Consider the following 45,303-nt stretch of genomic DNA (forward strand, 5'->3'; position numbering starts at 1 on the left):
GGAGCTGGTAACGGTGCTGGAAGGTATTGCCGTTGAGCGCGAACACCTCCAACCTGCCGTCCGCGTTCGGCGCGATCGCCAACTCCGCCCCACCCGGACCGCCCAACGATTCCCAGTCCGACCACGCCCCACTGGCCGCGATCTGCCAGGCGTGCGAAACACCGTTCGCTCCGGCCGCGAACACCTCCAACCGGCCGTCCGCCGACCGCGCCGACACCACCCGACCCGACTGCGCCGGATACACCAACGGCGCCGGACGGGGGCCGGACCCCGGCGTGCAGGGCACGGAGACGCCGCGCTCCGCGAGGTACGGCACCGGGTCGGTGCGCACGGTCGCGTTCGCGTCCGCCCAGACCCGCAGGTGCAGGTGCGGGCCGCTGGAGGTGCCCTCGCTGCCCATCAGCGCGATCCGCTGACCTGCCGTCACGTGGTCGCCGGCGGCCACGTCCCGTTCGTACATGTGCCCGTACTCGGTGATCGACCCGTCCGGGTGCAGGATGCGGATCCACTGGCCGTAGCCCTGTGCCGGGCCGGAGGCCACCACTTCGCCGTCGCCGACCGCGTAGATCGGGGTCCCGTAGTCGTTGGCGATGTCGATGCCGTTGTGCTCGTCGGTGTAGCCCTGGGAGATGAACCCGGCGGTCGGGCAGGACGCCGTGAACCCGGCCGCGGCGGCGGGGGCGGCCGGCCCGGTGAGCGGCAGCAGCACGGCGGCCGCGGCCAGTGCCAGGTACGGGGCGCGGCGGGTGAGGGAGGAGAACACCGCGGCCGCCCTCACGCCTTGCGCAGACGGTCGATGATGCCGTCGAGGTCGAGCTGCATCAGGTCGGGCCGGATCCAGTGGCCGCCGGGCACCTCGTGCGAGTCGTGCGGGATGCCCGCCTGGTCGAGCAGGAAACGGAACTCGCGCTGCCCGGCCAGCACCTGCGGCTCGTTGACGCTGCTGAACCAGTCCACCGGGTCGGGGCTGGTGCCCGCCACCAGGAAGACCCGCTTGTTGCGGTAGCTCTCGATCCGCTGCACCGGGTTGTCGGCGCTCACCCGCGCCTCGTCCCAGAACGGCGCGCCGTAGATCGTGCCGCCGTTCAGGTCGAGGGCGGCGGACGAGGCGTTCGCCCAGTGCGCGACCAGGCCGCCGTCGCGGCGCAGGCTGGCCGGGCCCGAGTGGGCGCTGACCGAGGCGAAGTGCCCGTAGTACTTCGCGGCGTACTTCAGCGCGCCGAAGCCGCCCATCGAGAACCCGGCCACGGCGCGGCCGTCGTACTCGGCGAAGGTGCGGAAGTTGGCCTCGACCCACGGCAACAGCTGGTTGATGTGGAACTCCTCCCAGTTCCGCGGGCCCACGTTGGAGCTGACCGGGTTGGAGTACCAGCCGGCGTGGCCGCCGTCCGGCATCACCACGATGATCGGCTTGCCGACGGTCCAGTCGCGGATGCCCATCCGGTCGAAGGTGATGAAGTCCTGGTCGGTGCCGCCGCCGTGGAACAGGTACAGCACCGGGTAGGTGCGGCCGCTCCAGTGGTAGTCGTCCGGCAGCAGCACGTTCACGGCGGGGTTCCAGCCGATCGCCGGGGTCCGGAAGCGGTAGTACCACATCCGCGGATCGCCCTCGTTGCGCTCCACGATGCTCAGGCCGAAGCCGTCGTCGGCCGCCGCTGCGGGCCCGGCCGACGCCAACGATCCCGCGGTGCCCAGCGCCAGCGCGGCACCGAGCCCGCCGGCGGACTTGAGCAGGCTCCTACGGGTGGGGTGGTTCGCGGTCAATGCGACCTCCTGGAAGCGCACGGCGGCGGCCCGTTCGAACCGCCGGAATTCGAGCGCTTGGGACATTAACCACGCACCACCCGACCGGGAACCCGGAACCATCCGGACTGACAGGAGCGCCCGGCGCCGCTATCGACGCGAGGCCGGGCCGGGCCCGGGCCCTCCCGCCGGCCCGCCCTCGGTGACGGCGCCTGGGCGTTGTTCCTGCTCCTGTTGGGCGTGCGCTCGGCGCTGCCGGGGCCGCTGGACCGGCAGCACGTCGGCTGCCTGGTCTCGGCAGTTCTGCCTGCCCGACCTGCCGTCCGGCGCGATCCGCGCCGGCCATGCCCCGGATGCGCCGACCGAGAGCTGCGGTTACTTCAACCCGCCGCTGCTCTGCAGGAGTTGACCGTTGATCCACTGCCCTTCCGGGGAGCAGAGGAAGGCGATCAGGCGGGCGGCGTCCTGCGGGGTGCCGAGGCGGGCCAGCGGGGTCTGCTCGATCATCGCGGTGCGCAGTGCCTCGTCCATCCAGCCGGTGTCGGTGGGACCGGGGTCGACGGCGTTGGCGGTGACGCCCAGGTGGGCGAGTTCGCGGGCGGCGGCCCGGGTGATCCGGTCCAGGGCACCCTTGCTGGCGCCGTAGGGGAGGTTGCCGGCGGTGTGGTCGCTGGTCAGGGCGACGATCCTACCGGTGCCGAACTCGCCGGTGAAGCGCAGGCCGAACTCGCGGATCAGCAGCCAACCGGCCCGGGCGTTCACCGCGAAGTGCCGGTCGAAGCTCTCCACCGTGGTGTCGAACAGGCCGGAGTCGACGGACTCGGCGTGGTTCAGCACCAGCGCGGTGACGGGGCCGAGTCCGGCGGTGACCTGGTCGAACAGCCGGGCGGGCGTGTCGGGGTCGGCGAGATCCGCGGGCACGGCGAGCTGCCGGGCGCCGTGTGCCCGGATCGCCGCGCCGATCGCCTCGCTCGCGCCGTCCTCGGCGCCCCAGCTCATCCGGCTGTCGTAGGGCGTCCAGTAGGTGTGGGCGACGTCCCACCCGGTGGCGGCGAGCCGTTCGGCGATGGCGGCGCCGATGCCGATCGTCCGGCCGACGCCGGTGACCAGGGCGACGGGGCGGGGTGCGGTGGCGTTCATCCGACCGATCCTGACAGTTCGTCAGCGCACCTGACAAACGGTTTCCGGCTACCTTCGGCCATTCGTCAGGGCGCCCGACGAACCCGCCGGCCGCCGACGTTCCCCGCCGCTACGACTCCTCGGCGTGCAGCACGGCCCGGAGCGGCCCGTCGGGGTGGACCGTGATCGCGTACCCGGTGTCGGTCGGGGCGTCCCGGATCTCGACCCGGTAGGCGGGGAGCAGTTCCTCCAGCAGCAGCGCCATCTCGCGGACGGCGAACTGGGCGCCGAGACAGGCGCGCGGGCCGAGGCCGAAGGGGTAGTAGGCGCCCTGGACCGGCCGCCGCCCGGCGTCGGTGAACCGCTGCGGGCGGAACTCCTCGGGGTCGGGCCAGAGTTCAGGGTCCCGGTGGGTCAGGTAGGGGCAGAGCAGCAGGGTGGTGCCGGCCTCGACGGGGTACCCGGCGAGGGTGCCGCTCTCGGCGGCGTGCCGGGGCATCAGCCAGGCGACGGGGTACAGCCGCAGCGTCTCGTCGATCAGCGCCCGGATCGCGGCGGCCCGTTCGGCGGACCCGGCCGGACCGGCGGCCAGCGCCCAGGCGCGCTGCTCGGGGTGGGCGTCGAGCAGCAGGAACAGCCAGCCGAGGGTGGTCGCGGTGGTCTCGTACCCGGCGACGACCAGGGTCATCAGCTCGTCGCGGACCAACCGCTCGGTGTAGTACGGGAGTTCGGCCGCGGCCCGGAGCAGCACCTGGAGCAGGACGGGCTCCTCGGCCCGCCCGGCGAGCGCGATGGCGTGCGCGGCGGCCAGGTCGGCGTGCTCGTTGGCCTCGGCGAAGTCGACGGCGGCCTCGCCGGTGGCGGGTGCGAAGGCGGGGATCCGGGCGAGGCTGTCCCCGGCGGAGATCAGCCGCTCGTGGGTGGCGGGGTCGAGCGGGTGGGCGGTGAGCGAGCGCCAGATCACCTCCAGCGAGAAGTACCGCAGGTCGGCGTCGATCTCGCGGACCTCGCCGCGCTGCGCCGCCGCCCGCCAGCGCGCGGCGGCCCCGGCCACGGCGGCCCGGATCTGCGGTTCGTAGGTGCGGATGCCGCGCCCGGTGAACTGCGGCTGCAATAGCCTGCGTTGACGCCGCCATGGCTCGCCGGAGGCGCACAGCAGACCGTCGCCGAGCAGCACCTTCGCGCGGTGGCCGTGCTTGACGTAGGCGTCGGGGTGCTTGGCCAGCACCTGCTGCACCTCCTCGGCGCCGGTGACCAGCACGATCTGCCGCTCCCCCAGCCGGAACCCGGCGACCGGCCCCAACTGCCGTGCCTCCGTGAGCAGATCGACCAGCCTGCCGCCGCCGGACCGCCAGGCGGCGAGCCGTTCGGCTCCGAGTTCGGGAAGGGGACGAAGGGCTGCCGTGGCCAAGACGCTCTCCTGCGGATGCTCGACTGCGACCGTACGAACACCCCCACCCTAACGGAGCGTACCGACCCGACCCCACGCCGTATCCTCCCGCAGAGCCCCCGGACGCGGAGCGCCGACCACACCGAGCGACCCACACGGCCAACAGCCCGTCAGGCCCGGGTGGCGGGGTCCGCTCGAGGCCGGTGGCCGGGGCAGCGAGCAGGGTCTCGGCGCGGGCGGCGGGCAGTCGGGGGTCGGCGGCGCGGCGGGCCGCCGCCCTCGCACCACCGCCCTCGTACCGCCGCACCGCGCCGCAGCAGCCGCACCGCAGCAGCCGGAGCGGTCCCGCCTCAGTCCTGCCCGTACGCGTACCGGAAGGCGTAGGGAAAGGAGGGCTCGCCGGGGCGGCAGGTGTACTCGCCGGTGCCGCGCAGGCCGGCGAGGGCGCCGGTGGCGGTGCCGGGCACCACGGTGAAGGTGCAGTGGATGGTGCCGTCGGGGTGGAAGGTGCCGTGCTGTTCGAGCACGAAGGAGCCTTCCCGGCCGTCGACACTGCCGGTGACGAGTTCCAGGCCGGTGAAGGCGCCGGTGTCGCCGGTGGCGTAGGCGAGGGTGTACTCGCAGGTGGTGCGGGCGGCCTCGATGCCGCCGGTGAAGGTGTTGGCGACGGAGGCGCGGGCGAGTCGCGGACCGGCCTCGACCGCCGCCACCGCGTCCTCCTTCCAGTCCGCGAACGAGATGCTGCCGCCGATGGCGACAGTGGTCGGGTCAGTGGCAGTGCCGGGCATGGTGCAGGGGTCCTTCCGCTCGGTGCCCGCCCCGGTGGGCGCGCTCCGAGCAGCTTCGCGGGCATACCTGACATCTGCTGTCAGGTATGCGGGAGGATTTCCGGCATGCGCGCCGACCGTCTCCTCGCCCTGCTCCTGCTGCTGCAGAACCGCGGCCGGACCACCGCCGCCGTGCTGGCGGCCGAACTGGAGGTCTCGGTGCGGACGGTGCACCGGGACGTCGAGGCCCTGGGCGCGGCGGGCGTGCCAGTGGTGGCGGACCGCGGGCCGGCCGGCGGCTACCGGCTGGTGGACGGGTACCGCACTCGGCTGACCGGTCTGACCGCAGCCGAGGCCGGCGCCCTGTTCTTCGCCGGACTCCCGGGCCCGGCGAAGGAGTTGGGGCTGGGCGCGCTGCTGGCCACCGCCGAGTCGAAGGTCCGGGCCGCGCTGCCGCCCGGCCTGGGCGAGAGCGCGCTGCGGCTGCAGGAGCGCTTCCACCTCGACCCGGCGGCCTGGTTCCGCGAGGCCGATCCGGTGCCGCTGCTCACCGTGGTGGCCCGGGCGGTGTGGGAGCAGCAGGTGCTGGACGTCCACTACCGGCGCTGGCAGGGCGAGGTCCGGCGCGAGGTGTGCCCATTGGGCCTGGTCCTGAAGGGCGGCCTCTGGTACGCGGTCGGGTCGACCGTCGGGGGGCCGGTCCGCAGCTACCGGGTGTCGCGGCTGCGGTCCGCCGAACCGACGGGCGCGCACTTCGACCGCCCGCCGGACTTCGACCTGGCGGCTCACTGGACCGCCTCCGAACGGGAGTTGTCGGATCGGATGCGGTCCGGCACGGCAGAGCTGCGGGTCTCCCCACGAGTACTGCGACTGCTGCCCGCACTGTTCGGCGCCGTCGGCTCCCGGGCCGTCGCAGCAGCCGGGCCACCGGACGCCGAGGGCTGGGTGCGCGTGCTGCTGCCCGTCGAGTCCGAGACCGTCGCGGTCGCGGACCTGCTCCGCCTGGGCGCGGACGCCGAGGTGCTCGGCCCCGCACCACTGCGCCGCGCCGTCGCCGCCGAGGCCGCCGCCCTCCACCGCCGCTACGCGCAGGACGAGTGAGCACTCCGGTCGACCGGCACTCGGCCACGACGGACCGACACCGTACGGACCGCCGGTCGTCCGCTCGACGACGGCAGCGGGAGCGGCCGGTGGCGCGACACCGGCCGCTCCCGCACCGGCCTCCCCGACCGTCGGCAGCGGCCGGCCACCTCCACCCACCTCCCGGCCGCACGGGTCGCCGACGCCGCCCCGGCCCTCAGCACCGCAACTTCGATCGGCACCGCAGCGCGCAGCGGGCCCGCCCCCGACCCTCCGATCACGCGGGTACCCGGTCGGCAGCGTGACGCCCGGGCCGCAGGACGTGGACGGCCGACGTGGACGGCCGAGGTACCCAGCCCGCGGGGCCTGCCGAGATCCACGGCACCGGCCCGGCCGGCACGGACGGGAGCCGGAGTGCCGGCCGTCCCTGTGGTCCGGGCCACGTCCGGCACGTGACGGTCACCACCCGGCCGGGCGGCCCGACGACCGCCCCGGGTGGCCGCCCGCGTGCCGCCGGGCCCTGCGCCGTCAGGGCCGGACCGGGGTCAACACCCCCTTTACGCTGGGCTTATGTGTGAGCCGGGCGTGCGCGGGAGGTCCCGTCCGGCCCTCGTCTGCGGGACCTTCAGCGTGGCATACTCCGATTCCATGACCGGCATTCACGCGACCAAGGCCCTGCGGGGCGCGGTGTTCACCGCGCTCGCCGTGCCGCTGGCCGCGTTCGGCCAGGTGGCGATCACCGGCCGGGCCCTGCCGCTCACCCTGGTCACCGCGGCCTGCGTCGCGGTGTTCCTGCTCGCGGTGCTGCTGGACGGCGCGCGCCGCCGCTTCCTGCTGCTGTCCTCCGTCCTGGTGCCGGTCGAGCTGCTGCTGAACACCGCGTTCAACCTGGGCCAGGACGCCTGTGCCCGGCCGGTGCGCGGCGTCGACCTGCTGGTCTGCGGCGGCGACTCGTTCAGCGGGTCCGACCTGTTCGCGCAGTGGACGCACAACTCGGCGGCCCTGCTGCAACTGCTCGTCCTGGGCGTGCACTTGGCGCTGGCGCTGGCCGCCGCGGCCTGGCTGCGCCTCGCGGACGCCGCCGTCAGCGGCGTCGCCGAGGCCCTGCGCACCCTGGCCCGCGCACTGCCCGGCCCGTGGCGCACCCTGCTGCTGGCCGTCCGGGCGGCCTGCCCGGCCGCGCTGCTGCCCGCCGCAGGTGCCGAACCGGCGCCGCGCCGCCCGCAGGACGCCGCCCACCGCCCTGCCCCCCGTCGCGGTCCTCCGCAGCCGGCCTTCGCCCGCTGACGGACCGTCACCGCACGCGTTCCGTCCGGGCGCCCCGCCAGGCTCGCCCACCCCTTGCAACCGCACCCCGGCCTCGCCGCACCCGCACCCTTGCCACTCAAGGGTCGTCTGCATGCGTACGACTTCGCCGCCGGGTGCAGAGGAGACGACGGATCACCATGACCAGCACCCCGAAGAACAGCAAGAACACCGCGAACACCGCCGCCGGCCCGACCGCCCGTGAGCGCCTGAAGCAGGCCCAGCAGGCCGAGGCCCGGGCGAACCGGCGCCGCCGCCGGATCACCGTCGGCGTGTCGATCGCCGCCGCCGTCGCCGTGGTGGCGGGCGGCACCGCGATCGCCGTGTCCGGCGCGAAGAAGAGCTCCGACGACGGCAGCGGCTCGTCCGTTGCCGTCCCCGCCAACACCGGCGGCCCGGACAACACCGTCATCACGTACGGCCGGGCCGACGCCCCGCACACCCTCGCCGTGTACGAGGACTTCCGCTGCCCGATCTGCGAGGCCGTCGAGACCTCCGCGGGGGCGACCATCCAGCAGCTCGCCGACCAGGGCGAGTACAAGATCGAGTACCACCTGGCGACCTTCCTCGACAACAACCTGGGCGGGAAGGGCTCGAAGACGGCGCTGGCCGCCGCGGGGGCCGCGCTCGACCAGGGCGTCGACAAGTTCAAGCAGTTCCACGACGTGCTGTACGCCAACCAGCCCTCCGAGCGCGAGGACGGCTTCGGCGACGTCAACCACCTGCTGGACCTGGCCGAGAAGGTGCCGGGCCTGAAGACCGAGGCGTTCACCAAGGCCGTCACCGAGGGCACCTACAAGGGCTGGGCGGCCAAGGTCTCCCGCGCCTTCGACAAGAGCGGCGTCTCGGGCACCCCGACGATGAAGCTCGACGGGAAGACCGTTCCGGTGATCGGGCAGGACGGCAAGCCGGTCACCGGCGAGCAGTTCACCGCCCTGGTCAAGCAGAGCATCGGCGGGTGACCCGATGACCACCGCCCCCACCACCACTGCGGACGGCCGGTCACCGATCGGCGCCGGGCGCGGCTGCTCCTGGCTGCTGCTGATCACCGGACTGCTCGGCCTGGCCGCCTCGGCCGTGCTGACACTCGACAAGATCAAGCTGCTCAAGGACCCCTCGTACAGCCCCAGTTGCAACATCAACCCGATCATCAGCTGCGGGTCGGTGATGCGCACCGCGCAGGCCGAGGCCTTCGGGTTCCCGAACCCGCTGATCGGCCTGGCCGCGTTCGCCGCCCTCGCCGCGATCGGCGCGGGCCTGCTCGCGGGCGCCTCCTACCGCCGCTGGTTCTGGCTCTCCCTCCAGGCCGGCACCCTGCTCGGTCTGGGCTTCGTCGCCTGGCTGATCGACCAGGCCCTGTACGAGATCGGCGCGCTCTGCCCGTACTGCATGGTGGTCTGGGCGGTGGTCCTCACCGCCTTCTGGTCCACCACCGTCCACAACCTCCGCACCGGAGCCCTCCCCGCCCCCGCCCGCCTCCGCCGCCTCGCCGCCCTCCCCCACCAATGGCTCGTCCCGACCGCCGCCTACCTGGTCATCGCCCTCCTCATCCTCAACCGCTTCTGGTACTACTGGTCCACCCTCCTCTGACCGCTGTACCCCGGCCGGGCCCGCACCGCTCCACGGCGGTCCGGGCACCGGCCGGGCTGGTGTCAGGTCGGCTCTTCCCCGGTCTCGTGCTCGGTCTCGGTCTCGTCCTCGGGTGGTAGGTCCAGCATCGCTTCGAGGTGGGCGGGATCGACCGGCGGGACGGTCCAGTTGTTGGCGCGGGCGTGTTCGACGAAGGCCGGGGTGACGGCCACGTGGTGGTTCGCCACGTAGTGGGCCAGGTCGGAGAACCAGAGCCACTGTCCGTCCGTGAACAGGTACGGGCCTTGGACGAAGGCGCCGGGCCCGCCCAGGACGTCGGGGGCGAGCGAGGGTGTGGCGTACAGGAGATGGCCGGACCGCAGGTACCGGAGCAGGTCCTCCTCGTGGTCCGGTGCGACCGGGCGTACCGCCTCCCGGATCGACGGTGCGTCGGGGCGGCCGTACTCCAACTCCCGGAAAGCGCCCGCCAGGGGGAATCTGTCGAAGATCACCCGGCCGATCCTAGGGCTCCTGGTGGGCGGTCGTTCAGGGGGTGAGCATCGCGGTGGCGACCTGTTCGGCGGCTTCGGGTGGGAGGGCGGTGGCGGTGTTCGGGAGGACGAGGAGGCGGGCGTTCGGGATCTCGCGGGCCAGGGCCTCGGCGTTGCCGACGGGGAAGAAGCGGTCGCGGGCGCCGTGCACGACGAGGGTGGGGACGGCGATCCCGGGGAGGCGTTCGCGCCAGCGCGGGGTGCAGTCGAGGCGGGCGAAAACCGTGCCGAGGTGGTTGGCCGCCCGGACCGGGGGTGCGGCGCCCGGGGTGCGGTCCCAGATCCGGCCGGCGAGGGTGCGGGCGGCGGCCGGGTCGTCGCCGAGGATCTCCGCGCCGACGGCGGCGGACTCCGTGACCGAGGCCCGGTCGGACCAGTCCGGCAGTTGGCGGCCGAAGAGCTGCCCCATCACCACCGGGTCGTGGTCGGGCAGGTCCGGGTCGGGCGGCCCCGGCGCGACCGGACGGGTGCCGACCAGGGTGAGCGCGGAGAACGCCCCGGGGTGGTCGAGCACCGCGACCTGGGCGACCATCCCGCCGACGCCGATCCCCGCGAGGTGCGGGGGCCCACCGCCGAGCGCCCCGGCCAGCGCCGCCGCGTCGGCGGCCAGGTCCCGCAGGGTGTAGCCGGGCTCCGTCGGGTCGGCGGTCGTCGACTCCCCGCTGTCCCGCAGGTCGTACCGCACCACCCGCCGCCCGCCGGCGGCCAGCCGCTCGCACAGCTCGTCGGGCCAGGACAGCATCGTCGTCCCGCCCACCAGCAGCACCAACGGCGCGCCCTGCGGCCCGAACGACTCGACGCCCAGGGCGACCCCGTTGACCTCGACGGCTTCGGTCGTGCTCATCGGACCACCCCTTCACGGTCGAGGACCGGCCGGTGCTCCGCCGCTCCTGCTTCGAGATTTCGTCTCATACCGGTACGGACGGGTCAGGGGGCCCGAACTCATCGCTCCGGCGCCGGGCGGTTCCGGCACCCGCCGCTACCCCCGGGCGGGAGCGCCGGCGCGGGTGCTCCGGTAAACCACCGCCGCCTGCGCGGGGCCGGGCGGGACGCTCGGGTCGAGGAAGTCCATCGCCGGGTCGTGGACCATGCCCAGCCGGGACGCGACCGCCCGCGAGGGGGTGTTGGCGGCGGCGATCACCGCCAGGATCTCGGCCAGCCCCAACTCCTCGAAGCCGTACCGGAGGACGGCCTCGCCCGCCTCGGTGGCGTAGCCGTGGCCCCAGGCGTCGCGGTGCAGCCGCCAGCCCGCCTCGACGCCGCCGAACGGCATCTCCTCGTCGACCGGGTCGAGCCCGGCGAAGCCCAGGAGCCGCCCGTCGGAACGGAGTTCGACTGCCCACCAGCCCCAGCCGCGTTCCGCCAGCTCGTCCCGGAAGGCCGCCAGCGAGCCGGCCGCCTGTTCCCGGTCCAGCACCCCGCCGAGGTGGCGGCGCACCTCCGGGTCCGCGTTCAGCTCGGCCCAGCGGTCCAGGTCGGCGTCCCGCCACTGGCGCAACAGCAGGCGGGGAGTGGAGAGTTCGTGCTCGCCCATGCGGGTGCGGCTCCGTTCCGAGAGGGTTGTAGTGGCAGCGACAGACTGTCAGTCGCCGACGAACAGGAGCCAACTGCCCGCCGTGGCGGCGCAGTCGGCGAGCATCAGGTCGAGGTCCCGGACGGCGTCCCGCTCGGTCGGGGTGGTGGCGAGCGCCGCCAGGGCGGGCACTTCGGCGCGGGCCGCGTCCGCGTCCTGCTCGTTGAAGGCGGTGTCCCGGCAGAGGTCGATCCGCCCCAGCCTCCCCTGGCCGCAAGGGAGTTTCGACAGGACGGCGGCCAGTCCGGCGCCGTGCCCGTAGGAGCCGCGCAGCGGCCGGGAGCGGCGGGTCGGCCGCTCGGCGTACAGCAGGATCTCGACACCCATCGCGGCTACTCCGCCTCCGGCCGACAGGCGGCCAGTACGTCGGCGGACAGGGCGTCCGCCGCGTCCAGGACGGCCGCGAGCTGCGCCGGGCCGGTTCCGGCGGGGGCGAACAGGGCCTGGGCCCGCCGCTCGAACTCAACCGGGGCGCAAGGGAGTCGAGAGGATGCGGCGATCGCGCCCTTCTCGTTGATCAGCCACTGCCCGGCCCGGGCGTGCAGCGCGTGCGCCAGCAGCCCGACGGCGTGGAACAGGCAGCCCGCCACGTACCCGGCGTCGCCGCGCTTCGCGCCCTTGTGGGCGGCCGCCAGCAGGAACGGCACCTCCCAGGCGGCGTCCGCCGTCACCGTCCGCGCCAACGCGGCCGGGAAGACGGCGAGTTCGTCCTTCAACGTGCTCAACTCACCGGTGGGGTCGGCGAGTACGCGGCCGACCGCGAGCTCCCCGAGGTAGGCGTAGGACGGCACGCCGTACGGGTGGCCCGCCTGCCGGCCGGTCTCGTAGCGCCCCGCGCGGGCCTCGGCGGCGTACCGGCGGACGCGCTCGACGTCCCGGTACAGCCAGTCGACCCGGGCCCCGCCGAGGTCGAGCCAGGCGCCGCCGTCCACCCACGGGCCCCAGCCGCCGGGTTCGGTGACCTCGACGGGACGGCCGCAGAGTTCGGCGGCGAGCCGCCGCAGCGCGTCGGTGTCGAGCCGCCCGGGGCGGTAGTACAGGCCGAGGTCGTAGTCGGAGCCGGCCGCGTGGGCGCCCCGGGCCCGGCTCCCGCCGAGGCAGACCCCGACGACGCCGGCCACCTCCGCCAGCCGCCCCGCGATCCGCTCCAGCTCGCCTTCCCCCAGCTCACCGGGGTCGGCACCATGCCCGCTCGTCTCGTTCATCGCCGCCACACTGCCCCGCCGGCGCCCGACCCGCAAGGCATTTTCGCCCGGCCGGGGTGGCGCGGCAGAGGCTCCGCTCAGGCTCTGCCGCGCCGGCCGGGTGCCGCCCGCACGGCACCCGGGGTGTGGGGGTGGGGCGGGGTCAGCCGGTGGTGCAGGCAACTCCGTTGAGGGCGAAGCCGGTTGCGGGGGCCGCGTTGCCGGTGTGGGTGGCCTGGAAGCCGAAGCCGGTGGAGCCGCCGGCCGGAACGCTCGCGTTGTAGGCCAGGTTGGTCGCGCCGACGGTGCCGCTCGCCGGGCTGACGGTGGCGTTCCAGGCGTTGTTGACGGTCTGCCCGGCGGGGAGCGTGAAGGTCAGCTGCCAGCCGTTCACCGCCGTCGCGCCGGTGTTGGTGACGGTCACGTTCTCGGTCAGCCCGGTGTTCCAGGCGTTGACCTGGGTGCTCACCCGGCACGCCGCACCACCGGAGGTCGGCGAGGACGACGGGGACGGGGAGGACGACGGGGACGGCGAGGGCGAGGAGGAGCCGGACGGCGACGGCGACGGGGAGGGGGACGAGGAGGAGTTGCCGCCGAGGGCGGTCACCACCGCGTTGTACGCGGCCTTCGGCTGGTAGGTGTCGTCGTACATGGTGGCCGCGCCGTAGCCGGAGAAGGCGCCCGGGATCCACGAGTCGGGGTCGCCGACGCCCCACTGCGAGACGCCGACGCAACCGGACACCGCCAGGCAGGAGTTGACCACGTTGGCGTAGTCGGTGGCCTGCTGGGCGAGGTTCGCGGCGCTGGCCGGCACCGGCATCCGGTCGTCCAGTTCGGTGATGGCGACGTTCACGCCGAGCGCGGTGAAGCGCTGGATGTTGGCCTTCATGCTGCTGGGCACCTGGCCGACGATGAAGTGGCTCTCGAAGCCGACGCCGTCGATCGGCACGCCCTGCGACTTGAGCGAGGAGACCAGCTGGTACATGCCGTCGCTCTTCGCGCCGAGGCCCTCGATGTTGTAGTCGTTCAGGTAGAGCTTGGCGGACGGGTCGGCGGCCCGGGCGGTGCGCAGCGCGTCGGCGATGTAGCCGGAGCCCATCGCGTTGGAGAAGACGTCGGTGCGCAGCGTGCCGTCCTCGTTGAAGGGCTCGTTGACGACGTCCCAGGAGTAGAGCTGGCCCTTGTAGTGGGTGGCCTCGGTGGTGATGTGGTTCTCCATCGCGGCCTTGACCTGCGCGGCGGGCAGGTTGCTGACCCAGGACGGGAGTTGGCTGTGCCAGACCAGGGTGTGGCCGCGCACCCGCATGCTGTGGGCCTTGGCGAAGGAGACGATCCGGTCGCCGGGGCCGAAGTTGAAGTTCCCGGCGGAGGACTCGGTGGTGTCCCACTTCATCTCGTTGCCGGGGGTGACCACGTCGAACTGGGTGCCCGCGAGGGCGGTGACGGTGGAGTTGTTGAGGTCGGACTGGGTCAGCGCGGTGCCGAAGTAGCTGCCCTTGGCCTCGGCGAGGTCGCGCAGGACGGGGCCGGCGGCTCCGGCGGGGCCGCTGCCGACGGTGGCGGCGGCGAGCAGTCCGCCGGCGGCGGCGAGGGCGAGCGCCGCGAGGGCCCGCGCCCTGCGGTGTGCTGCGCGCAACTGTGCGGCCATGGTGGGTCCTTCCGGGGGTGGGGGTGGGTGCCCGGACCGTACGGCGGGCCGGGCGGGCCGGGCAACGGACCGCCCGGAGCCGCTCCCCGTCCGCCCGACTCCGAATGTTTCGACGGCTGTTCGACCGTGATTCGACCCGGCGCGCCCCGACCTGCGGCGGGGCGGGAAAACGGCGGAGCGGCCGCGGTCCCGCCCGGGCGGGTCCGCGGCCGCTCCAACGGGCCGGAAGGGGAAGAAAGTTACAGCACGTCAGCGGTCTCCGCGACGAGCTCCTTGCCCATGCAGACGCTCAGCTCGTGGTCCTTGTAGTAACCGAACTTCCGGATCTCGGCGTACCCCTCGGAGGCGTAGAGCGCGATCGCCTCGGGCTGCAGGGTGCCGGTCTCCAGCACCAGCCGGGTGCGCCCGGCGGCGATCGCGGTCGCTTCGAGGTGGCGCAGCAGGGCCCGGGCGTAGCCCTTGCCGCGGGCGTCGGGGACGACGAACATCCGCTTCAGCTCGGCGTCCCGGTCGCGCAGGCCGTCCGCGTCGCGCTCCTTGGCCCGCCATCCGCCGCAGGCCACCGGCCGGCCGTCCTGGTAGCCGATCACGAACAGCCCGGCGGGCGGGTCGAAGTGGTCGGGGTGGATGGCGGTCCGGTCGCCGTCGCCGTAGCGGCGGACGTACTCCTGCTGGACCTCTTCGGCGAGCGACTGGGCGTCGGGGTGCCCGAAGCCGGTGGTGCGGATCTCCATGGCGCCCAAGGGTACGGGCCCGCCCCGGGCCGACGGCCGCCCGGGGCTCCGGCCCGGAACCGGCCCGGCGTCAGCGCGCGGTGAGGCGGGCGACCAGGTCGTCCTTGCCGAACATCCGGGCGGCGTCGAGCGCGGAGGGCATGCCCGCGTACGGGTCGGCGCCGTGGGCGAGCAGGGCGTCGACGACCTCGGTGGCGCCCTTGAAGACGGCGCCCGCCAGCGGGGTCTGGCCGCGGTCGTTGGCGCGGTCGGGTTCGGCGCCGCGCTCCAGCAGGGCAGTGACGGTGGCGGCGTGTCCGTGGTAGGCGGCGAGCATCAGCAGGCTGTCGCCGCGGTCGTTGGTCAGGTTCGCGGGCGTCCCGGCGTCGACGTAGGCGGTCAACAGGCCGGTGTCGCCGGTGCGGGCGGCCTCGAAGAGCCGGCCGGCCAGGGCGAGGACCTCGGCGTCGATCCCGGCGTCGATCCCGGCCGCGGGCCCGTCCGCGGACTCGGTGCCGGGCTGCGCGGTGGATTCGGTCATGGGGTGGTTCCGCCTTCCGGTGCGCGGCCGGTTCGGGCCGCGGGACGTCCTGCTGCTGCCACCGCGAACGCTAGCGGACGCCACCCGGGTGCGGTACGGGGCCGCCGTTCGGGCGAATTCCGGGTGCGCGGGGCGCGGCCGCGCCCCGCGCGGGGACGCCTGAGAGCGCCGGTGCGACCCGCCGGCGCCGACGCGGTCGGCGTCCGGCCGTGCCCCCGGACGTATACCGCCGATCCGGTCGTCCGGGTGAGATCCACCCGTTTGCCGCGCCACATCATCTATTACTTTTTGTCACCATTGAGACACTTTCTGTCACACTGTCCCCGCCCCTCGTGAGGAGCATCCCGTGATTCTCTCCATCTCCGGCATCGTCCTGTTCGGCGTCATCGCCTTCCTCTTCTTCCGCCGGGACGGGCTGAAGATCTCGCACGCCCTGGTGTGCGCGCTGTTCGGCTTCTACGTCGCGGGTTCCTCGATCGCCCCGAGCATCACGGCGGGCGGTGCGAGCCTGGCCAGCCTGATCGGCGGTCTGAAGTTCTGAGTGGCCCCGCTCCTTACCGCTTCACCGGCCCGGGCGCGGCTCCCCACCGCCCCGGGCCTTCTGCCAGCCGCCCCACCCCGCAGCCGTCCCACCCCGCCCGTGCCGAACCCCCTGCTGATGTCCCGTCAGCTCCCGTCCGCTCCCGTCCCCCTCCCCGCCTCCGGAGCCCGCATGTCCTTCACCCGCCACCTCACCCGGGGCCGCGACCTCGCCCGCAACGCGAGCGGCTTCGCCCGCAGCGCCGGTGGTTTCGCCCGCACCGCCGGCGACCACGCCGCCGACGTCTTCGCGCCGCTGACGCTGATCGGCCGCGGCCTGCGCCGGCACGCCGACTGGGCCAAGGGCCGCTGGGCGGCCACCCCGAAGGAGCGGCGCGGCCCGACGCTGCTGGTCGCCGCGGCGGTGGTGCTCGGCGTCTTCCTGCTGCCGCACGGCCCGCTGCTGGCGATCGTCGCGCTGGTCGCCTCCGCCGCCTGGGTCGGGCGCGGCCCCAAGGCCGCCGCCGCCCCGGAACCGGACGTCGCCGACGTCAAGCTGACCGCGCTGTACGCGGCGCTCACCCCCTACCTGGGCGGCCTGGACGACCCGGGCGCGCTGTACCGGCCGGACGGCGAGTGGAAGTCGGCGTTCGGCGGCTGGGAATTCGACCCGGAGGGCCGGCTGGCCGCGCTGGAGATCTCCTACCCGGCGTACTTCACCGACACCGAGCCCGCCGCCCGGGCCCGGATCGAGCAGGTGGTGCAGGGCAAGGCGGGCCGCTCCCGCGAGTACCGCTTCGACTGGGACGAGGAGTCCAACCGGCTGCGGGTGACCGCGCTGGCCCCGCTGCCCGCCGACGTGGTCGCGCAGCGCTTCGTCACCGCGCCGGGCGAGATCGTGCTCGGCTTCACCGACGGCGCGGGCAGCCGACGCACCATCCCGGTGCACCAGGGCGGCGTGGAGGCGCAGCAGCCGCCGGTGGTGTGGCGGGTCGGGGCGCGCTCGGCCGAGCCGCACCTGCTGGCACTGGGCACCGCCGGGTTCGGCACCTCGACGCTGCTGCGCTCGGTCGCGCTGCAGGCACTGCCGCACGGCGACCTGGTGGTGGTGGACGGCGCGGGCACCGGCGAGCACGCCTGCCTGGTGAACCGTCCGGGCGTGCACACCGTGGAGACCAGCCTGCACGGGGCGCTCGCCGCCCTGGAGTGGGTCGCGCAGGAGACCGAGCGCCGGCTGGTCGCCCTGAACGCCGCCCGGCAGCACGGCCTGGCCGCGCCCGCCGACGCCACCCGGCCGCTGTGGGTCCTGCTCGACCACCTGACCGAACTGTCCGAGCTGGCCCACGCCGAGGGCCGCACCGACCCGCAGGACCTGCTGGAGGTGCCGCTGCGGCACGGCCGGGCGGCGCGCGTGACGGTGGTGTTCGTCGACGACCTGGAGGCGCGCGACCGGATCTCCGCGACGGTCCGCACCTGCACCCGCGCCCGGGTGGTGCTCGGCCCCGTCACCCCCGAGTCCGGCGGCGCCGCGCTCGGCGTCCCGCTGGACATCGCGCCCGCCGCGCACACCCCGCCCGGCCGCGGCTACGCCCGGATCGGCACCGCGGCCCCGGTCCGGCTCCAGGTGCCCGTCACCGTCGACCCGCTGGACGACGAGGCACCGGCCGCGCTGCGGGACGCGGTGATCTCCCTGCTGCCGCACCGCGACACCCGCACCGAGGCGGCCGCGCCGACGGTGCCGGCCGTGCCGTCGGAGCCGCCGACGGTCGGGGCGGACGCGACGGTGGCGGCGCCGGTCGCGGACCTGACCAAGGGCCCGGCGCCGACCCGGTCGCAGCCGATCTGGTAGGACAGGGCGGTGGGACGGAGCACGGGCAGGACACAGGCAGGACACAGGCAGGACACAGGCAGGAGCACGGGCAGGAGCGTGGGACGGAAGCGGGCCGGCCGGGCATATTCGTGCGGACCATAAGTGCACAAAATGTGACACGCCGGGTGATAACACCGTTCAGATGTGACAAAACGGGCGACCATGGGTACAAACAGGGGCGGCACGACAGGCGACGTATGTCCCCGGGACGGGAATCTTCGTCGAAGGCCGAGCGTTGGACCCAGCGACGAAGACAGCGACCACTAGTCCTGTGGGCAAGAAGCCCGGGAGGCACGATTCATGAGCGAGCGAGCTCTCCGCGGCACGCGACTCGGGGCGACCAGCTACGAGACCGACCGCGGCATTGACCTGGCACCGCGCCAGACCGTCGAATACGCATGCCAGAACGGACACCGCTTCGAGGTGCCGTTCTCGGTCGAGGCGGAGATTCCCGCAGTGTGGGAATGCCGTTTCTGCGGCCAGGAGGCCGCCCTCCTCGACGGCGAGGAGCCCGAGGAGAAGAAGACCAAGCCCACCCGCACCCACTGGGACATGCTGATGGAGCGTCGGACGCGCGAGGAACTGGAGGAAGTCCTGGCCGAGCGCCTGGCCGTCCTGCGCTCCGGCGGCATGAACCTCGCGGTGCACCCGCGCGACTCGCGCAAGTCCGCCTAACGACGAGCGCCCCGCACCACCGCGCACCACCGCGCACCACTGCCGAAGGGCCCCGGGATCCGGGGCCCTTCGGCGTTCCCGCACCTCGCCTCCCCCACCGGCTCCTCCCCACCGGCTCCGCCCCCACCCACCGCTGCCCGCACCGGCGCGTGCACGCCGGAGGGGCGGCACCGGGAGTCCGGTGCCGCCCCTCCGGGCCTACTGGGCTGGGCCGTCAGGCGGTCACTTCTCGCCGCGCCGGCGGCGGCTGCGCACCCCGAGCAGCGCCCCGCCCGTGGCCAGCAGCAGCGCGCTCAGCGCGCCGACCAGCTCGGCGGAGGTGCCGGTGTCCGGCAGCGGCGGCCGCGGCGGGACGGGCGGCGTCGGCGGAACCGGCGGCGGCGGGGTGGGCTCGCGCCGGTTGTCGACGGTGACGGAGGCCGTCGGGTCAGCGACGCCCTCGGCCAGGGTGACCGGGGTGACGGCCTGCTCCGGCAGCAGGTACCCGGCCGGGGCCTTGGTCTCCTGCCAGTAGTACCGGCCCGCGGGCAGCGGTCCGGCGTGGCAGCCGCCGTCCTGGTCGGTGGTGCAGGGCGCACCCACCTCGGTGTCACCGTCCGGCTGGAGGCCGTCCGTGCCGTTGCTCTCCCGCCAGAGCCGGAACTCCGCACCGGCCAGCGCCGCGCGGGTGTCCGCGTCGCGCTTGAGCAGGTGCAGGTAGCCGGGCAGCGGCCGGTCGACCACGGTGACGGCGTGCTCGGCCCGGGCGTTCTCGACGGTGAGCGTCAGCGGCCCGAAGACCGCCGGGTCCGGGAGCTGGTAGCCGACCGGGGCCGACACCTCCTGCCAGTAGTAGCTGCCGAGTTCGACCCCCGCCGTGCAGCGCCCGTCGGCGGGCGTCCGGCACTCCGCGCCCACCTTGGTGTCGGTGGCGGGCTGGAGGCCCGCCGTACCGTCGGTGTCCTTCCACAGCTGGAAGACCGCGCCGGAAAGCGCCTTCCCGTCGGGGTCGGTCTTCAGCACCGAGACCTCGCCCGGCGCGGGCCGGTCCACGACGGTGCTGGAGACTCCGGCCTCCGCGTTCTCGGCGGTCAGCGTCAACGGCCCGAACACGGCCGGGGCGGGCAGCAGGTAGCCCGCCGGGGCGGCCGTCTCCTGCCAGTAGTAGCTGCCCAGGCCCACGGTCGCGGCGCACTTGCCGTCCGCACCCGTGGTGCACTCCGCACCCACCTTGCTGTCGGTGGCCGGCTGGAGGCCGGAGGCACCGTCAGTGTCCTGCCAGAGCTGGAACTTGGCACCGGAAAGCGCCTTCCCCTCCGGGTCCGTCTTCAGCACCTGCACCCGGCCGGTGATCGGCTGGTCCACCACGGTGACGGTGACGCCCTGCCGTGCATTGGCGAGGGTGAGCGTCAGCGGGCCGGAGACCGGGTTGTCCGGCAGGCGGTAACCGGCCGGGGCCTGGATCTCCTCCCAGTAGTAGGTGCCGAGTTCGACGGTGGCGGCGCAGCGGCCGCCGCCGGTGGCGGTGCAGGGGGCGCCGGTCTTGGTGTCGGCGTCCTGCTGCAGGCCCTCGCGGGCGCCGCTCTCGCGCCACAGTTGGAACACCGCGCCGTCCAGGGGCTTGCCCTGCGGGTCGGTCTTCAGCACCGAGACCTCGCCCGGCGCGGGCCGGTCGACGACGGTGCTGGAGAGCCCGGCCTCCGCGTTCTCGGCGGTCAGCGTCAACGGCCCGAACACGGCCGGGTCGGGCAGCAGGTAGCCGTCGGGGGCGGCGGTCTCCTGCCAGTAGTAGCTACCGAGACCGACGGTCGCCGAGCAGCGGCCGTCCGCACCCGTGGTGCACTCGGCACCCACCTTGGTGTCCGTCGCGGGCTGGAGCCCTGCCACACCGTCAGCGTCCTGCCAGAGCTGGAACTTGGCGCCGGAAAGCGCCTTCCCGTCCGGATCGGTCTTCAGCACCGAGACCCGGCCGGTGATCGGCTGGTCGGTGACGGTGGCGGTGACGCCCTGGCGGAAGTTGTCGGCGGTGAGCGTCAGCGGGCCGAAGACCGCCGGGGCGGGCAGCAGGTAGCCGCTGGGGGCGGCAGTCTCCTGCCAGTAGTAGGTGCCCAGGCCCACGGTCGCGGCGCACTTGCCGTCCGCACCCGTGGTGCACTCCGTACCCACCTTGGTGTCCGTCGCGGGCTGGAGCCCGGCCGTACCGTCAGTGTCCTGCCAGAGCTGGAACTTGGCGCCCGCCAGCGGCTTGCCCTGCGGGTCGACCTTGGTGACGGAGACCGCGCCGGTCATCGGGCGGTCCACCACCGTGGTGCTGACGCCCGCACGGTAGTTGGCGGAGGTCAGCGTCAGCGGCCCGAAGACGGCCGGGTCGGGCAGCAGGTAGCCGGCCGGGGCGGCCGTCTCCTGCCAGTAGTACGTGCCCAGGCCCACGGTCTCGGCACAGGTACCGTCCGCGCCCGTGGTGCACTCCGCACCCACCTTGCTGTCGGTCGCGGGCTGGAGCCCGGCCGTACCGTCGGAGTCCCGCCACAGCTGGAAGACCGCGCCGGAAAGCGCCTTCCCGTCGGGGTCGGTCTTCAGCACCTGCACCCGGCCGGTCATCGGGCGGTCGACGGCGGTGGTGGTGACGCCCTGCCGGGAGTTGTCGACGGTCAGGACCAGCGGGCCGAAGACCGGGTTGTCGGGGAGCAGGAAGCCGTCGGGGGCCGCCGTCTCCTGCCAGTAGTAGGTGCCGGGGTCGACGGTCGCGGTGCAGATGCCGTCCGCACCGGTGGTGCACTCCGCACCCACCTTGGTGTCCGTCGCGGGCTGGAGCCCGGTCGTACCGTCGGAGTCCCGCCACAGCTGGAACTTCGCGCCCGCCAGGGACTGGCCCTCGGGGTCGGTCTTGTGGACGGTGACGCTGCCGGGCGCGGGGCGGTTGACCGCCGTCGCGGTGACGCCCTCGGTGGCGTTGGCCGCCGCGAGGGTGAGCGGGCCGAAGACGGCCGGGTCGGGCAGCAGATAGCCGTCGGGAGCCGCCGTCTCCTGCCAGTAGTACGTGCCCAGGCCCACGGTAGCGGCACACTTGCCGTCCGCACCCGTGGTGCACTCCGCACCCACCTTGGTGTCCGTCGCGGGCTGGAGCCCGGACACACCGTCAGTGTCCTTCCACAGCTGGAACTTGGCGCCGGAAAGCGCCTTCCCGTCCGGATCCGTCTTCAGCACCTGCACCCGGCCGGTGATCGGCCGGTCGACGGCGGTGGTGGAGAGGCCCGCGCGGTAGTTGTCGGCGGTGAGCACCAGCGGGCCGAACACATCCTGCTCGGGGAGCAGGTACCCCGCCGGGGCGGCGGTCTCCTGCCAGTAGTAGGTGCCCAGGCCCACGGTCGCGGCGCACTTGCCGTCCGCACCCGTGGTGCACTCCGCACCCACCTTGCTGTCCGTCGCGGGCTGGAGCCCGGACACACCGTCAGTGTCCTTCCACAGCTGGAACTTGGCGCCGGAAAGCGCCTTCCCGTCCGGGTCCGTCTTCAGCACCGACACCTGCCCGGTCATCGGCCGGTCGGTGACGGTGACGGAGACACCCGCGCGGAAGTTGGCGGAGGTCAGGTCCAGCGGGCCGAAGACCGCCGGGTCGGGCAGCAGGTACCCGGCCGGGGCGGCCGTCTCCTGCCAGTAGTAGCTGCCCAGGCCCACGGTGGCCGAGCAGCGGCCGTCCGCGCCCGTGGTGCAGGCGGAGTTGACCATGGTGTCGGGGGTGGCGCCGGCGGGCTGGAGGCCGGGGGTGCCGTTGCTCTCCTTCCAGAGCTGGAAGACGGCGCCGGGAAGCGCTTTCCCGTCCGGGTCGGTCTTGAGCACCGAGACCTGGCCGGTCATCGGCCGGTCGACGGCGGTGGTGGTGACGCCGGCCCGGTAGGTGTCCATGGTGAGGGCGAGCGGGCCGAAGAAGGGCTGGTCGGGCAGCAGGTAGCCGCCAGGGGCGGCGGTCTCCTGCCAGTAGTAGGTGCCGAGCGGGACGGTGGCGGTGCACTTGCCGTCGGCGCCGGTGGTGCACTCGGTGCCGACCTTGGTGTCGGTGCCGGTGTTGATGCCCGCGGTGCCGTCGGTGTCCTTCCACAGCTGGAACTTCGCCCCGGCCAGCGGGTTGCCCTGCGGGTCGGTCTTGGTGACCGTGACCGCGCCCTCGGGCTGGACGTAGCCGAAGTCGTAGGTGTGGTTGTTCTCGCCGGGGCCGCCGGTGACCAGGGAGATCTCCGGGTAGGTGCCGCCGGGCGGGACCTTGCCGTCGTTGTCGACGAAGTCGTTGCCGCCGGCGTCGGCCTTGGTGACGGTCCACTGGTACAGCGGGCCGCCGGGGGCGTAGTCGGCGGGCAGGTCGACCTTCACGGTGTACGCGGTGCGCGGCTTGAGGCCGCCGGTGACGTTGGTGTCGTCGAAGTAGTACTCGCCGCGGGCGGTGGTCTTCGTGGTGCCGACCACGGCGCCGTTCGCGTCGTAGAGCCGGACGGTGGCGCCGGGCACGGGCTTCTCGCCCGGGTCCTGGACGCCGTTGCGGTCGGTGTCGTACCAGACCCGGTTGCCGATCTGCAGCGGGGCCTCGTCGCACAGCACTTCCAGGTCGGCCATCGAGCCGCCCTTGCCGAAGGTGCTGGTGAGGCGGTTGCCCATCTGTCCGCCGGCGGGGCGGGTGCCGTCGCGGTTGGTGAACGCGGTGCCGCCGGTGTAGGTGGTGACGTCGTCGGGGTCCAGCGCGGAGGAGGCGATGGTGGTCTCGACCTTGGACAGCGCGATGCCGGAGAACAGCGCGTTCTGGTGGTAGGCGGTGCGCTGCTGGCCGTAGTAGCCCTGGCCGCGGGCGCCGGTCTTCCCGCAGCCGAGGTTCTCGGCCATCACGAAGGTGCCGTCGCCGGCGGCGCAGGCCCGGCTCATCCCGCCGCCCGCGGACGGGACCACGGTGGCGGGGCCGCCGGGGGTGATCGGCTGGAGGTGGCCGACCTGGTCGCCGAGGCGGTCGCGGAAGCTCAGGATCAGCGCGCCGTCGGTGTCGACCACGATGTCGGCGAGCATCGGCTCCGGGTTGGCGTAGTAGCCGGTCCCGCAGGCGGTGCCGTTCTGGGTGGTCGGGACGGTGTCCGACCAGGGGAACCAGCCCGCGCCCGCGCAGGGGGCGACGCTGTACGTCACGGGGCGCGGGTAGTCGAGCTTCTGGTCGAGGATCACGGGCCCGAAGGTGCCCGCGGCCGGGTCGAAGGTGCGCACCACGGCCCGCAGGTCGGCGGCCTTCTTGGTGGACTCGCCGGAGCAGACGCCGCCGACGTACACCACGCCGTCCTGGACGCCGAGGCCGTAGGGCCGCCAGTCGCCGTCGGCCGGGCAGGGGGTGCTCGGGCCGGGGATCGGGTAGACCGCCTTGGGGGCGGTGGCGCTGGTGACCGTCGCGTCGTAGCGGTAGAGCTGACGGTCCTTCAGATTGACGACGTACAGGTCCTTGCCGTCCTCGGAGACCTCGACGTCGCCGAGCGCCTCCTTGCCGACGGCGGGCGCGAACGCCAGGTCCATGTCGGTGGCGTAGTTGTGCGCGGTGGTCCCGGTGTTGGGGACGGTGGTGTACAGGGTGGTGGCGCCGGTGGCGCGGTCGGTCAGGTAGATGCCGCCCGGGCCACCGGGGCCGTACGCGGAGCCGCGGTGCGCGTGCGCGCCGCTGAAGATCCGCTTCTGCTGCTTGTTCCAGCCGATGCCGTAGACCGCGCCGGTCTGGGTCTTGGTCGCCAGGTCGGTGGTCTGGTTGTTGTCGCCGCGCGCGTTGTACGGGAAGGTCACCAGGGTGCGGGTCGCCGGGTCGGCCGGGGGGACCTCGGAGCGGATGCAGGCGGTGACCAGCGGGGCGTTCTTCTGGCAGTAGTCGCCGGGGTTCCACAGGCCGGTGGTGTAGGAGACCTTCTTCCCGCCGGAGAGGTCGACGAACTCCTCGGTGCTGCTCAGCCGGTTGGGCGCGCCGTCCAGGCCCTGCCGGTCGGCGAAGGCGGAGAACAGCACGCCGGGCTTCGGGTTGAGCACCTGGACGCGGTACTTGCCGCCGGTCAGGCCGCTGGCACCGGCGTTCAGGGTGACGGTGCCGTCGGCGGCGGTGGTGCCGTCGATGCTGGTGCCGGCGTCGTCGGTGAGGGTGACGGTGACCCCGCCCATGCCGGGTTCCAGCGCGGCGCCCTGCCAGAGGCCGTCGGCGGTGACCTTGCGCACCACCCGGACCGTCACCGCGCCGTCGCCGGCCTGCGCGCCGGCGGGTGCGGCCAGCGCGCCCAGGTAGCCGGCGCACAGGGCCAGGACGGTCGTGCCCGCGGCGAGTCTGCTGCGCCGGGGGGGCGGTGGCGCACCGCGCGCCGCGCCGTTGGAGGGAGCACCCATGGTGGAGTTCTCCGCCTTTCGATGAGGGGTCGGCGGCGGCGCCCACTGGCGCCGCCCACCTGTCCATCGGGCGGAAACCCCGGCCTGATCAGGTAAAGCGCTGGTATTTCATTCGCTCGGCGGTCAGCCGTGCGTACTCGCACCACCTTTGCCTGACGGATCGTCGGATCATCGACCCGCCGGAAGGGTTCAGGGCGCGATCGGCGGCCGGTACCCGGTGTCCGGCTCCGCCGGGCCCGCCGGCGGGTCGACGACCTCGCCCTGGACGATCTTCCCGTCGGGGCGGTGGATGCGCAGCTGCTCCTGCAGGCGCATCGCGTCGGCGAACCGGTCCGCGCCGACCGGGGCGGTGGAGCGCAGCACCGTGCCGGTGATCCGGCGGCCGAGGGCCCGCCACAGGGCGCGGGTCGGCGGCAGCAGGAACGTCACCGCGAGCAGGTCGGAGAGGAAGCCGGGGACGGTCAGCAGCACGCCCGCCAGCACCGTCATCGAGGTGCCGGTCTGCGGCTGGGCGGACTGCGGGTCCTTCGAGAGCTCGACGGCGGCCCGGAACGCCCGGGCCCCGGCGCGCTTGATCACCGTGCCGCCGAGGAACACGCCCGCGATCAGCAGGAGCAGGGTGGGGAACCAGCCGATCCAGCCGGCCACCACCGTGAGCAGCCAGATCTCCAGTACCAGCCAGGCGGCGATCAGCAGCGGGACACTGCGGGCGAGCCGCCCGCGGCGGGCCGGACGGGCCGGGGTTGCTTGCTGCGACACGGTACGAATCCACTCCGTCGTGGTGCTCTCCGCGGCGACCGGCGGTTCCGGCCGCGTTCCACGGCACCACCTGGCACAACGGGCTGCGGGGCCGCGGTGTTCCGCGACCCCGCCGTCCTCCCCGCCCGCTCCCCCGGGTCGGGGAAAAAGCCTCAGGCCGTCCGGCCGGCCCGGCGGCGGCGCACCGCGCCGGTCGCCGCGAAGGCGCAGGCCAGCAGGCCGCCGAGGGCGAGCGCCCACTCGGGTCCGGCGCCGACCTTGTCGGCGACGGTCCGGCCGTCGCGCAGCGGCACCACCGCGTTCAGCACCTGCTGGGTCATCTCGTCGGTGCGCTGCTCGACGGTGCCGTCGGGGGCGATCACCGCGGAGACGCCGCTGGTGGCGGCGATCAGCACCGCACGGCCGTGCTCGACGGCCCGCAGCCGGGACATCGCCAGCTGCTGCTCGGTCTGCCCGGTCCGGTTGTAGGTGGCGTTGTTGGTCTGCACGACCAGCACCCGGCCGCCCTGGTTGACGGTGTCGCGGACGATCTCGTCGTACGCCACCTCGAAGCAGATCACGTCGCCGATCCGGGCCGGGCCGAGCTGCATGACGCCGCTGCCGGTGCCGGGGTAGAAGTCCCGGGCGACCCGCTGCAGGCGGCTGATCACCTTGGACAGCTGCGCGCGGAACGGCACGTACTCGCCGAACGGCACCGGGTGCTGCTTGGTGTAGGACTCGCCGGGGCCGGAGGACGGGTCCCAGACGATGCCCTCGTTGCGGACGTGCTGGGTGTCGGGGCCGTCGACCAGCGCGCCGACCAGGGTGGGCACGCCGACGGCCTTGACCGCCCGGTCGATCCGGGCGTACGCCGCGGGGTCGCTGAACGGGTCCAGGTCGGAGGCGTTCTCCGGCCAGATCACCACGTCGGGCTTGGCGGCCTTCCCGGCGGCGACGTCGGCGGCGAGCTGCTCGGTGGCGCCGGCGTGGTTGTTGAGCACCTCCATGGGCCGGCCCAGGAAGTCCATGCCGGGGCGGTCCACGTTGCCCTGGACCAGGGCGACCTTCACGGTGTCGGCGGCGGCGGTGCGCACCGGCACGGCGTAGCCGACCAGGGCGAGCGCGACCGCGCCGACCGCGCCGACGGGGGCGCGCCACGGCAGGTCGGTCCCGTCCTGCCGGGCCCGCAGCAGGGCGAGCACGGCCCAGGCCAGCAGGGTGCCGCCGGCGGCGACCGCGAAGGTGACCAGCGGGGCGCCGCCGAGCGCCGCGAGCGGGGTGTAGGGGCTGGCGGTGTTGGCGAACGCCAGGCGGCCCCACGGGAAGCCGCCGAACGGCAGCCGGTCGCGGGCCCACTCCTGGGTGACCCAGAGCATCGCCGCCCACAGCGGCCAGCCGCGCAGCCGGGAGGTCAGGGCCAGGCAGGCGCCCATCGCGGCCAGGAACAGCGCCTCGATCAGCGACAGGCCCACGGTGGCGTCCCAGCCGACCGGGCGCAGCCAGGACAGCAGCACCACGAAGAACGGGACGCCGAAGGCGAATCCGAGCCAGCCGCCGTGCCGGGCGGTGCGGCCGCGGGTGAGCAGCGTCAGCCCGGCCACCGCGAGGACCGACAGCGGCCAGGCGTCGAACGGCGGGAACGCGAGGGCCAGCGCCGTGCCGCCGAGCGCGGCCAGCCCGGTGCGGCCCCACCAGCCCCGGCGGCCGCCCCGCGTCCGCGCCGGCGGCTCGGACTTCTCCTCCGCCACCGGCTGCTCCTGCGATACGGGCAGTGCCACCTGCGCACCACCTCTCTGGGGGATCACCCCGCGCGGGCGGGGATCGGACTCGTTCGACGTCCTCCGAAAGGTACAGCACTCCCGAGCGGGTGTTCCCGGGCCGCCGGCGTGCTACCGCTCGTACACGGTGCGGCCGCGGACGACGGTGCGCAGGCAGGTGGGGAGGGGTGCGCCCGGGGTGAGGTCGGGCAGGCCGGGGGTGCCGGAGCGGGGGTCGGTGGACCAGCCGGCGACCCGGGAGTCGGGGGCCTGGACGACCAGGTCGGTGGTGGCCCAGATCGCGTAGGAGGCGATCGCGCCGGGCACCAGGACGCCGTCCTGGTCGTGGCCGAGGGCGCGGTGGCCGCCGCGGGTGTGGGCGGTGAACGCGGCCCGGACCGAGATCCGGTGCTCGGGGGTGCGGTGGAAGGCGGCGGCCCGGACGGTGCCCCACGGGTCGAGCGGGGTGACGGGGGCGTCGGAGCCGAAGGCGAGCGGGACGCCGGTGCGCAGCATGGCGGCGAACGGGTTGAGGGCGGCGGCGCGTTCGGCGCCGAGCCGGGCCGCGTACATGCCGTCGGGGCCGCCCCAGGCGGCGTCGAAGGCGGGCTGGACGGAGGCGGTGAGGCCGAGTTCGGCGAAGGCGGCCAGGGTCTCGGGCGTCAGGGCCTCGGCGTGCTCGACCCGGTGGCGCAGGGCGCGGACCCGGTCGGCGCCGAGCTTGTCGGCGGCGGCCCGGACGCCGTCGACGACGGCGGTGATCGCGGCGTCGCCGATGGCGTGGAACCCGGCCTGCAGGCCGGCCTCGGTGCAGGCGGTGACGTGTTCGGCGACCTGATCGGCCGTCAGGTAGGCGACGCCGGTGTGCGGGGCGTCGGTGTAGGGGTCGTGCAGGCAGGCGGTGCGGGAGCCGAGGGCGCCGTCGACGAACAGGTCGCCGCCGGCGCCGGCCGCGCCGAGGCGCTGCGCGGTGGCGACGCCCGCGGGGCCGAGTTCGCCCCAGTAGCCGTGCACCTCGGGGCCGGGGGTCTCGGCGGCGAGGGCGAGCAGCGCGGCGAGGTCCTCGGCGGAGGAGATCTGCGGGCCGGCGCACTCGTGCAGGGCACCGATGCCGAGTTCGGCGGCGCGGCGCAGGGTGGCGAGCTGGGCGGCGCGGCGCTGTCCGGGGGTGAGGTGGGCGAGGGCGGCGACCCGGACGGCGTGGTGGGCGTCCCGGGTGAGCGGCTGCTCGGGGTGGTGCCCGGCGGTGTCGGCGAGGCCGGGGACGAGGGCCCGCAGCGCGCTGGTGGCGAGTGCGGAGTGGACGTCGGTGCGGGAGAGGTAGAGCGGGGCGCCGCCGGCCGCGGCGTCGAGTTCGGCGAGCGAGGGGGCGCGGCCCTCGGGCCAGTTGGTCTCGTCCCAGCCGTGGCCGATCAGCACGCCCCCGGCGGCGGTGGCCTCGGAGCGCTCGGCGCAGAAGGCGGCGATCCGGGCCAGGGCCTCGGGGAGCGAGGCGCAGTCGGTGAGGTCGAGCCCGGTGAGGGCGAGGCCGGTGGCGGTGGCGTGCACGTGGGCGTCGACGAACGCGGGGGTGACCAGGGCGCCGTCCAGTTCGACGATCTCGTCGGCGCCGTCGGCGTACGCCTCGGCGGCTCCGTCGCTGCCGACCCAGGCGACGTGCCCGCCCTCGACCAGCATGGCGGTGGCGAAGGGGTCGGCGGGGCTGTAGACGTTGCCGCCGCGCAGCAGGACGGTCCGGGGGGTGCGTTCGGTCATGGCGTCCAGTCTCGCACTCCGGACGGCGGCCTCAGAGCTTCGGGGGGCGGGCCTCGTAGGGGGTGGAGAGGACCACGGTGGTGCGGGTGGAGACGCCGGCGGCGGTGCGGATGCGGGCGAGCAGGTCCTCCAGGTCGCCGGGGCCGGGGACCCGGACCTTGAGGATGTAGTTCTCGTCGCCGGCGACGCTGTGGCAGGCCTCGATCTCGGGGAGGCCCTCCAGCCGCTCGGGGGTGTCGTCGGGCGAGCTGGGGTCGAAGGGCTTGACCGAGATGAACGCCGTCAGCGCGAGGTTGACGGCCTCGGGGTCGACGATCGCGGTGTAGCCGCGGATGACGCCGCGCTGTTCGAGGCGGCGCACCCGCTGGTGCACGGCCGAGGTGGACAGGCCGGTGGCCTTGCCCAGGTCGGTGTAGCTCATCCGTCCGTCCTGCAGCAGCAGCTGGACGATGCGCTGGTCGAGTTCCTCCACGAGTCGTCAACCTACTCGATCGGGGCGGGGCTGTGCAGACAGCTCACCAGGGGGGCGCATCCGGGGGGCACATGCCAACGGAATGTGGCGAGGAACACAGGACGTGCATCACCGTGCGCCGGAGCGCAGGATTATGAGGTCCCGTCAGGGGGAAGTGCTGCTGGTGGCCCGGACAACGAGAGACTCCGGCCCGATTCCGAGGGGGATCAATGCCTTCCACCGACCAGCGTTCCGACGTCGAGGAACCCGGCGCGTCCGAGCCGTCCTTCGGGGCGGACCCGGGCGCGGCCGACGCCTGGGACACCGTCCGGGTGCACTGCCCGGCGTGCGACCGCCCGATCGCCCTGATCGGGGACGAGGAGCGCCTGCCCCAGCACGCGGTGCTGACCTCCGCGTGGAACCCCTTCCAGCCCGCCATCTGCCCGGGCACCGGCGCCCCCACGGCCGAGCTGCCGGAGTGCGAGGAGTCCGCGGCGCCGGACGGCCCGGACAACCTGGTGGCGCTGCCCGGCAAGCTGGACTGGCGCACCCAGCCGTTCTCGCACGCCGGTGCCCACCGCGCGGTGCGCGCCCTGGTGCCCGCCCAGCGCGACCGCCGCGCGGCCTGACCGCAGCGGGGCACCGCAGCCGGGGCACGACGCCCGGAGAGACCGCGCCCGGGGACGACGCCCGGGCCGCCGGCCCGGCCCGCGTACGCTGGCCGGATGACCGACCCCTCCCCCGAGCCGGCCGACCTGGCCGCGCTCGCCGCGGCACTGCGCGCGCTGCCGCCCTCGCTGGGCCCGGTGCGGCTGGTCGCCGTGGACGGCTACGCCGGGTCGGGCAAGACCACGTTCGCGGGCCGGCTGGCGGCGGCGCTCGGCGGCGCGCCCGTGCTGCACCTGGACGACCTGGCGACCCACCGGAAGCCGTTCGGCTGGGTGGAGCGGCTGCGCGCGCAGGTGCTGGAGCCGCTGGCCTGCGGCGAGCGGGCCCGGTACGAGGTGTACGACTGGGTGGCGGGCGCCTTCGGTGCGTCCGCCGAGCTGCCGCCCGCGCCGGTGGTGCTGCTGGAGGGGGTGGGCGCGGGCCGGCGCGCGGTGCGCCCCGTGCTGGCCGCGCTGCTGTGGATGGAGCTCGACCGGGCGGCCGCGCGGGCCCGCGGGGAGGAGCGGGACGGTCCGGAACTGGCCGACTTCTGGGCGGATTGGGCGCGCGCCGAGGAGGCGCACTTCGCCGCCGATCCGAGCCGTCCGCACGCCGGTGCGCGGGTCGACGGGATCACCGGGCGGATCGTCGGGAGCACCCTCAGTGAACCGTTTCAGGTGGTCTTGACCTGCGACGTCGCCAGGATCTAAGTTCTGCGTGTCGCGGAAATCAGTTGAATCCGCAACCACAGACACGGCGTCTCCGGTTTGTTCCCCCGTGAGCCGGAGACGCCGTTCCCCCTTCCCCGACGGTCCGGATCGCGCCGCCGAGCGCGTCAACACCCGATCGTCTCGCGCCATTTGGGCGGCGCGGCACCCTTACGGATCAGCCCCGCGCCGGTACCATGCCACGCAGGCGCGCATGTGCGTCCGCGAGGGTCTGGCGGGGGGCGTCAGTGACGGTGGAGAGTTCCGGCGGCGGCAACGGGCCCGCCGCCGCGGGTCCGCATCCGGAGGCCGACCGGGCCTGGACGCGCGCCATGGACGCGTACACGGCCGGTTCCTACGCGCGGGCCGAGGAGGAGTTCCGGGCCGCGGTCTACACCGACCCGGGCATGGCGGACGCCTGGCTGGGCCTGCACGCGCTGCGCAGCGACACCGCGGGCGCGCTGCTGGCGATGCAGCGGCACCGGGCCAGGTTCGGCGAGCAGCGCGAGCGGCACCGGCGGCCGCTCAGTTCCTGGTACTGGCTGGGCTGGTGGGTGCAGCCGGTGCTGGAGACGCCGCAGGACCTCGCGCTCGCGCACGCCTCGCACTGGCTGGACGGCCGCCACCTGGCCGAGCTGGAGCAGGCCCTGACGGAGTGTCCGCCGCCGGAGCGCGAGCCCGCGGTGCGCTTCCTGCACGCCTGCCGCTCCTACCTGATGAAGGACTGGGAGCAGCTGATCCGGGACACCGACCGCCTGCTCGACGACCCGGTGCTCGGCATCGAGGCCGGCCTGTTCGCGGGCATGGCCCGGGTCCGGCTCGACATGTGCGCGCAGGCGCAGCGTCCGCTGGCCGCCTCGCTGGCGCGCTGCCGCTCCGAGCAGCCGCAGCGCAAGGAGCTGCGGTACTGGCTGGGCCGGGCGTACGAGGGCGCGGGCCGCAGCGCGGCGGCGCTGCCGCTGTACCGGGCGGTGCACCGGGCCGACCCGGCGTTCATGGACACCGCGCAGCGGCTGGCGGCGATCTCCGAGGACGGGCTGCTGGACGGCGCCGGGTACGGCGAGTACCGGGGCACCGCGCCGGAGGCCGGGGCGCCGTTCGAGGAACTGCCGCTCGACGGGGCGCCGTTCGAGGACGCGCCGTACGACGGGGCGCCGTACGACGGAGCGCCGTACGACGGGGAGCCGGAGCCGGACGGGGCCGGGCCGGAGCGGGTCCAGGAGGTCGGCGAGGCGTACGGGGGCGAGCCGTTCGGCGCGGAGCCGCGCGGCGGCGGAAGACCCGAACGGGCCGCGGGGGCCTCGCCGTTACCGCTGCGGCTGGGCAACTGGCCCGGGGCGGCGGCGATCCCGGCGGTGGGGCCGAACCCGGCGCCGGCCGCCCGGCTGGAGCTGGACCAGGCACTGGCGGAGCTGGAGGCGATGGTCGGCCTGGACCCGGTGAAGCGTCAAGTGCGGGCGCTGTCGGCCCAGTTGCGGATGGCCCGGCTGCGCGCGGACCGCGGGCTGCCGGTGCAGCCGCCGAAGCGGCACTTCGTGTTCTCCGGCCCGTCCGGCACCGGCAAGACCACGGTGGCGCGCATCCTCGGCCGGGTGTTCCACGCCCTCGGCCTGCTCTCCGGCGACCACCTGGTGGAGGCCCAACGGGCCGACCTGGTGGGCGAGTTCCTGGGCCAGACGGCGGTGAAGGCGAACGAACTGATCGACTCGGCGCTGGACGGCGTGCTGTTCATAGACGAGGCGTACTCGCTGGCCAACTCCGGCTACAGCAAGGGCGACGCGTACGGCGACGAGGCGCTGCAGGTGCTGCTGAAGCGGGCCGAGGACAACCGGGACCGGCTTGTCGTCATCCTCGCGGGGTATCCGGAGGGCATGAACCGACTACTGGCGACGAACCCGGGCCTGAACTCCCGCTTCACCACCCGGGTCGACTTCCCCTCCTACCGGCCGGCCGAACTCGCGGAGATCGGCCAGAAGTTGGCGCTGGTCGACGGCGACGCGTGGGACGTGGACGCGACCGAGGAGCTGTCCTCGATCTGCGCGCACGTGGTCGCCGAGGGCTGGATCGACCGCCTCGGCAACGGCCGCTTCGTCCGCACCCTGTACGAGAAGTCGTGCGCCTACCGGGACCTGCGGCTCTCCGGGCAGCACGGCGTGCCCTCCCGGGAGGACCTGGCCACCCTGCGGCTGCCGGATCTCCTCCAGGCGTACGGCGAACTGATCGACGGCCGTCAGTGACGGGCGATAGCGTTCCGCGCGAGGGTCGGGCGCAGGACCCGGCCCCGCGAGAAGGAGCGACCGTGCGTCGTCGTGTGCCCTGGTACATATCCCTGCCGATCACCCTGGCGGTGATCGCTGCGCTGTTCCTCGGCGCCGCGAACCTCGGCTGGCTGCCGGGCCTCACCAGCCCGTTCGAGGAGAAGACCGTCGACCGGAGCCAGCCGGTGGTCCTCAAGTCGGTGCAGAACATGAGCCGTTACACCGCGGCCACCGGCAACTTCCAGGTCATCGTCGACCTCGCCAACGAGGCCAAGTTCCTGCCGTCCGCCCTGCTCGGCACCCGCAGCCTGTACGTCGGCGCGGGCACCGTCGGCGCGTACGTGGACCTCGGCAAGCTCGGCCCGGACTCGGTCAAGGTCTCCGAGGACCGGCGGACCGCGACCATCGTCATCCCGCACGCCCAGCTCGCCGACGCCGCGCTGGACGTCAAGAAGTCCTACATGTACTCGCAGGAGCGCGGCCTGTTCGACCGGTTCGGGGACTTCTTCTCCTCGGACAGCAGCTCCGAGGACCAGCACAAGGTCGAGCTGCTCGCCGTCGACAAGATCCAGAAGGCCGCCAAGGACACCGAGTTGACGGTCACCGCCGAGAACAACACCAAGGCGATGCTGACCGGCCTGCTCGGCTCGCTCGGCTTCACCTCGGTAACCGTCAGCGTGGCCTGAGCAGCGCCTCCGGCCGGGCCGGGCGCGCTCGGAGCGGCCGGGGCGGGCGACAGTATGCTGGGCCCATGGCCCTGCCGTCGCCCGCCCCGGCCCTGGTCCGGACGGTGCGGCGGACGCTCGCCGAGTCCCGGTACCTGCTGACGGCGGCGCCGCCGGCCGTCCTCTCCCCCGTGTTGCCGGCCCGGGTCGCCGGCGGCGGCACGGTCTTCGACCCCCAGGTGGTGGCCGGGCTGCTCACCGGCCGGCGGGCCGACCCGCTGGCCGCGCCGACGCCCCGCGAACGCGAACTGCTCGGCCTGATGGCCGAGGGCCACTCGAACGCGGCGATCGCCCGCCGCCTGGTGCTGTCCCCCAGCGCCGTCGAGAAGCACATCGGCAACGTCTTCGCCGAGCTCGGCCTCCCGCCGGACGCCTCCCAGCACCGCCGGGTCCGCGCCGTGCTGACCTACCTGGGCGCCTGACGGGCCGTCACCAGCCGCCCCGGAAGAACGCCAGCAGGGCCGGGGCCGGGTCGGCGGCGACACCGGTGTTGGCGGTGGCGAGGCCCGCGAAGCCCGCGGCGAGCAGGGCGCAGGCGACGGTGGTGGCGGTGGCGAGGCGGCGGGCCCGGCGGGCAGCGCGCCGCGCAGGTCGCCGGGGTCGACGAGGGCGCCGGGCAGCAGGACGAAGGCGAGCAGGAAGAGGGCCGCGAGCGCGGCGGGCAGGCGGGTCCGGCGTGCGGTGGTCGTCATGCGGACGACGATGCCGCGCGCCGGGCGGCCGGTCACTGCGGTGCGCCACCCGGTGGGGGTGTGGCAGGCCACATCCCCACGCGGGGAACGCGGGGACTCAGCGCGCGGCGGCCGCCGGAGGCCGGTGGTCGGGGTCGTGGACCTCGCCGACCAGCTCCTCCAGGACGTCCTCCAACGCGACCAGGCCGAGCTGGCGGCCGTCGGCGTCGACCACGGCCGCCAGGTGGGCGGCGGCGCGGCGCATCGCGGCGAGTGCGTCGTCCAGCGGCAGCCCGGCCCGCAGGACGGTGATCGGCCGCCACAGCCGGGCCGGGATCGGCGCGGCGAGGTCGTCGGCCTCCAGCGAGTCCTTGACGTGCAGGTAGCCGAGGACGGTGCCCTGCTCGTCGGCGATCGGGAAGCGCGAGAAGCCGGTGCGCACGGCGAGCCGCTGGATCTCCTCGCCGGTGACCTCGCGGCCGACGGTGACCAGCTGCTCGGGGTCGAGCAGCACCTCGGTGACGGGGCGGCTGCCCATCTCCAGGGCGTCCGCCAGGCGTTCGCGGCGGCTGTCCTCCAGCAGTCCGGCCTCGCCGGAGTCGGCGAGCATCAGCAGCAGCTGCTCGCTGGTGGCGACCGAGTCGACCTCGTCCTTCGGCTCGACCCGGAACAGCCGCAGCACGCCGTTGGCGAAGGCGTTCAGGAAGGCGATGAACGGGGCGAGCCAGCGGGCCAGCCGGTCCAGCGGGGGGCCGAGCAGGAGCGCGGCCTTCTCCGGGCCGGCCAGGGCCAGGTTCTTCGGCACCATCTCGCCGATCACCATGTGCAGGAACACCACGATGGCGAGCGCGACGGCGTAGCTGAGCGGGTGCATCGCCGAGTCGGGGACGCCGAGCGCGTGGAAGACCGGCTCCAGCAGGTGCGCGATGGTGGGTTCGGCGAGCGCACCGAGCAGCAACGAGCAGACGGTGATGCCGAGTTGGGCGGCGGCCAGCATCGCGGAGACGTTGGACAGCGCGTGCAGCACGGTGCGGGCGCGCTTGTCGCCGGCCTCGGCGAGCGGTTCGATCTGGCTGCGGCGCACCGAGATGACGGCGAACTCGGCGCCGACGAAGAAGGCGTTGCCGAGCAGCAGGAGCAGGGCGAAAGCGAGTTGCAGGGCGCTCATCGGGTGCCGTCCTGGTCGTGTCGGTCGTCCTCGGGGACCCGGCGGACCTCGACCCGGCTGGTGCGGTGCCGGTCGACCGCGGTGACGGTCAGTTCCCAGCCGGGCAGGTGGGCCTGCTCGCCGACGGCGGGGAGCTTGCCGAGCAGGTCGGCGAGCAGGCCGCCGAGGGTCTCGTAGGGGCCGTCGGGGGCGTGCAGGCCGATCCGGTCGAGCTGGTCGAGCCGGGCCCGGCCGTCGGCGTCCCAGACCGGCAGGCCGTCGCGCGGGGCGAGCGGGCGCAGGTCGGGGGTGTCGGCGGGGTCGTGCTCGTCCTGGACCTCGCCGACCACCTCCTCGACGATGTCCTCGATGGTGGCGACGCCGGCGGTGCCGCCGTACTCGTCGACCACGACGGCCATCGGTTCGCGGCCGCGCAGCAGGTCGAGGAGGCGTTCGGCGGGCATGGTCTCGGGGACCAGCAGCGGCGGGGCGGCGAGGTGGCGGACCTTGGTGTGGTCGCGGCGCTCGGCGGGGACGGCGAGGGCGTCCTTGAGGGTGACGGTGCCGGTGACCTCGTCGAGGTTGTCGGCGTACACCGGGAAGCGGCTGAAGCCGGTGGCCCGGGTCAGGTTGACCACGTCGCCGGCGGTGGCGTCCTCCTGGAGCGCGGCGACGTCGATCCGCGGGGTCATCACGGACTCCGCGGTGAGCTCGCCGAGGCCCAGGGTGCGGACGAACAGCGTCGCGGACTGCTCGTCCATGGCGCCGGCCCGGTAGGAGTGCCGGGCCAGCGAGAGGAGTTCGTCGGGGGTGCGGGCGTGGTCGAGCTCCTCCTGCGGTTCGACGCCGAAGGCCCGGACGATCCGGTCGGCGGAGCCGTTGAGGAAGGAGATCAGCGGCCGGCAGGCGGCGGAGAACGCGCGCTGCGGGCCGACCACGGCGTAGGCGACCTGGACCGGCCGGGAGATCGCCCAGTTCTTCGGGACGAGTTCGCCGATCACCATCTGCAGGACGGTGGCCAGCACCAGGCCGACCGCGACCGCGGTGCCGCGGGCGGCGGAGTCGGGCAGGCCGACGCCGGTGAAGACCGGGCCGAGCAGGGTGGAGAGCGCCGGTTCGGCGAGCATGCCGACCACCAGCGAGGTGATGGTGATGCCGAGCTGGGCGCCGGAGAGCTGGAAGGACAGTCGGCGCAGGGCCTTGTCGAGGCTCTTGGCGCGGCGGTCGCCGCCGGCCGCGGCGCGTTCGACGGTGCCGCGGTCGGCGGTCACGAAGGCGAACTCGGCGGCCACGAACAGGCCGTTGGCGAGGATGAGCAGGAAGGCCGCGAGCAGCAGGAGCCAGGCGGTGGTCATCGGGCCGCCCGCCTTCCCCGGCTGGAAACGTGCATGGCGGCGCGGGTACTACCGGACGGATCGTCCATCGAGGGGAGGTGTCACTCCTCTGGTCGCGGGTGGACGCGGCGGGCCGGACACACGAGTGGGCTTTGCCGCGGTTTTACCAGCGTAGACGATACCCGAACGGTTCCGGGATCTTGTTCGACCCGCCCGTTCGGTGGCGTGTCCGGTGCACGTGTCCGGTGCGCGCGGTCGGTTTCGCGGACGGCGGGACCGGTCCCGGGGGAGGCGGCGGGGGTCAGTCGCGGGCGGCGGCGCCGCGCTCCTCGACCAGGTCGCGCAGGGCGCGGGCGGCCCGGACGGCCTGCTCGCGGCCGCCGCCGGGCTGGATGCCGACGGCGGCCAGCGCGGTGCCGTCGGCGAGGTCGAGCGTCACCCAGGGGTCGCCGGCCCGGAAGTTGACCCGGACCACCTCGGCCCAGGACAGCCGGCGGCTGCGGACGAAGTTGACCACGGTGAGGCCCGCGTCGTCGGCGACCACCTTGGGACGGGCCAGCATCGCGCCGACCGCGGCGAACAGCAGGCCGGAGCAGACCATCATCACCCGGTCGTTGAACTGCCAGTTCTCCGGCAGCGCGACGGCGAGCACGGTGAACAGCACCACCAGCACGGCGCACAGCGTGTACAGCACCGCGCGGTTGCGGCGCGGCGCCCAGGTGACGGGGAGGGCGGCGGCGGGTGCGGGCACGGACACGGGTGGCTCCAGAACGGGGTGGGAGCCGCGCGGCCCCCACCCGTGGGGTCGATCGGGATCAATCGGGATCGATCGGGAATCGGTCAGAGGCGGCAGGCGTGGATGTTGGTGACCAGGATGGCCCGGGCGCCGATCGCCCACAGGTCGTCCATGATCCGCTGCGCCTCCTTGCGGAGCACCATCGAGCGGACCGCGACCCAGCCCTCGGTGTGCAGCGGGGAGACGGTCGGGGACTCCAGGCCGGGGGTGAGGGCGACGGCGTCGGAGACCTTCTCGGCCCGGATGTCGTAGTCCATCAGCACGTAGCGGCGGGCCACCAGGACGCCCTGCAGGCGGCGCAGGAACTGGTCGACGCCGGCGTCCTCGCCCGCGCCCTTGGGGCGGATCACCACGGCGTCCGAGACCATGATCGGGTCGCCGAACACCTCCAGGCCGGCGTTGCGCAGGCTGGTGCCGGTCTCCACCACGTCGGCGATCGCGTCGGCCACGCCCAGGTGGACGGCGGTCTCGACGGCGCCGTCCAGCTTGGTGACGGTGGCCTTCACGCCGTGCTCGGCGAGGTGCTGCTCGACCAGCCCGGTGTAGGAGGTGGCGATCCGCAGGCCCTCCAGGTCGCGGACGTCGGCGAGCGGCACGCCGACCGGCTTGGCGAACCGGAAGGTCGAGCCGGCGAAGCCGAGCGCGAGCACCTCCTCGGCCTCCGAGGCGGAGTCCAGCAGCAGGTCGCGGCCGGTGATGCCGACGTCGAGCCGGCCGGAGCCGACGTAGACGGCGATGTCGCGCGGGCGCAGGAAGAAGAACTCGACCTGGTTGTCGGGGTCGACCAGGACGAGTTCCTTGGCCTCCTTGCGCTGCCGGTAGCCGGCCTCATGGAGCATCTCCGCCGCGGGACCCGAGAGCGAACCCTTGTTGGGGACGGCGATGCGGAGCATGAGTGGCGAACCCTTCGCGTTGGCGAGCAATGGAGGTGGGACTAGAGGTACTTGTAGACGTCTTCGAGCGTCAGCCCGCGGGCGATCATCATCACCTGGACGTGGTACAGGAGCTGCGAGATCTCCTCGGCGGCCTCGGCCGGGGACTGGTACTCGGCGGCCATCCAGACCTCGGCGGCCTCCTCGACGACCTTCTTGCCGATCGCGTGCACGCCCTGCTCGACCAGCTGGGCGGTGCGGGAGGTCGCGGGGTCGCCGGTGGCGGCCTTCTGCTGGAGCTCGGCGAAGAGCTCCTCGAATGTCTTGGAAGCCATGATGTCCTCACCTTACGGGGTGCGGGCTGACGGACGGTAAACGGTTCCGCACCGTGGACAGTCCGGTGGACAGCCACGGTGCGAACCCGGCCCGGACCGGCCCCGACCGTGGGGCGACGGCGGGGCGGTCGCGGCCCGGTCGTGGCCCGGTCGTGGGGCAGCCGTGGGGCGGTCAGCCCTGCGGGGCGGCGGCCTCGCGCAGCGCGGCGGCGGTGGCGACGGCCGCGGTGACCGCCTCGTGGCCCTTGTCCTCGGCGGAGTCCGGCAGGCCGGCCCGGTCCAGCGCCTGCTGCTCGGTGTCGCAGGTCAGCACGCCGAAGCCGACCGGGACGCCGGTGTCCACCGACACCTGGGTCAGGCCGAGGGTGGCGCCCTGGCAGACGTAGTCGAAGTGCGGGGTGCCGCCGCGGACCACCACGCCGAGGGCGACCACGGCGTCGTAGCCCTGCGCGGCCAACCGCTTGGCGGCGACCGGCAGTTCGAAGGTGCCGGGGACCCGGACCACGGTCGCCCCGTCGATGCCGAGTTCCTTCAGGGCGCGGTGCGCGCCGTCCAGCAGGCCGTCCATCACCTGCTGGTGCCACTGCGCGGCGATCACCGCGACCTTCAGGTCGGCGCAGTTCTGCGGGGACAGGACGGGGGCTCCGTGGCCGGCCATGGCTGCTTCCTCTTTCCGGTGGTACGCGTTTCCGGTGGTACGTGTTTCCGGTGGTGCGTGGGCTTGCTGGGCGGGGTGGTCAGCTGTTCTCGTCGTCGAGCCACGGCAGGTCGTGGCCCATCCGGTCGCGCTTGGTGCGCAGGTAGCGCAGGTTGTGCTCGCCGGCGGCGGTGGGCAGCGGGCGGCGGGCGGTGACCTTGAGGCCGTGCTCGGTGAGCGCGGCCTGCTTGGCCGGGTTGTTGCTGAGCAGGGTGAGCGAGCGGACGCCCAGGTCGGTGAGCATCTGCGCGCCGATCGAGTAGTCGCGGGCGTCGGCGGGCAGGCCCTGGTCGAGGTTGGCGTCGACGGTGTCGCGGCCCTGCTCCTGGAGCTGGTAGGCGCGCAGCTTGTGGGCCAGGCCGATGCCGCGGCCCTCGTGGCCGCGCAGGTACAGCACCACGCCGCGGCCGGCCTCGGCGACGGCGGCCAGCGAGGCCTGCAGCTGCGGGCCGCAGTCGCAGCGCAGCGAGCCGAACACGTCGCCGGTCAGGCACTCGGAGTGCAGCCGGACCAGCACGTCCTCGCCGTCGGGCAGTCGGCCGTCGGCGTCCAGGCCGCCGGCCACCAGGGCCAGGTGCTCGATGCCGTCGATCGTGCCGCGGTAGCCGACGGCGGTGAACTCGCCGTGCTCGGTGGGAAGTTGTGTGACGGCGGCGCGGTCGACGTGCAGTTCGGTGCGGCGCCGGTAGGCGATCAGGTCCTCGATCGAGATGATCGCCAGGCCGTGTTCGCGGGCGAAGGCGTGCAGCTCGGGCAGCCGGGCCATGGTGCCGTCGTCGTTGACCACCTCGGCGATCGCGCCGGCCGGCGGCAGCCCGGCCAGGCGGGCCAGGTCGACGGCGGCCTCGGTGTGGCCGGGGCGGACCAGCACGCCGCCGTCGACGGCGCGCAGCGGGAAGACGTGCCCGGGGCGGGTCAGGTCGGCGGGCGCGGTGCCGGCCGAGGCGAGCAGCCGGACGGTGCGGGCCCGGTCGGCGGCCGAGATGCCGGTGGAGACGCCGTCGCGGGCGTCGACGGAGACGGCGTAGGCGGTGCCCTTGCGGTCCTCGTTGACCCGGGTCATCGGCGGGAGCCGGAGCCGGTCGAGCTCCTCGCCGGTCATCGGGGCGCAGATCACGCCGGAGGAGTACCGGACGGTGAAGGCCATCAGCTCGGGCGTGGCGGCGGAGGCGGCGAAGACGATGTCGCCCTCGTTCTCCCGGTTCTCGTCGTCGACCACGATGACGGCGCGGCCGAGGGCGATGTCGGCGACGGCCCGCTCGACCGGGTCGAGGGCGAGCGGTTCGACCGTGGTGCTGCTCATGCTGCGACTCCCTTGGTGAGCGTGCCGGTGCGGACGGTGCGGGCCTTCGTCCACCAGCTGACCAGGCCGGCCAGCACGAGGAAGAAGTAGACGGTGAAGGTGAGCGCGGTGAAGGTGTAGCCGTGCTGGTAGGCGTAGGGGACGCCGACCAGGTCGACGGCCAGCCAGGCGAACCAGAACTCGACCCAGCCGCGGGCCTGCGCGTACATCGCGGCGAGCGTGCCGACGAAGATGTAGGCGTCGAACAGCGGGGCCCAGGACAGGTTCGGGAAGGCGTGGAACAGGGCGGCGACGGCGGCGGTGCCGGCCGCGGTGGCGCCGATCAGCACCGCCCGCTCGCGGGTGGTGGCGAAGCGGACCTCGACGCCGCCGGTGTCGCGGCGGCCGCGGCTCCACTGGGCCCAGCCCCAGAGAGCGGTGACCACCACGACGACCTGCTTGCCGATCAGGCCGGGCACGTGGCCGCCGAGGAAGGCGGTGATCAGGACGGCGCCGGCCAGCAGCTGGGCGGGCCAGGTGAGGACCGAGCGGCGCCAGCCGAGGGCGAGCGCGGTCAGGCCGATCAGGTTGCCGGTCATGTCGGCGACCTTGACGGTCTCGCCGAAGGCCTGGAACGTCAGTTCTCCGAAGGAGCTCACTTGTTTCCCCCCAGGGTGTCGGGCAGCGCGCGGGTGTCGAGCAGCCGCTCCACGTACTTGGCGAGCACGTCCACCTCGAGGTTGACCGGCTCGCCGACCTGCTTGGCGCCGAGCGTGGTCAGTTCGAGGGTGGCGGGGATCAGCGAGACGGTGAACGAGTCGAGGGCGGCCTCGACGACGGTGAGGCTCACTCCGTCCACGGTGATCGACCCCTTCTCCACCAGGTAGCGCGCGATGGGCTGCGGCAGGGAGAAACGCAGCACCTCCCAGCGCGGATTCCCGTCCGCGTCGAGGTCGCCGGGGGCGCGGGAGAGCAGCGTGCCGGTGGCGTCGACGTGGCCCTGCACCAGGTGGCCGCCGAGCCGGGCGCCGAGCGCCATCGCCCGTTCCAGGTTGACCCGGGAGCCGGGGCGCAGCGCGCCGAGGCTGGAGCGCTGCAGCGTCTCGCGCATCACGTCGGCGCTGAACTCGCCGGGCTGCGCGGCGAGTTGGTCGTTCTTTTCGAGCACGGTCAGGCAGACGCCGTTGACCGCGATGGAGTCGCCGTGGTGGGCGTCGGCCGTGACGACCGGGCCGCGCAGGCGGATGCGCGAGGATTCGCCGATCTCCTCGATGGAGACGACCTCGCCGAGCTCTTCGATGATGCCGGTGAACACCCGGGTTCTCCTCGCGCTTGGGGCGCGGACTCCGGGGCGGCACGAGGGAGTTGACTGCGGAAGGGGTGGTCGTCCGACGACAGCGGGGCACACCCGCACGTCCGGGCTTCCTCGCCGGGACACGGGCCTGCTGCCGTACCGCCGCACCCCGGCCCCAGGGTGGGCCGCGGTGTGGAACACACCTTTTCCGCCGCGCACGCCTCCCATCCGGACTTTAACCGTCGGTCCAGGAATTTCACCTGGTCAACCGGCCGCTGGCTGCGGACGGGTCGCGGACTGTAACCGCCGGTTCGGATTTTCACCGACCCCGGAGTGCGCTGAACGTCACTGCTACTGCACCAGCATTGTTGCACGGGGGTGCGTGCCGCTGGCAAGGACGCGTCCTGTGGCCTGGTTCACGTCCCGGACGGAGGCTGGGAGGGAATGGTTCTCCGTACGAAGGACTTCCGGCCGAGGAGTTGAGCGACGATGGCGATGTTCATGGACGTCCACCACGGGATGGCGGGCATCACCGCCGAGCAGTTGAAGGCGGCGCACGAGGCGGACCTGGCGGTGCAGGGCGAGGAGGGCGTGGACTTCCAGCAGGCCTGGGCGGACCCGGAGTCGGGGACGGTGTACTGCCTGTCCTCGGCGCCGTCCCGGGAGGCGGTGCAGCGGGTGCACGAGCGCACCGGGCACCCGGCGGACGAGGTGCACGCGGTGCCGCTGCAGGTCTGAGATCCCCTGTGCAGGCCTGAGGCCCCCCTGGTGAAATCCCCTGGCCGCGGCCGGGCGGGCGGGTCTAGGGTCGGCACACGTGATCTTCGACGCCCTTGCCGCGGACGCGATCCGCGAACCCTCCCGCCTGCGGGAGCTCTACGAGCAGCCGAGCGAGCTGGTGCGGCGCAAGCAGGTCGACCACCTGCACGAGGCGGCGCGCCGGCTCGTCGGCTGCGCCTCGCTGGTGTTCGTCGCCACCGCCGACGCGGACGGCAACTGCGACGCCACGCCGCGCGGCGGCCCGCCCGGTTTCGTCTCGGTGCTGGACGACCGGACGCTGGCGATCCCCGACGCGACCGGCAACCGGCGCCTGGACAGCCTGCACAACATCGCCGCCACCGGGCGGGCCGGGCTGATCTTCGTGGTGCCGGGCCGGGCGGCGACCCTGCGGGTCAACGGGCGGGCCTGCGTGAGTGAGGACCCGCGGCTGCTGGAGCGGCTGACGGCGGTGGGCAAGCCGCCGCGGACGGCGATCGTGGTGGCGGCGGACGAGGTGTACCAGCACTGCCCGAAGGCGTTCCTGCGCTCCTCGGCGTGGCGTCCCGAGCAGTGGCTGCCGGCGGACGCGGCGCCGACCTCGGCCGAGATCACCCTCTCCCACCTGGGCGATCCGGCGCTGACCCTGGAGCGCATCCTGGCCGAGGAGGCGGACTCGCTGCGGCTGCGCTACGAGTGAGCCGGGCCGCGGCGGGTGCGGTCGGCGGGTGCGGTCGGCGGGTGCGGTCGGCGGGGCCCCGGGGCGGGAACGGGTGTGGGGTCGGGCATGCTGGAGGCACGGGGCGGCCGCATAGGCGGAACTTTGGGGGGCCATAGCTTCGGCTTATGACGCCATAAGCCGAAGCCCCGTACCGGGCGCGCCCGCCGGCCGGAAGGCTGGCGGTACGCGCCCCGAGCCGAACAGGAGTACCTGCCCATGCCCCGCCCCGTCCGGGTGGCCATCGTCGGTGCCGGCCCCGCCGGGATCTACGCCGCCGACGCGCTGCTGAAGTCCGAACTGGCCGTCGCCCCCGGCGTCTCCATCGACCTGATCGAGCGCCTGCCCGCCCCGTTCGGCCTGATCCGCTACGGCGTCGCCCCCGACCACCCCCGGATCAAGGGCATCGTCACCGCCCTGCACCAGGTCCTCGACAAGCCGCAGGTCCGCCTGCTCGGCAACGTCGACTACCCCGGCGACCTGTCGCTCGACGAGCTGCACCGCTTCTACGACGCCCTGGTCTTCGCCACCGGCGCCGAGGCCGACCGCGACCTGAACATCCCCGGCATCGAGCTGGACGGCTCCTACGGCGCGGCCGAGTTCGTCTCCTGGTTCGACGGGCACCCCGAGGTCCCGCGCGAGTGGCCGCTGGAGGCCGAGCAGGTCGCCGTGCTCGGCGTCGGCAACGTCGCGCTCGACGTGGCCCGGATCCTCGCCAAGACCGCCGACGAACTGCTGTCGACCGAGATCCCGCCGAACGTCCACGCGGGCCTGGCCGCGAACCGCGCCGTCGAGGTGCACGTGTTCGGGCGGCGCGGCCCCGCGCAGGCCAAGTTCTCGCCGATGGAGCTGCGCGAGCTCGACCACTCCCCCACCATCGAGGTCGTCGTCGACCCCGAGGACATCGACTACGACGAGGCGTCGATCGCCACCCGACGCGCCAACAAGCAGGCCGACATGGTCGCCTCGACGCTGGAGAACTGGGCGATCCGCGACATCGGCGACCGCCCGCACCGCATCCACCTGCACTTCTTCGAGAACCCGGTCGAGGTGCTGGGCGCGGATGGCAAGGTCGTCGCGCTGCGCACCGAGCGGACCGCACTCGACGGCACCGGCAACACGGTGGGCACCGGCACCTTCCGCGACTGGCCGGTGCAGGCCGTCTACCGCGCGGTCGGCTACCGCTCCGACGAGCTGGCCAAGCTGCCCTTCGACGCGCTGAGCGCGACCGTCCCGCACGAGACCGGCCGGGTCCGGGAGAACGGCGCCCACCTGCCCTCGGTGTACGTCACCGGCTGGATCAAGCGCGGCCCGATCGGTCTGATCGGCCACACCAAGGGCGACGCCAACGAGACGATCGCCTGCCTGGTCGAGGACCACGCCGCGGGCCGGCTGCGCAGCGCCGCCGAACCCGCCGAGGACGCGGTGCTGCACTTCCTGCGCTCGCGCGGCGTCGACTTCACCACCTGGGAGGGCTGGCACGCCCTGGACGCGCACGAGAAGGCCCTCGGCGCCGCCGAGGGCCGCGAGCGGGTCAAGGTCGTCGACCGGATCGCCATGCTGGACGCCTCCCGCAGCGACCGCTCGCACGAGCGCACCGCGCGGTAGGGCCGGCACCCCCGGGTTCGGGTCGTGGGGGGGGGGGGGGGGCCCCCGCCCCCCCCCCCCCCCCCCCCCGCCCGGCCGCGGGGGGGGGGGGGGGGGTGGCACCCCCCCCCCCGCGCGGGGGGGGTGGTGGGGTGGGCGCGC

At 74.1% G+C, this 45,303-nt stretch carries 41 protein-coding genes, 1 pseudogene and 1 riboswitch; of the genes and pseudogenes, 15 read left to right on the plus strand and 27 right to left on the minus strand.

The features are described 5' to 3' along the window. The 5 genes from ACIOHG_RS30285 to ACIOHG_RS30305 form a co-directional block, all read right to left on the minus strand. On the minus strand, positions 1-763 hold a 763-nt coding region (locus tag ACIOHG_RS30285; protein ID WP_400955318.1), incomplete at its 3' end, for a peptidoglycan DD-metalloendopeptidase family protein. A gap of 11 nt (positions 764-774) precedes the next feature. Next, positions 775-1,764, minus strand: a complete 990-nt coding sequence (locus ACIOHG_RS30290; RefSeq protein ID WP_400955319.1) for an alpha/beta hydrolase — start codon at positions 1,762-1,764, stop codon at positions 775-777. 354 nt (positions 1,765-2,118) lie between these two features. After that, entirely contained in the window at positions 2,119-2,883 is a 765-nt protein-coding gene (locus ACIOHG_RS30295) for an SDR family oxidoreductase (protein WP_400955321.1), read from the minus strand. Between the two features lie 109 nt (positions 2,884-2,992). After that, the gene (locus ACIOHG_RS30300; protein WP_400955323.1) at positions 2,993-4,273 is read right to left on the minus strand and encodes a cytochrome P450; all 1,281 of its coding nucleotides are present in this window, start codon (positions 4,271-4,273) and stop codon (positions 2,993-2,995) included. 329 nt (positions 4,274-4,602) lie between these two features. Next, positions 4,603-5,040, minus strand: a complete 438-nt coding sequence (locus tag ACIOHG_RS30305; protein WP_400955324.1) for a DUF3224 domain-containing protein — start codon at positions 5,038-5,040, stop codon at positions 4,603-4,605. 105 nt (positions 5,041-5,145) lie between these two features. On the opposite strand from ACIOHG_RS30305, the gene ACIOHG_RS30310 reads away from it, so the two are divergent. The 4 genes from ACIOHG_RS30310 (at position 5,146) to ACIOHG_RS30325 (ending at position 8,994) form a co-directional block, all read left to right on the plus strand. Further along, positions 5,146-6,120, plus strand: a complete 975-nt coding sequence (locus ACIOHG_RS30310) for a helix-turn-helix transcriptional regulator (protein WP_400955325.1) — start codon at positions 5,146-5,148, stop codon at positions 6,118-6,120. A gap of 627 nt (positions 6,121-6,747) precedes the next feature. Beyond that, positions 6,748-7,386, plus strand: a complete 639-nt coding sequence (locus tag ACIOHG_RS30315) for a hypothetical protein (protein ID WP_400955327.1) — start codon at positions 6,748-6,750, stop codon at positions 7,384-7,386. Between the two features lie 158 nt (positions 7,387-7,544). Next, a complete protein-coding gene (locus ACIOHG_RS30320) occupies positions 7,545-8,366 on the plus strand; it encodes a DsbA family protein (RefSeq protein WP_400955329.1) in 822 nt (273 codons plus the stop codon). A 4-nt stretch (positions 8,367-8,370) separates the two neighbouring features. Then, positions 8,371-8,994, plus strand: a complete 624-nt coding sequence (locus tag ACIOHG_RS30325; protein ID WP_400955330.1) for a vitamin K epoxide reductase family protein — start codon at positions 8,371-8,373, stop codon at positions 8,992-8,994. Between the two features lie 62 nt (positions 8,995-9,056). Here the strand turns inward: ACIOHG_RS30325 and ACIOHG_RS30330 are convergent, their stop codons facing one another. The 8 genes from ACIOHG_RS30330 to ACIOHG_RS30365 form a co-directional block, all read right to left on the minus strand. Beyond that, on the minus strand, positions 9,057-9,485 hold the full coding sequence (locus tag ACIOHG_RS30330) for a hypothetical protein (RefSeq protein WP_400955331.1): 429 nt from the start codon (positions 9,483-9,485) through the stop codon (positions 9,057-9,059). 34 nt (positions 9,486-9,519) lie between these two features. Then, positions 9,520-10,368: an alpha/beta fold hydrolase gene (locus ACIOHG_RS30335; RefSeq protein ID WP_400955333.1), complete on the minus strand. Its 849-nt coding sequence runs from the start codon at positions 10,366-10,368 to the stop codon at positions 9,520-9,522. A 135-nt stretch (positions 10,369-10,503) separates the two neighbouring features. After that, positions 10,504-11,058 carry a GNAT family N-acetyltransferase gene (locus ACIOHG_RS30340; protein WP_400955334.1) on the minus strand — a complete coding sequence of 185 codons (555 nt, stop codon included), beginning with the start codon at positions 11,056-11,058 and terminating at the stop codon, positions 10,504-10,506. A 48-nt stretch (positions 11,059-11,106) separates the two neighbouring features. Further along, positions 11,107-11,424, minus strand: a complete 318-nt coding sequence (locus tag ACIOHG_RS30345; RefSeq protein WP_400955336.1) for a hypothetical protein — start codon at positions 11,422-11,424, stop codon at positions 11,107-11,109. A 5-nt stretch (positions 11,425-11,429) separates the two neighbouring features. Beyond that, positions 11,430-12,302, minus strand: coding sequence for a nucleotidyltransferase domain-containing protein (locus tag ACIOHG_RS30350; RefSeq protein ID WP_400955338.1), 873 nt, complete (start codon positions 12,300-12,302; stop codon positions 11,430-11,432). A gap of 142 nt (positions 12,303-12,444) precedes the next feature. Continuing rightward, positions 12,445-13,929: an endo-1,4-beta-xylanase gene (locus ACIOHG_RS30355; RefSeq protein ID WP_400955339.1), complete on the minus strand. Its 1,485-nt coding sequence runs from the start codon at positions 13,927-13,929 to the stop codon at positions 12,445-12,447. Between the two features lie 239 nt (positions 13,930-14,168). After that, positions 14,169-14,663 carry a GNAT family N-acetyltransferase gene (locus ACIOHG_RS30360; RefSeq protein ID WP_400955341.1) on the minus strand — a complete coding sequence of 165 codons (495 nt, stop codon included), beginning with the start codon at positions 14,661-14,663 and terminating at the stop codon, positions 14,169-14,171. Positions 14,664-14,733: 70 nt separating this feature from the next. After that, complete coding sequence (locus tag ACIOHG_RS30365) at positions 14,734-15,183, minus strand: ankyrin repeat domain-containing protein (protein WP_400955343.1); 450 nt, start codon at positions 15,181-15,183, stop codon at positions 14,734-14,736. A gap of 346 nt (positions 15,184-15,529) precedes the next feature. Between ACIOHG_RS30365 and ACIOHG_RS30370 the strand changes: the two genes are divergently transcribed. The 3 genes from ACIOHG_RS30370 (at position 15,530) to ACIOHG_RS30380 (ending at position 18,247) form a co-directional block, all read left to right on the plus strand. Next, positions 15,530-15,724 carry a hypothetical protein gene (locus tag ACIOHG_RS30370; RefSeq protein ID WP_400703251.1) on the plus strand — a complete coding sequence of 65 codons (195 nt, stop codon included), beginning with the start codon at positions 15,530-15,532 and terminating at the stop codon, positions 15,722-15,724. A gap of 171 nt (positions 15,725-15,895) precedes the next feature. After that, the gene (locus ACIOHG_RS30375; protein WP_400955345.1) at positions 15,896-17,551 is read left to right on the plus strand and encodes a hypothetical protein; all 1,656 of its coding nucleotides are present in this window, start codon (positions 15,896-15,898) and stop codon (positions 17,549-17,551) included. Between the two features lie 321 nt (positions 17,552-17,872). Beyond that, on the plus strand, positions 17,873-18,247 hold the full coding sequence (locus tag ACIOHG_RS30380; protein ID WP_400955347.1) for an RNA polymerase-binding protein RbpA: 375 nt from the start codon (positions 17,873-17,875) through the stop codon (positions 18,245-18,247). 222 nt (positions 18,248-18,469) lie between these two features. On the opposite strand, the gene ACIOHG_RS30385 is transcribed toward ACIOHG_RS30380, so the two are convergent. The 5 genes from ACIOHG_RS30385 to ACIOHG_RS30405 all read right to left on the minus strand — a co-directional run bounded on the left by ACIOHG_RS30385 (position 18,470) and on the right by ACIOHG_RS30405 (position 29,335). After that, positions 18,470-24,613 carry a SpaA isopeptide-forming pilin-related protein gene (locus ACIOHG_RS30385; RefSeq protein WP_400955349.1) on the minus strand — a complete coding sequence of 2,048 codons (6,144 nt, stop codon included), beginning with the start codon at positions 24,611-24,613 and terminating at the stop codon, positions 18,470-18,472. Between the two features lie 189 nt (positions 24,614-24,802). Continuing rightward, positions 24,803-25,372 carry an FxsA family membrane protein gene (gene fxsA, locus ACIOHG_RS30390; RefSeq protein ID WP_400955350.1) on the minus strand — a complete coding sequence of 190 codons (570 nt, stop codon included), beginning with the start codon at positions 25,370-25,372 and terminating at the stop codon, positions 24,803-24,805. 152 nt (positions 25,373-25,524) lie between these two features. After that, positions 25,525-27,129 carry an apolipoprotein N-acyltransferase gene (lnt, locus tag ACIOHG_RS30395; protein WP_400955352.1) on the minus strand — a complete coding sequence of 535 codons (1,605 nt, stop codon included), beginning with the start codon at positions 27,127-27,129 and terminating at the stop codon, positions 25,525-25,527. A gap of 111 nt (positions 27,130-27,240) precedes the next feature. Then, positions 27,241-28,863, minus strand: coding sequence for an amidohydrolase (locus tag ACIOHG_RS30400; RefSeq protein ID WP_400955353.1), 1,623 nt, complete (start codon positions 28,861-28,863; stop codon positions 27,241-27,243). Positions 28,864-28,894: 31 nt separating this feature from the next. Continuing rightward, positions 28,895-29,335: an Lrp/AsnC family transcriptional regulator gene (locus tag ACIOHG_RS30405; RefSeq protein WP_400955354.1), complete on the minus strand. Its 441-nt coding sequence runs from the start codon at positions 29,333-29,335 to the stop codon at positions 28,895-28,897. A gap of 209 nt (positions 29,336-29,544) precedes the next feature. Here ACIOHG_RS30405 and ACIOHG_RS30410 point away from each other — a divergent pair, with 209 nt between their 5' ends. The 5 genes and pseudogenes from ACIOHG_RS30410 to ACIOHG_RS30430 all read left to right on the plus strand — a co-directional run. After that, positions 29,545-29,943 carry a hypothetical protein gene (locus ACIOHG_RS30410; RefSeq protein ID WP_400955355.1) on the plus strand — a complete coding sequence of 133 codons (399 nt, stop codon included), beginning with the start codon at positions 29,545-29,547 and terminating at the stop codon, positions 29,941-29,943. Positions 29,944-30,039: 96 nt separating this feature from the next. Beyond that, on the plus strand, positions 30,040-30,672 hold the full coding sequence (locus tag ACIOHG_RS30415) for a uridine kinase (RefSeq protein WP_400955357.1): 633 nt from the start codon (positions 30,040-30,042) through the stop codon (positions 30,670-30,672). 329 nt (positions 30,673-31,001) lie between these two features. Beyond that, positions 31,002-32,906: an AAA family ATPase gene (locus ACIOHG_RS30420; RefSeq protein ID WP_400955381.1), complete on the plus strand. Its 1,905-nt coding sequence runs from the start codon at positions 31,002-31,004 to the stop codon at positions 32,904-32,906. Between the two features lie 62 nt (positions 32,907-32,968). Then, positions 32,969-33,613: a DUF4230 domain-containing protein gene (locus tag ACIOHG_RS30425; protein WP_400955359.1), complete on the plus strand. Its 645-nt coding sequence runs from the start codon at positions 32,969-32,971 to the stop codon at positions 33,611-33,613. Positions 33,614-33,795: 182 nt separating this feature from the next. Next, a pseudogene (locus ACIOHG_RS30430) lies at positions 33,796-34,074 on the plus strand (response regulator transcription factor); the annotation flags it as partial. Between the two features lie 367 nt (positions 34,075-34,441). Here ACIOHG_RS30430 and ACIOHG_RS30435 read toward each other — a convergent pair. The 9 genes from ACIOHG_RS30435 to ACIOHG_RS30475 all read right to left on the minus strand — a co-directional run bounded on the left by ACIOHG_RS30435 (position 34,442) and on the right by ACIOHG_RS30475 (position 42,101). Next, entirely contained in the window at positions 34,442-35,491 is a 1,050-nt protein-coding gene (locus tag ACIOHG_RS30435; protein ID WP_400955360.1) for a hemolysin family protein, read from the minus strand. Next, positions 35,488-36,825, minus strand: coding sequence for a hemolysin family protein (locus ACIOHG_RS30440; RefSeq protein ID WP_400955361.1), 1,338 nt, complete (start codon positions 36,823-36,825; stop codon positions 35,488-35,490). Before ACIOHG_RS30440 ends, ACIOHG_RS30435 begins: the two co-directional genes overlap by 4 nt. 280 nt (positions 36,826-37,105) lie before the next feature. After that, positions 37,106-37,555: a PH domain-containing protein gene (locus ACIOHG_RS30445; RefSeq protein WP_400955382.1), complete on the minus strand. Its 450-nt coding sequence runs from the start codon at positions 37,553-37,555 to the stop codon at positions 37,106-37,108. Positions 37,556-37,644: 89 nt separating this feature from the next. Continuing rightward, positions 37,645-38,493: an ATP phosphoribosyltransferase gene (hisG, locus tag ACIOHG_RS30450; protein WP_400955363.1), complete on the minus strand. Its 849-nt coding sequence runs from the start codon at positions 38,491-38,493 to the stop codon at positions 37,645-37,647. 41 nt (positions 38,494-38,534) lie between these two features. After that, positions 38,535-38,807 carry a phosphoribosyl-ATP diphosphatase gene (locus ACIOHG_RS30455; RefSeq protein WP_400703295.1) on the minus strand — a complete coding sequence of 91 codons (273 nt, stop codon included), beginning with the start codon at positions 38,805-38,807 and terminating at the stop codon, positions 38,535-38,537. Positions 38,808-38,979: 172 nt separating this feature from the next. Then, complete coding sequence (gene ribH / locus ACIOHG_RS30460) at positions 38,980-39,465, minus strand: 6,7-dimethyl-8-ribityllumazine synthase (RefSeq protein WP_400703298.1); 486 nt, start codon at positions 39,463-39,465, stop codon at positions 38,980-38,982. 79 nt (positions 39,466-39,544) lie between these two features. After that, a complete protein-coding gene (locus ACIOHG_RS30465) occupies positions 39,545-40,807 on the minus strand; it encodes a bifunctional 3,4-dihydroxy-2-butanone-4-phosphate synthase/GTP cyclohydrolase II (protein ID WP_400955365.1) in 1,263 nt (420 codons plus the stop codon). Continuing rightward, positions 40,804-41,385 (minus strand): nicotinamide riboside transporter PnuC, encoded by a 582-nt coding sequence (locus tag ACIOHG_RS30470; RefSeq protein WP_400955384.1) that lies wholly within the window; start codon positions 41,383-41,385, stop codon positions 40,804-40,806. Before ACIOHG_RS30470 ends, ACIOHG_RS30465 begins: the two co-directional genes overlap by 4 nt. Before the next feature lie 56 nt (positions 41,386-41,441). Next, the gene (locus ACIOHG_RS30475) at positions 41,442-42,101 is read right to left on the minus strand and encodes a riboflavin synthase (protein ID WP_400703304.1); all 660 of its coding nucleotides are present in this window, start codon (positions 42,099-42,101) and stop codon (positions 41,442-41,444) included. Between the two features lie 191 nt (positions 42,102-42,292). Beyond that, positions 42,293-42,420: riboswitch (FMN riboswitch) on the minus strand. 149 nt (positions 42,421-42,569) lie between these two features. Here ACIOHG_RS30475 and ACIOHG_RS30480 point away from each other — a divergent pair. The 3 genes from ACIOHG_RS30480 (at position 42,570) to ACIOHG_RS30490 (ending at position 45,162) form a co-directional block, all read left to right on the plus strand. Further along, positions 42,570-42,818: an SCO4226 family nickel-binding protein gene (locus ACIOHG_RS30480; protein WP_400955367.1), complete on the plus strand. Its 249-nt coding sequence runs from the start codon at positions 42,570-42,572 to the stop codon at positions 42,816-42,818. 79 nt (positions 42,819-42,897) lie between these two features. Beyond that, positions 42,898-43,536 (plus strand): MSMEG_1061 family FMN-dependent PPOX-type flavoprotein, encoded by a 639-nt coding sequence (locus ACIOHG_RS30485; protein WP_400955368.1) that lies wholly within the window; start codon positions 42,898-42,900, stop codon positions 43,534-43,536. A 237-nt stretch (positions 43,537-43,773) separates the two neighbouring features. Further along, complete coding sequence (locus tag ACIOHG_RS30490) at positions 43,774-45,162, plus strand: FAD-dependent oxidoreductase (protein WP_400955370.1); 1,389 nt, start codon at positions 43,774-43,776, stop codon at positions 45,160-45,162. The last annotated feature ends 141 nt before the right edge of the window (positions 45,163-45,303 follow it).

It is taken from the genome of Kitasatospora sp. NPDC088134 (genome assembly GCF_044741705.1).
Classification (GTDB): Bacteria; Actinomycetota; Actinomycetes; order Streptomycetales; family Streptomycetaceae; genus Kitasatospora.

Coding starts and splice junctions, on each gene's coding strand:
- ACIOHG_RS30295 (WP_400955321.1), bottom strand. CDS start 2,883: ATGAACGCCACCGCACCCCGCCCCGTCGCCCTGGTCACCGGCGTCGGC.
- ACIOHG_RS30305 (WP_400955324.1), bottom strand. CDS start 5,040: ATGCCCGGCACTGCCACTGACCCGACCACTGTCGCCATCGGCGGCAGC.
- ACIOHG_RS30310 (WP_400955325.1), top strand. CDS start 5,146: ATGCGCGCCGACCGTCTCCTCGCCCTGCTCCTGCTGCTGCAGAACCGC.
- ACIOHG_RS30315 (WP_400955327.1), top strand. CDS start 6,748: ATGACCGGCATTCACGCGACCAAGGCCCTGCGGGGCGCGGTGTTCACC.
- ACIOHG_RS30320 (WP_400955329.1), top strand. CDS start 7,545: ATGACCAGCACCCCGAAGAACAGCAAGAACACCGCGAACACCGCCGCC.
- ACIOHG_RS30325 (WP_400955330.1), top strand. CDS start 8,371: ATGACCACCGCCCCCACCACCACTGCGGACGGCCGGTCACCGATCGGC.
- ACIOHG_RS30335 (WP_400955333.1), bottom strand. CDS start 10,368: ATGAGCACGACCGAAGCCGTCGAGGTCAACGGGGTCGCCCTGGGCGTC.
- ACIOHG_RS30340 (WP_400955334.1), bottom strand. CDS start 11,058: ATGGGCGAGCACGAACTCTCCACTCCCCGCCTGCTGTTGCGCCAGTGG.
- ACIOHG_RS30345 (WP_400955336.1), bottom strand. CDS start 11,424: ATGGGTGTCGAGATCCTGCTGTACGCCGAGCGGCCGACCCGCCGCTCC.
- ACIOHG_RS30350 (WP_400955338.1), bottom strand. CDS start 12,302: ATGAACGAGACGAGCGGGCATGGTGCCGACCCCGGTGAGCTGGGGGAA.
- ACIOHG_RS30355 (WP_400955339.1), bottom strand. CDS start 13,929: ATGGCCGCACAGTTGCGCGCAGCACACCGCAGGGCGCGGGCCCTCGCG.
- ACIOHG_RS30360 (WP_400955341.1), bottom strand. CDS start 14,663: ATGGAGATCCGCACCACCGGCTTCGGGCACCCCGACGCCCAGTCGCTC.
- ACIOHG_RS30365 (WP_400955343.1), bottom strand. CDS start 15,183: ATGACCGAATCCACCGCGCAGCCCGGCACCGAGTCCGCGGACGGGCCC.
- ACIOHG_RS30375 (WP_400955345.1), top strand. CDS start 15,896: ATGTCCTTCACCCGCCACCTCACCCGGGGCCGCGACCTCGCCCGCAAC.
- ACIOHG_RS30380 (WP_400955347.1), top strand. CDS start 17,873: ATGAGCGAGCGAGCTCTCCGCGGCACGCGACTCGGGGCGACCAGCTAC.
- ACIOHG_RS30385 (WP_400955349.1), bottom strand. CDS start 24,613: ATGGGTGCTCCCTCCAACGGCGCGGCGCGCGGTGCGCCACCGCCCCCC.
- ACIOHG_RS30400 (WP_400955353.1), bottom strand. CDS start 28,863: ATGACCGAACGCACCCCCCGGACCGTCCTGCTGCGCGGCGGCAACGTC.
- ACIOHG_RS30410 (WP_400955355.1), top strand. CDS start 29,545: ATGCCTTCCACCGACCAGCGTTCCGACGTCGAGGAACCCGGCGCGTCC.
- ACIOHG_RS30415 (WP_400955357.1), top strand. CDS start 30,040: ATGACCGACCCCTCCCCCGAGCCGGCCGACCTGGCCGCGCTCGCCGCG.
- ACIOHG_RS30420 (WP_400955381.1), top strand. CDS start 31,002: ATGGACGCGTACACGGCCGGTTCCTACGCGCGGGCCGAGGAGGAGTTC.
- ACIOHG_RS30435 (WP_400955360.1), bottom strand. CDS start 35,491: ATGAGCGCCCTGCAACTCGCTTTCGCCCTGCTCCTGCTGCTCGGCAAC.
- ACIOHG_RS30440 (WP_400955361.1), bottom strand. CDS start 36,825: ATGACCACCGCCTGGCTCCTGCTGCTCGCGGCCTTCCTGCTCATCCTC.
- hisG (WP_400955363.1), bottom strand. CDS start 38,493: ATGCTCCGCATCGCCGTCCCCAACAAGGGTTCGCTCTCGGGTCCCGCG.
- ACIOHG_RS30455 (WP_400703295.1), bottom strand. CDS start 38,807: ATGGCTTCCAAGACATTCGAGGAGCTCTTCGCCGAGCTCCAGCAGAAG.
- ribH (WP_400703298.1), bottom strand. CDS start 39,465: ATGGCCGGCCACGGAGCCCCCGTCCTGTCCCCGCAGAACTGCGCCGAC.
- ACIOHG_RS30465 (WP_400955365.1), bottom strand. CDS start 40,807: ATGAGCAGCACCACGGTCGAACCGCTCGCCCTCGACCCGGTCGAGCGG.
- ACIOHG_RS30470 (WP_400955384.1), bottom strand. CDS start 41,385: ATGACCGGCAACCTGATCGGCCTGACCGCGCTCGCCCTCGGCTGGCGC.
- ACIOHG_RS30480 (WP_400955367.1), top strand. CDS start 42,570: ATGGCGATGTTCATGGACGTCCACCACGGGATGGCGGGCATCACCGCC.
- ACIOHG_RS30490 (WP_400955370.1), top strand. CDS start 43,774: ATGCCCCGCCCCGTCCGGGTGGCCATCGTCGGTGCCGGCCCCGCCGGG.